We start from the raw sequence: 42,352 nt of genomic DNA, 5'->3' as shown, positions 1-42,352 counted from the left end.
AGGCGGGGGCCGGGCGGGACGGCGAGGGGGCCCGGGCGGACGCCGGGGCGGGTGGCGCCGGGAGCGGGGCGGGGCAGGGGGAGACCGCTGGGGAGCCGGCGCGGGCCACGGACCCGGCCGAGGCCGAGGGCACAGCCGAGGCCCCGGGCGAGGGGCGGGGCGAGGAACGGGGAGGGGAGGAGGGACAGAGCCGCGAACAGGCCGCGAAAGGCCGGGGCCAGGACGCGGCCCGGTCCGGGGAGCCGGGTACGGGCAGGATCCTTGCGCGGCCGGAGAACGTGCCCCATGCGACCGGTGCCGCAGAGGAGGACCCGTACGAGATCCTCCCGGCCGAGGACCCGTTCGGCCCCGGCTGGCACGACGACCTCACGCGCGCCTCACACCGGATGGCCCCGCGGGAGCCCGCCGGCCCGCGCGACGTCTCGGACGTCCCCGGGCCACGGCCCGGTTCCGCTCCGGTCCCGCCGGCCTGGCCGCTTTCCCCGGAACCCAGGACGGACGTGCCCGCAGACCAGCCGGAGCCCTGCCCGGACCCCGACCCGGACGGCACGGAACCGCCGCCGGAGGCCCGCTGACCCCACGGCCCCCGGGCCTCAGCCGTTACCGGTCCCCAGGACCCCGCGCAGCTCCTGCGGCAGCAGCTTGTCGCAGGACTGCTTGGCCTCGTGGGTGAGGGCGTCGCTGACGCAGGTGTAGTAGTCGCGGTAGACCAGCTGGACCGTGAACGTCGAGGCGACCAGGACCAGGGCCAGGGACGCCGTGACCAGGCCGCCGATGGCCGCCGTCGTCGGGGTGCGGCCGGTGCCGGGCGGCGGCGCCGGGGTGTCCGGGGCCGGCCGGTGCGGCGTGCCGCGCAGCGCGCTGACGCCCCAGTACAGCGCCAGGACACCCAGCAGCAGGGCCACGTACGGCCAGCTGAACAGGGCGAAGAAGACGGCCCACATGCCGGACAGGAGGGCGTAGCGGGCGCGGCGCTGGACGGGGTCGGTCGGGTCCCAGCGCATGCCGCCGGCCGGTCCGCCGCCGGGGCCCTGGGGGCCGCCGCCGGGCCGCTCGCCGAAGCCGCCGGGGGAGCGGCCGGGCTGACGGTCGCTCCACTGGCTGCCCCAGGGAGAGTCGCCGTGGGGACCGGAGCCCTCGGGGTGGCGGGGCTGCCAGGGCCGGTCCGGGGTGCCCTCGGGCGGTGGCGCGAACGGGTTGTCGTCCTGCTGCCCGTCGCCGTCGCCCCGGGCGCCCTGACCGTCCTGCGGAGCCTCGGGGGGCGAGGCCGGCCGCTCCCGGAGCAGCACGGTGCGACGCTCGCCTCCCGGAGCCGGGCGCGAAGGGAACGTGAGGAGTCGCGGGCTGCGATCGGGCATCAAAAGAGCGTCTTCCCCTGGGTGCATACGGCTGTCCGACATGAGCTTCCACCCCGACAACGCACCGCACGACGACCGCGTTCCCGAGGCTGCCCCTTCGTGATTCCCTGCGAACGCTACCTTCCGGCCACTCCCCCGTCCCGTGGGGGCCTTCCCGACTGCCGGTATCGTTGCTGACGGTCGGCCGCTTCGTAGACTTCCCCGTATCACGGGGTGCGAAGCATTCGTACGAACGTACAACCACCGTCCGGACTCATCGCCACCCCGAGAAAGGGCCCCATCGTGGCCGCCACCCCCGCTGGCCCCGCGGTCAAGCGCCTCGTCGTGCTGGTCTCCGGATCCGGCACCAACCTGCAGGCGCTCCTGGACGAGATCGAGCGCACCGGAGCCGAGCGGTACGGCGCCCGGATCGTCGCCGTAGGGGCCGACCGCACCGGCATCGAGGGGCTCGCCCGCGCCGAGCGGGCCGGGCTGCCGACCTTCGTGTGCAAGGTCAAGGACCACGCGGGCCGCGAGGAGTGGGACGCCGCCCTCGCCGAGGCGGTGGCCGCCTACGAGCCCGACCTCGTGATCTCGGCCGGGTTCATGAAGATCGTGGGCAAGGAGTTCCTCGCGCGCTTCGGCGGCAGGTTCGTCAACACCCACCCGGCCCTGCTGCCCAGTTTTCCCGGAGCCCACGGCGTCCGCGACGCGCTCGCGTACGGCGCCAAGGTCACCGGCTGCACCGTCCACTTCGTCGACGACGGAGTCGACACCGGCCCGATCATCACCCAGGGCGTGGTCGAGGTCCGGGACGAGGACGACGAGAGCGCGCTGCACGAGCGCATCAAGGAAGTCGAGCGAAGGCTGCTCGTCGAGGTCGTGGGGCGGCTCGCCCGCAACGGCTATCGCATTGAGGGACGAAAGGTAGTTATCCAGTGACCGCCACCGCCGAGAGCACCAAGCGGCCCATTCGCCGGGCGCTCGTCAGCGTCTACGACAAGACCGGGCTGGAAGACCTCGCGCGCGGGCTGCACGAGGCCGGTGTGGAGCTGGTCTCCACCGGGTCCACGGCAGGCCGCATCGCCGCCGCCGGTGTCCCCGTCACCAAGGTCGAGGAGCTGACCGGCTTCCCCGAGTGCCTGGACGGCCGGGTCAAGACCCTGCACCCCAAGGTGCACGCGGGCATCCTCGCCGACCTGCGGCTGGACAGCCACCGCGAGCAGCTCGCCCAGCTGGGCGTGGAGCCGTTCGACCTGGTCGTCGTGAACCTCTACCCGTTCCGCGAGACCGTCGCCTCCGGCGCCTCGGACGACGAGTGCGTGGAGCAGATCGACATCGGCGGGCCGTCCATGGTGCGCGCCGCCGCCAAGAACCACCCGTCGGTCGCCGTGGTCACCAGCCCCGGGCGGTACGCCGACGTCCTCGCGGCCGCGCAGGACGGCGGCTTCGACCTCGCCGCCCGCAGGCGGCTGGCCGCCGAGGCCTTCCAGCACACCGCCGCCTACGACGTGGCCGTCGCCTCCTGGTTCGCCTCCTCCTACGCCCCCGTGGACGAGTCGGGCTTCGCGGACTTCCTCGGCGCCACCTACGAGCGCAAGAACACCCTGCGCTACGGCGAGAACCCGCACCAGGACGCCGCCCTCTACGTCGACGGCACGGGCGGCCTCGCCGAGGCCGAGCAGCTGCACGGCAAGGAGATGTCGTACAACAACTACACGGACACGGACGCCGCGCGCCGTGCCGCGTACGACCACGACGAGCCCTGCGTCGCGATCATCAAGCACGCCAACCCCTGCGGCATCGCGGTCGGTTCGGACGTCGCCGAGGCGCACCGCAAGGCGCACGCCTGCGACCCGGTCTCCGCGTACGGCGGCGTGATCGCCGTCAACCGGCCGGTCAGCAAGGAGATGGCCGAGCAGGTCGCGGAGATCTTCACCGAAGTCATCGTCGCCCCGGACTACGAGGAGGGGGCCCTGGAGGCCCTCACCAAGAAGAAGAACATCCGTGTGCTGAAGGCGCCGGGCGCGCCCTGCAACCGGGTCGAGGCCAAGCAGATCGACGGCGGTGTCCTGCTCCAGGTCACCGACCGGCTCCAGGCCGACGGCGACGACCCCGCGAGCTGGACGCTGGCCAGTGGCGAGGCGCTCTCCCCCGAGGAGCTCGGCGAGCTCGCCTTCGCCTGGAAGGCCTGCCGTGCCGTGAAGTCCAACGCGATCCTGCTCGCCAAGGACGGCGCCTCCGTCGGCGTCGGCATGGGCCAGGTCAACCGCGTCGACTCCTGCAAGCTGGCCGTCGAGCGGGCCGGTGAGGAGCGCGCGCGTGGCTCCTTCGCCGCCTCCGACGCCTTCTTCCCCTTCCCCGACGGTCCCGGGATCCTGATCGACGCGGGTGTGCGGGCGATCGTCCAGCCGGGCGGCTCGATCCGTGACGAGCTGGTCGTCGAGGCCGCGAAGAAGGCGGGCGTGACCATGTACTTCACGGGCACGCGCCACTTCTTCCACTGAGCACCGCCGCACGCCGCCGACGGCTTCCGGCTCTCCCCCGAGGGAGCCGGAAGCCGTCGGCGCTGTCAGGTCAGCAGGGGCGCAGGGACCAGATCGGGTCCCAGGTGGCGGTGCCGGCCTGGTACGCCGTCGAGGTCCAGCGGACGCTGCCGTCCTGGTTGTAGAACCGGGCGACCGTGCCGGGCGTCTGGTTGTTGGTGAACGGGCCGTCTCCGGTCCAGTTGTGGACGGCCCAGGTCTGGCACTTGTAGAAGTCGAACCTGGTGCCCTTGACGATCATGCACAGGTGGCCGTAGGCGCAGTCCAGGTCCTTGGCGGCGGCCTTCCCCCGCGGGGCCTCGGTCAGGGTCAGGCCGTTGTACCGGATCTCGTCGGCGGTGACCTTCAGGGGCTTCGGGTGCCCCGCGAGCACCTGGTCGGCCGTGGCCTGGACGCCGGTGACCCGGGTTCCGTCCGGGGCCGCGGCGGTGGCCGCCCCCGTGGAGCCGGCGAGCAGGGCGGTGGCCGCGAGGAGCAGTGCGGCGGGCTTGGCGATGTTCACGTGTTCCCCCATGTGAACGAAACGGTCGGTCGCTCCGCCGTGACGCCGTGACGCCGTGCGGAGTGGTTCCACCGTGCCCGCGGCGCCCGTCCGCCGGTACCTCGGAAGTCTCAGGGTCACTTCTTTCCCGTGGGCGTGTACTCCTTGAGGTAGTGGGCGACACGGGCGCAGTAGTCGCGGTACTGCGGGGGAACTCCGCCCGTGTCGTTCACCTTCTTGTACGACGTCCGGTAGCCGGCGGCGGTGAGCACCCGCTTGTCGCCGGGCAGGCCGTCCTTCAGGTGGGAGTCGATGAAGCACAGGTAGCGGCCCATGGCCGGAATGGACACGGAGGGGGACAGCGGCGGGGTGGGCGTCGCGGACGCGGGGACGCCGTCGTCGCGCATCCACCAGCGCAGGACGGCCGGGGTCCAGCGGGCGATGCCGTACTCCTGCCTGCCGGGGTCGAAGAGGTCCGGGTCGAAGTCGCTCTCGGACTTCAGCATCGCCGCGATGAGCGCGGGCGTGACGTCGGACCGGGCGCAGGCGTGGGCGGAGTCCACGATGAGCCGGCGGTAGGCGACCGGCACGCCCTGGTCGGTGCGCAGTTCCGAGGCGCCGTAGCGCGCGGAGGCGGTGGCGCGGGCGTCGTCGTTGCGGTCCGTGGCCCAGGTGCTGATGCCGTAACCGAGGGCCGCCACGGCGACGGTGGCCGCCGCTGTCGAGGCGATCACCGTCCGCCGGCGTCCGCGGCGCGGGAACAGCCGGAGCGGGCGCGGCGCGCGGCCCGTGCCGGCGGCGGCCTCGACGCGGCGCAGCAGCGCCCCGGTGGTGATGCGCGCCGGGTGGGTACGCGCCAGGCAGTCACGGATGATGTCCCGCCACGCCTGCGCCAGTTCGGGTGACAGACGCAGTTCGTCGGTGCCGCGGGCGTAGGCGGCGGCCGCGTCCCGGCGGGCCGTGGGGGTGGCGCCGGACAGCGGGAAGGAGTCGGTGAGGACGAGGTGGGCGAGGACACCGAAGGCCCAGACGTCGGCGGACGGCCGGATGCGCCGGCCGCGTTCGCCGATCTCCGCCCACAGCAGCTCGGGCGGGGTGTAGTCAGGGGTGGAGAAGGCCGGGGTGTAGGCGTGGGTGCCCTCCAGTTCCGCGGCCATGTTGAAGTCGGCGAGCCGCGCCGAACCGTCCGCCATCAGCAGCACATTGGCCGGTTTCAGATCACCGTGCACCCAGCCCGCACGGTGCAGCTGCGCCAGGCCCTCGCAGATCTGGGCGAGCAGGGCGGGCCCGGCGTCCGGACGGGGCGAGGCGGCGAGCAGGGCGGACAGGGAGCCCTCGGCGCGCTCCAGCACGAGGACGGTGGCGCCGTCGAGAGCGGGACGGGCCGGGTCGTCCACGACGAGACTCTCGTACATCCGGATCAGCCGGGGCCGTGTCAGCCGGCGGTACAGGTCGACCTCGCGCTCGATGAGTTCACGCAGGTGCGTCAGCTGGCGGGGGGTACCCGTGCCGGTGGGCAGGAACTTCAGGGCGGCCGTGCGCGGGAGTTCACGGGCCGCGGAGCTCCTCGCCTCCGCAGCGCCGGAGTCGGAGCCGGAGCCGGAGTCGGAGCCGGAGCCGGGGGCGCCGTCGCCGACCCGCCGCCCCGTGTACACGCTGCCGAAGGCACCCGTCGCGATCGGCTCGCGCACCTCCCAGACGCCGACCCGGTACCCCCGGGGCACCGGCACGGCGTACGGCTCGGTCACCGGGCCGCCCGGCTCACGGACCCGGAACCGGACAGGACGACCAGGTCGTCCTCCCGTACCAGGTCGAAGCGGAGCGCCAGGGAGACCAGGGACTCCTTCTTGCCGTTGAGGCGGGGGCCGGTGTCCGCGGTCTCCGGGCCGGGCTTGAGCCGCAGCTTCACCGCGAGGTAGTCGATGTTCCACTGCACTGAGGTGCGCGAGGCGGCCGGCCAGGCGGGGCGCAGCCGGTCGACGACCTGGTCGACGGTGGGCAGCGGGGCGTGCGGGTCGTCGCGCAGCCGCGGCTCGCACAGGGCGGCCAGGACGGCGAAGTAGCGCTTGGTGCGGTCGACGGAGAAGGCCGGGGCGGTGGTGTCGCCGTCCGGACCGGCGCCGTCGCGCAGATAGTCGTGGCGCGGCGCCCACACCTCGATCATCAGCAGGTCCCCGGCGGCGGGCAGCACGATCCGCGAGAACTCGAACGGGACGGGTGCGCCGAGCCGGCCCGGCCCGACCTTGATGTGCTCCCCGGCCCCCTCCGGGTTCTCCACCACGTACGTGTGCCGTCCGGACAGGTTGCTCAGTATCCAGAACGCGCCCTGGGCGCACAGCTCGCCGGCCCGGCGCGAGACCCCGTCGTGCGGGATCCTCAGATCGTTGCCCGGCGCCCGCCCGAAACTCAGGCGTTCACCGGGGGCGAGCCGGATCTGGGTGCGGTCCTGCCGGCCCTCCGGGGTCGGCGGAGGTACGACGATGATGCTGTACAAGGTGCGGCTCCCCGTGCCTTGCGGCCACCCCGGGCCGGGTACGGCTACCCGAGTCAGACTAGGGGGAGACACCAGAGCCGTGCCTCCCCCTGGACGGGTGAGACACGGCCCTCGGCGTTGAATTGGCGCGAACTGTTCCGTCGCGCGGGCGGGTTCAGTAGCGCGCGCGGTTGAACCACGCCTTGCCGTTGGAGCCACCCACGAAGCAGGCGATCAGGATGGCGAGCACCAGGTGGATGATGCCCAGGATCGTGAACGGGTACAGGGCGAGCACCGCGGTGATGATGCCGAAGACCAGCGTCGTGACGCGCAGGCCGTTGCCGCCGCTGGTGAACTTCGAGGCCAGCACGGCCGCCCACACCAGCCAGGCCAGCGCGAGCACCGCGAAGGCCCACAGCACGCCCACCGGGTAGTTGGACAGCGCCGGGATGGAGTTGTCCTTCTTGACCTTGTCGATGGCCACGGCTGCGAAAGCGAAGATCGCCACGCCGAGGACCTGCAGGCCGACGATCACCCAGAGCATCACCCGGGCCGCGCTGACGTTGCCCGGCATGGCGGTCATCGGGACGCCGGCGCCGTACTGCTGCTGGACGGGCGGCGCCTGCGGGTAGCCGTAGCCGGGCTGCTGGCCCTGCGGGGCGCCGTAGGGGTTGTTCGGGTCGCCGAAGCTCATGGCGGTGTTTCCTCCGTTGATCGAGTGCTGGGGACGAGGCGCGGCACTGCACGGAGGAGAGTTTCTACAGATGCGGTCCGTCCCCCCGTTGAGCTGCCCGCTGCACTGTGCTGCTCATCGTTCTTGACCGGATAGTGGCTTGTCCAGCCGGATGCCCCAGGTGTTGTGCAAGTGCAACATCGTCGATCATCTGCCGACAAGTCTGCCGAAGGGGCGGCACGGCGCCGGGACACCCGGATTGGAACCGGGGCCGGGTCATCCGCGAGGATGGGTGCATGACCGCCCAGATTCTCGATGGCAAGGCCACCGCAGCCGCGATCAAGTCCGATCTGACCGCCCGCGTGGCGGCGCTGAGGGAGCGGGGCGTCACGCCCGGCCTCGGCACGATCCTCGTCGGGGACGACCCCGGCAGCCAGAAGTACGTCGCCGGCAAGCACCGCGACTGCGCGCAGGTCGGCATCGCCTCCATCCAGCGCGAGTTGCCGGCGACAGCGACCCAGGAGGAGATCGAGGCGGTCGTACGCGAGCTGAACGAGGACCCGGCCTGCACCGGCTACATCGTCCAGCTGCCGCTGCCCAAGGGCATCGACGAGAACCGCATCCTGGAGCTGATGGATCCGGCCAAGGACGCCGACGGGCTGCACCCGATGAACCTCGGCCGGCTGGTGCTGAACGAGCCCGCGCCGCTGCCCTGCACCCCCAACGGCATCCTCTCCCTGCTGCGGGCCCACGGCGTGGAGATCAAGGGCGCCGAGGTCGTGGTCGTCGGCCGCGGTGTCACCATCGGCCGGCCGATGCCGCTGCTGCTCACCCGGCGCAGCGAGAACGCCACCGTGACCCAGTGCCACACCGGCACCCGCGATCTGTCCGCCCACCTGAAGCGGGCCGACATCGTCATCGCCGCCGCCGGCTCCCCGCACCTGATCCGCGCCGAGGACGTCAAGCCGGGCGCCGCCGTGCTGGACGTCGGTGTCTCCCGCAACGCCGAGGGCAAGATCCTCGGCGATGTGCACCCCGACGTCGTCGAGGTGGCCGGCTGGATCTCCCCGAACCCCGGCGGCGTGGGCCCGATGACCCGGGCGCAGCTGCTGGTCAACGTGGTCGAGGCGGCGGAGCGCAGTGCCGGCTGAGCAGGCGCACGGCGGTGAGCCGACCGTGCGCGACGCGATCAGCGCCCCGGATGCGCAGGGGCGGCCGCGGCGCGTCACGCGTCGCTTCCCGCGGATCACGAGGGACACCGCGCGGCCCGAGGGCGGCGGCCGGGCGCGGCCCGGCGGCGCCCCGGCCCCGGCGCGGCAGTGGCCCATGCTCGTCGTGCTCGGCGCGGTCGCGCTCGGCCTGCTGCTGACCGCGCTGGACGTGTTCCGCTTCGGCACCCTGCTGATCGGTGCCGCCCTGCTGGCCGGCGCGGTCATGCGCTGGATATTGCCCAGCGTCGGCATGCTCGCCGTACGCTCCCGCTTCACGGACATCGCCACCTACGGCGTGCTGGGTCTCGTGATCGCCCTGCTGGCGATGATGGCTCAGCCCGCCCCGTGGCTACAGATCCCGTTCCTGAAGGACACCCTGCACTTCACCCTCAACCAGTAGGCCCCGGGCACCCCGGGACGGCGGCTCGTCCCCTCCCCCGAGGAGGGACGAGCCGCCGCTGCCGTCCAGCCTTCCGTCCATGAACCGCCTGTTCAACGCCTGTCCATGCGCTGTGGCACGGAAGTGACCGTTCCGCTACGGTGTCCGCGCGCGCCGCCCCATATGGTGTTCCCGTGTCGATGTGTTGACAGTTCGGGATACGTTACGAAGACCCCGTGGCGCTGGGCGCATGACCGCGGCCGCACATGCTCCCGTGCGCCCCCACTCCGGGAACTGGGATCCTTAGGCAGCGCATCCCTGTGGGTAGCCAGCACGGGTACCGGAACGCGGGACGGGCCGGGGGGCCGGGCGCCGGGAACAAGAGCACCGAACCGGGGGGAAGAGGGGGGAAGAGATGCCTCGCTGGAAAGACCTGCCCGAGGAACTGGACCCGCAGATCAAGGAGTTCACCAGCCAGGTACGACGGCTCGTGGACCGTAGCGGCCTGAGCGTCGCGGCGCTCGCCGACCGCACCGGGTACAGCAAGACGTCCTGGGAGCGTTACCTGGGCGGCCGGCTGCTCGCGCCCAAGGGCGCGGTCGTCGCGCTCGCCGAGGTCACCGGCACCAATCCGGTGCACCTGACCACGATGTGGGAGCTGGCCGAACGCGCCTGGAGCCGGGCGGAGATGCGGCACGACCGCACCATGGAGGCGATCCGCATCTCCCAGGCGCGCGCCGCGCTCGGTGACTTCGGGGCGGCGGAGGCGACCGGGGGTCCCTCCGGCCGTAAGGGCGACCGCGCGCGTCCGGCCATGGGCATCGCCGGCCCGGCCGGCGTCTCCCCGACGATCCCCCCGCAGCCGACGGCCCCCGACGCCGACGCCCGCGAGGGCACGGGGCGCGGTCCGGTCGACGGGGACGGCGGGGGGCGCGGTCCGGCCGACCGGGACGGCAGGGGGCATGGGCCGGTCGATCGAGAGGGTGTGGGGCGCGGTCCGGTCGATGGGGACGGTGCGGGGCGTGGCCCGGTCGATCGGGACGCTTCGGCCGCCGGCGCCGGCGCCGGCGCCGACGTCCAGGACGGGACGGGACGCGGTACGGCCGACCGGGACGGGACCGGGCGTGCCGGGACCTCCGGTGGCAACTCCTGGAACCTCGCCGGGTACCAGGGGCCGTCCCGGGCGAGCGCCCGCCCCGGCGGTGGGGCCGGTGCGGGGGACGGTGCGGGGGCCGGTGCGGCTGACGCGAACGGTTCCCGGCCCGCCGCCCCGCCCGGCGGCACCGGCTGGACCCGGAACACGCCGAACCCGTACGACGAGCTGCATCCGCAGCCGCCGGCTCCACGGCCGGGCGGCGGCGCCCCTGCCCCGGGGAGCGCCGGGCGGCAGCGGGTGATCATGTTCGTCGCCGGGCTCGTCGGTGTGCTCGTCGTCATCGGCGCCGTCTACTTCTTCACCGAGCGCGGGGCGAAGCACGAGACCGCCGCCAAGCGGCCGTCCCCGAGCGCCACCCCGCACGTGAGCCCGCCACCCGGGGTCAAGTGCGCCGGCTCCGCCTGCGACGGCAAGGACGCCGAGGCCATGGGGTGCAGCGGCGACCTGGTCACCACCGCGCGGACCGTCACCATCGGCACCACCACCCTGGAGGTCCGTTACAGCAAGGCCTGCGGCACCGCGTGGGGCCGGATCACCGGCGCCGCCCAGGGCGACAGGGTCCAGATCACCGCGGGCAAGGTCCGGCAGACCGGCGAGACCACCACCGTCGGCGACACCATCGCCTACACCCCGATGGTCGCCGTGAACAACGCGGCAGCGGCCAAGGCGTGCGCGAGCCTCGCCTCCGGACGGACGGGCTGCACGAAGTAGGCGGGGGCGAGGAAAGAGGGAGGGTGAAATTCCGGGTGCGGGCGCATGGCGGGGCCGATCCTGGGCACGCGAGGAGTACCCCCCACGGGAGTCCGGCGAATCGGTACCCCCGCCTGGCGGCCGCCGCGTCCTCTCCCCCTCTCCCGGACGCGGCGGCCGCCATCGTGTTCGAGGTGTCCGACTTGTGGGCTGAGCCACATGGCCCGGGACATCTCGCATGCCGGATGCGCGATAGCCTGACCGCTGGATCGATCTCTTGATACCAAGAGATCGATCATCCGCCCGGGGCAGGGACGCCCCACCGCCAGCTGTCATACGGAGAACGCCATGACCCGCACTCCCGTGAACGTCACCGTCACCGGCGCGGCCGGCCAGATCGGTTACGCCCTGCTCTTCCGCATCGCCTCCGGCCAGCTGCTCGGCGCGGACGTGCCGGTCAAGCTGCGCCTCCTGGAGATCACCCCGGCGCTGAAGGCCGCCGAGGGCACGGCCATGGAGCTGGACGACTGCGCCTTCCCGCTGCTGCAGGGCATCGACATCTCCGACGACCCGAACGTCGCCTTCGACGGCGCCAACGTAGCCCTGCTGGTGGGCGCCCGCCCGCGGACCAAGGGCATGGAGCGCGGCGACCTCCTCTCGGCCAACGGCGGCATCTTCAAGCCGCAGGGCAAGGCCATCAACGACCACGCCGCGGACGACATCAAGGTGCTCGTCGTCGGCAACCCGGCCAACACCAACGCCCTCATCGCCCAGGCCGCCGCGCCGGACGTCCCGGCCGAGCGCTTCACCGCGATGACCCGTCTGGACCACAACCGCGCGCTGACCCAGCTCGCGAAGAAGACGGGCACCACGGTCGCCGACATCAAGCGCCTGACCATCTGGGGCAACCACTCCGCCACCCAGTACCCCGACATCTTCCACGCCACGGTCGCCGGCAAGAACGCCGCCGAGACCGTGAACGACGAGAAGTGGCTGGCCGAGGACTTCATCCCGACCGTCGCCAAGCGCGGTGCCGCGATCATCGAGGCCCGCGGTGCCTCGTCGGCCGCCTCCGCCGCCAACGCCGCGATCGACCACGTCCACACCTGGGTCAACGGCACCGCCGAGGGCGACTGGACCTCCATGGGTATCCCGTCGGACGGCTCCTACGGCGTTCCGGAGGGCCTGATCTCCTCCTTCCCGGTCACCGCCAAGGACGGCAAGTACGAGATCGTCCAGGGCCTGGACATCAACGAGTTCTCCCGCGCCCGCATCGACGCCTCCGTCAAGGAGCTCGAGGAGGAGCGCGAGGCGGTTCGCTCGCTCGGCCTCATCTAGTACAAACCTGCGTGGGCCCCGCTTCCGTTTCTCTCGGAGCGGGGCCCACGGGCGTTTACGGCTGCCCGCCCCAGGGCTGGGAGGCCGCCGCCGGGTGCGGGTCCGTCTGGGTCGCTCGCGCGGTTCCCCGCACCCCTTCAGGGCGCCTTCCGTACCCGGCGATCACCACTGCCGTCGCCACCAGCACCACCACTCCCACCGTGCGCAGGGCCGGGCCCATGCCGTGGAGCAGGTCGCTGTGGGCGGACAGGACGGTGCCGGTGACGGCCACGCCCAGGGCGGCACCGGTCTCCCGGGCCGTCGTACCGAGACCCGAGCCGAGGCCCGCCTGATGGGCCGGGAGCGAGGTGACCACGCCGAGGGTCAGGGCCGGCATGGACAGTCCGGCGCCGGCCGAGATGAGCAGCAGCCAGGAGACGAACAGCGCGTAGGGGGTGCCCGCGTCCGCCGTCGACGCGCCGAGCAGGCCGAGGCCGATCAGGGCGAGACCGGAGCCGATGACCGCGCGGGGATGGTCGGCCCAGCGGGTGGCCAGTTTCTGCGCGAGGGCCATCCCGACCGCCAGCGGCATGATCGCGACGCCGGTGAGGGCGGCGCCGAAGCCCTTCACGTCCTGCAGGTACTGCGAGTTGACGAAGAAGAGCGAGAACAGGCCGAAGAAGCCGGTGGCCGTGCCCAGCGAGGCCGCCCGCAGGCGCGCGGAGGCGAAGACACGAGGGTCGAACAGCGGCGCGGACGCGCGCAGGCCGTGCCCGGTGAAGGCGGCGATCAGCAGCGCGCCGGCCGTGAAGGCGCCGAGGATGCGGGCGGAGGTCCAGCCGTAGGCCGGGCCCTCGATGATGCCGAACAGGACCGCGACCAGGCCGGCGGTGAGCAGCAGGGTGCCGAGCGGGTCGGGGCTGCTGCGGGTGGAGCGTTCGGTGCGCGGGACGGTGACCGCGGCGGCCACGGCGAGGACGGCCGCGAGCGGGACCATGACCGCGAACAGCGCCCGCCAGCTGAGGAACTGGCCGGCCAGCCCGCCCCCCAGGTTGCCCGCCGCGCCGCCCAGTCCGAGCGACAGCGTCCAGGCACCCATCGAGCGGGCCCGGTGCTCGGGCGCGGACAGCCGCATCAGGATCGACAGGGTGGCCGGGGTGATCAGCGCGGCCCCGGCCCCGGACAGGCCCCGGCCGGCTATCAGGGCGGCCGGTGCGGAGGCGAGCGCGCTGGTGGCGGCGCCCGCCGCGAACAGGGCGAGCCCGGTGAGCAGGGCACCCTTGCGGCCGTAGCGGTCACCGAGCGCGCCGGCCGGGATGAGCAGGCCCGCGAAGACGATGACGTAGGCGTCGACCGTCCACAGGACCTCGGTGTGGGAGGGGTGCAGGGAGGAGGAACTCAGCTGCGGGATGAGGAGGTTGATGGCGGCGACCATGCTCTGGGCGACCAGGACGCAGGCGCACAGGGCGAGCAGGGTGGGGCGTTTCAGGGCGTGCGGGGGCACGGCTCCTCCCGGGAGCTAGGCGGTGGACGGCGGCTGCGCTCCCACCCGGGGCGTCCGGCACGGGTGTGTGTCGGACGCGGGCGCGGGCGGTGCGCGGATGCGCGGATGCGCGGCGGCATCCGCGGTGCGCTCTGACGTGCTCTCACCGTAGGCTCAGCGGTGACCTGCTTTCCAGTGCAACCTTTGCAAGGAATACCTGCACATGACGCAATCCACCGGGCTGGACCTGAATCTGCTGGTCGCGCTGGACGTGCTGCTGGAGGAGCAGAGCGTGCAGGGCGCCGCGCACCGGCTGCATCTGTCGGAGCCCGCCATGAGCCGCACGCTCGGCCGGATCCGCAAGGCGCTCGGCGATCCCATCCTGGTGCGCGCCGGACGCCAGATGGTGCCCACCCCGCACGCGCTGGCCGTACGGGCCGAGGTGGGCGCGGTGGTGGAGCGGGCCCGGGCCCTGTTCGCGCCGGGCCGGGACGCCGATCTGCGCACGGTGCGGCGCACGTTCACGATCCTCGCCCACGACTCGATGGCCGCCACCCACGGCGCCGCCCTCTTCGCCCGCGCCGCTCGCGAGGCCCCCGGCATCCGCCTGCGCTTTCTGTCCGAGAGCCACGTGGACGCGCCGTTCCTGCGCCAGGGCACCGCCGACCTGGAGGTCGGGGTGATCGACGCGACGGCCCCCGAGGTGCATGTGGAGACGGTGTACGAGGAGCGCATGCTGGGCGTCGTACGGGCCGGGCACCCCCTGCTCGGCGGGGAGCTGACGCCCGAGCGGTTCGCCGGGGAGGCCGGACATCTGATCGTCTCCCGGCGCGGCAAGCAGCACGGACCGATCGACGAGGCGCTGGCCGAGCTGGGCCTGAAGCGCCAGGTGGTGGGCAGCGTCGGCACCTACCCCGCCTCGCTCTTCGTGGTGCGCGAGACCGATCTGATCGGTCTGATCAGCCACTGGGGGCGCCCGCTGGCCGCCATCCTCGGCCTGGTCACCTTCGAGATCCCGCTGCCGCTCCCGGCGGTCGCCGTCGGTTTCGCCTGGCACCCCCGCCATGACGCCGACCCCGCGCACGCCTGGCTGCGCGACTGCGTCCGGGAGTTGATCGTCCGGTCCTCCGGCGCCGGCTAGCCCGTCACCGGGACAGCCGCATCGCGACCCGCACTACTATGTCCGATTTGCTTGCTTTCCTCCTGCTGTTTTCGTGACGCCGCGCACTTTCGGCCGTGAATCACGCATGCCCTCCACCGGGTCGGGGCAGGCGGTGCCGGTCCCCGAGGGTGGCACGTGTGTGACACAGGGGCACGGATCAGGAACGGAAGGCAATACCGATCATGGCGGACAGAACGGAACGACAGGTCCAGGCGACCATCCACGCGGGAGGCGAGTGGCTGGCAGCGATCTCCGGCGCGACCCGCGAGATCCTCGACCCGGCGGACGCCCGGCCGTTCGCCGTGGTCGCCGAGGGCGACGAGAAGGATGCCGAGCGTGCGGTGGCCGCCGCGCGGCAGGCCTTCGACCATGGCCCCTGGCCCGGCACGCCGGTCGCCGAGCGCGCCGCGCTGCTGCGCCGCGTCGCCGACCTCCTCGTGCGCGACCGCGAGGAGCTGGGCCTGCTGGAGAGCCGGGACGCGGGCAAGACCGTCGAGGAGGGCCGTGTCGACATCGACTGTGTCGCCGACGCCTTCCGCTACTTCGCCGACCTGGTCGCCGCCGAGGCCCCGGGCCGGGTGGTCGACGCCGGCTCGCCCGACATCCACAGCGTCGTCGTCCACGAGCCGGTCGGCGTCTGTGCGCTGATCACCCCCTGGAACTACCCCCTTCTCCAGGCCAGCTGGAAGATCGCCCCGGCGCTCGCCGCCGGCAACACCTTCGTGATCAAGCCCAGCGAGATCACCCCGATGACCACCATCGCGCTGATCGACCTGCTGGCCGAGGCCGGGCTGCCCGCCGGAGTCGCCAACATCGTCACCGGCCCCGGCCACACCGTCGGCGCCCGGTTCGCCGAGCACCCCGACGTCGACCTGGTCTCCTTCACCGGCGGCCTGGTCAGCGGCACCAAGGTGGCCCAGGCCGCCGCACCGACCGTGAAGAAGGTCGCCCTCGAACTCGGCGGCAAGAACCCCAACGTGGTCTTCGCCGATGCCTGCGCCACCGAGGAGGGCTTCGACACCGCCGTCGACCAGGCCCTCAACGCCGCCTTCATCCACAGCGGCCAGGTCTGCTCGGCCGGCTCCCGGCTCATCATCGAGGAGTCCGTGCGGGAACGCTTCGTCACGGAACTCGCCCGCCGGGCACGGAAGATCCGGCTCGGGCGCGGCACGGCGGACGGCGTCGAGTGCGGCCCGCTCGTCTCCGAGCAGCAGCGCGCCAAGATCGAGGCGCACATCGCCACCGCGCTCGACGAGGGCGCCGTACTGCGCTGCGGCGGCAAGCGGCCCGAGCCGTCACCGGATCGCCCCGAGACCGGCTACTTCTACGAGCCGACCGTCCTCGACGCCTGCCACCGCGAGATGACCGTCGTACGCGAGGAGGTGTTCGGCCCGGTCCTCACCGTCGAGACCTTCCGCACGGAGGAGGAGGCGGTGCTCCTCGCCAACGACACCGAGTACGGCCTCGCCGGTGCCGTGTGGACCACCGACCCCGGCAGGGCCCGCCGCGTCGCCGGCCGGCTGCGCCACGGCACGGTCTGGATCAACGACTTCCACCCCTACCTGCCGCAGGCGGAGTGGGGCGGCTTCGGCAAGAGCGGCACCGGCCGCGAGCTGGGACCCGCGGGGCTCGCCGAGTACCGCGAGACCAAGCACGTCTACCAGAACCTCGCGCCCAAACCGGTGCGCTGGTTCGCCGGCTGAGCACCTCCCGCGCCGGCGTCAGGACCGCCTCTGTCCCACGCCGTGGTCTTCCCGCGCCGTGGTTTCGACACCCTGGAGTAGTACCCCCATGTCCCACACCCCCCACACCTACGACTACGTCGTCATCGGCGGCGGCACAGCGGGCTCCGTCATCGCCTCCCGCCTCACCGAGAACCCGGACGTCACCGTCGCCGTGATCGAGGGCGGCCCCAGCGACGTCGGCCGCGACGACGTCCTCACCCTGCGCCGCTGGATGGGCCTGCTCGGCGGCGAACTCGACTACGACTACCCCACGGTGGAGCAGCCGCGCGGCAACTCCCACATCCGGCACAGCCGCGCCCGTGTCCTCGGCGGCTGCTCCTCCCACAACACCCTCATCTCCTTCAAGCCGCTGCCCTCCGACTGGGACGAGTGGGAGGAGGCCGGCGCCAAGGGCTGGGGCGCCGTCCCCATGGAGGCCTACTTCGCCCGCCTCAAGAACAACATCGTCTCCGTCGACGAGAAGGACCGGAACGCCATCGCCCGCGACTTCGTCGACGCCGCCCAGTCGGCGCTCGGGGTACCCCGCGTCGAGGGCTTCAACCGCAAGCCGTTCACCGAGGGCGTCGGCTTCTTCGACCTGGCCTACCACCCCGAGGACAACAAGCGGTCCTCGGCGTCGGTGGCGTACCTGCACCCCGTGATGGACGAGCGGCCCAACCTGACCATCCTGCTGGAGACCTGGGCGTACCGGCTGGAGCTGAACGGCACCCGCGCCGAGGGCGTCCACGTGCGCACCAAGGACGGCGAGGAGCTCCTGATCCGCGCCCGGGGCGAGGTCGTGCTGTGCGCGGGCGCCGTCGACACCCCGCGCCTGCTGATGCACTCGGGCATCGGACCGCGCGAGGACCTCCAGGCCCTCGGCATCCCCGTCGTGCACGACCTGCCGGGCGTCGGCGAGAACCTGCTGGACCACCCCGAGTCGGTCATCGTCTGGGAGACCCACGGCCCGATCCCGGAGAACTCCGCGATGGACTCCGACGCGGGCCTGTTCGTGCGCCGCGACCCGCAGAACCCGGGCCCGGACCTGATGTTCCACTTCTACCAGATCCCGTTCACGGACAACCCCGAGCGCCTGGGCTACGAGCGGCCGGAGTTCGGGGTGTCGATGACCCCGAACATCCCCAAGCCGAAGAGCCGCGGCCGGCTGTACCTGACCAGCGCCGACCCGTCCGTGAAGCCCGCCCTGGACTTCAGGTACTTCACCGACGAGGACGACTACGACGGCCAGACCCTCGTCGACGGCATCCGCATCGCCCGTGAGATAGCGAAGGCGGAGCCGCTCGCGGGCTGGCTCAAGCGCGAGGTCTGCCCCGGCCCCGAGGTCCTCGGCGACGCCGAGCTGAGCGAGTACGCCCGCAAGGTCGCACACACCGTCTACCACCCGGCCGGCACCTGCAGGATGGGCGCCGCCGACGACGAACTGGCCGTCGTGGACCCGGAGCTGAGGATCCGCGGTCTGGAGGGCATCCGCATCGCCGATGCCTCGGTGTTCCCCACGATGCCCGCCGTGAACCCGATGATCGGGGTGCTCATGGTCGGGGAGAAGGCCGTCGATCTGATCGGAGGTGACGCCTGATGGCGCTCACGGTTCCCACACGCAAGCCGCCCACCACGACCGAGCCCGTCTTCTCGGTGTCCGGCCTGTGGAAGGTGTTCGGCCCCAAGCCGGAGCGGATTCCCGCCGACCCGGAGCTCAGCACGCTGGACCCGGCCGACCTGCGCGACCGCACGGGGTGTACGGCGGCCGTCCGGGACGTCTCCTTCGACGTCCGCAAGGGTGAGGTCTTCGTGGTCATGGGCCTGTCGGGCTCCGGCAAGTCCACGCTGGTCCGCTGCCTCACCCGCCTCATCGAACCGACCGCCGGCACCATAGCCATCGACGGCGAGGACGTCCGCGCCATGGACAAGGGCCGCCTGCGCGAACTGCGCCGCCACCGGGCCGCCATGGTCTTCCAGCACTTCGGCCTGCTCCCGCACCGCACCGTCCTCGACAACGTGGCCTACGGCCTGGAGATCCAGGGCGTCGGCAGGTCCGAACGGCGCGAGCGAGCCGCCGAGGTCGTCGCCAAGGTCGGCCTCGAAGGCATGGAACAGCGCCGCCCCGGCCAGCTGTCGGGCGGCCAGCGGCAGCGCGTGGGACTGGCCCGTGCGCTGGCCGTGGACCCCGAAGTGCTGCTGTTCGACGAGCCGTTCAGCGCCCTCGACCCGCTCATCCGGCGCGACATGCAGGACGAGGTGGTCCGCCTGCACCGCGAGGAGGGCCGCACGATGGTCTTCATCACCCACGACCTCACCGAGGCCCTGAAGCTCGGCGACCGCATCGCGCTGATGCGCGACGGCCGCGTGGTCCAGCTCGGCACCCCCGAGGAGATCGTCGGGTCCCCGGCCGACGACTACGTCCGCGAGTTCGTCCGGGACGTGCCGCGCGAGCAGGTGATGACCTGCCGCACGGCCATGCGCCCCGCCGCCGCGGACGACAGGGCGAACGGACCGGCGGTCAGCCCGCAGGCCACGGTCGCCGAGGCCATCGAGGCGGTGGCACGCGCGGGCGCGCCGGCCCGGGTGATGGACGAGGGCAGGTGCCTGGGCGTCGTGGACCACGAACAGCTGCTGGACGTGGTGGCCGGCGTCACCACCCTCGCACCCGCCGCCGCGGACGCCGACGACGCCCCCGAAGCGGCACCCGGCGAGCGCCGGCAGGCGGACCCGCCCGCCCCGCGCACCAGCCAGGAGGACGCCGGCACCAGCCCGGAGGACGCTGCCCCCATCACCCCGGAGGCCGTCTGATGGCAACGCTCAGTCTCCCGACCTCCAGTACCGGCGAACCCCGCATGCTGAAGAGCCGGGCCGCGGGCAAACTCCTCCTGCTCGCGCTCTTCGCCGCGGTCCTGGCCCCCTGGGCCGCCACCCACTGGCCCGGCGCCGCCTGGCCCCACGCGCTGACCGTCAGCCTCGACAAACCCCTCGCCACGGCCAGCAACTGGGTCATCGACAACCGGGACAGCCACCCCCTGTTCCTGTACTTCTTCGGCTACGTCAGCAACGCGGTCGTCCTCTCCGTACGAGCCGTCTACGTCGCCCTGCTCGCCGCCGGCTGGACCGGCGTCACCGTCCTCGGCGCCCTGGTCGCCTGGCGCGTGGCCGGCGTCCGCCTGGCCGCCGGCACGGCGATCGCCTTCCTGGCCTGCGGAGCACTGGGCATGTGGGTCCCGACCATGCAGACCCTCGCGCTCATGGTCGTGGCGGTCCTCGCCTCGGCGATCGTCGGCGCGGTCCTCGGCCTCGCCGCCGGCCTCTCCGACCGGCTCGACCGCGCCCTGCGCCCGGTCCTGGACACCATGCAGGTGCTCCCGGCCTTCGCCTACCTCCTCCCCGTCGTCCTGGTCTTCGGCATCGGCGTCCCCGCGGCCGTACTCGCCACCGTCGTGTACGCCGCCCCGCCGATGGCCCGCCTCACCGCGCTCGGTCTGCGCGGCGCCGACCCCGAAGTCCTGGAGGCCGTGGAGTCGCTCGGCGCGACCCGCCGCCAGCGGCTGCTGACCGCCCGGATCCCGCTGGCCCGGGGAGAGCTCCTCCTCGGCCTCAACCAGACGATCATGATGGCGCTGTCCATGGCCGTCATCGCCGCGGTCATCGGGGCCGGCGGCCTCGGCGACCGCGTCTACCAGGCGCTCGCCTCGGTCGACGTGGGCCAGGCCCTCGCCGCCGGCATCCCGATCGTGCTGCTGGCGATCGTGCTGGACCGGGTGACCGCGGCCGCCGGAGCCGGCACCGGGGACACCCGCAACCGCGCCATCGGCTGGCCCTACGCCCTCGCCGTCACCGTGGCCGTCGCCCTGGCCGCCCGGCTCCTCGGCCGACTCGACTGGCCCACCGGCTGGACCCTGGACATCGCCGAACCGGTCAACCACGCCGTCGACTGGATGACCAACCACCTCTACTCCGGCGTCCCCGTCATCGGCGGCACGGCCGACTGGGCGGGCCACTTCACCACCTGGATCCTGGACCCCGTCCGCGGCGGCCTGCAGTGGCTGCCCTGGTGGTCGGTGCTGCTGATCGTCGCCGCCCTGGCCTGGTCGATCGGCACCTGGCGCACCGCCCTGACCGCCGTACTCGCCATGGCCGCGATCGGGGTGCTCGGGGTGTGGGGGCCGGCCCTCGACACGCTCTCCCAGGTGCTGGCCGCGGTCGGCGTCACGCTGGTCCTCGGGTTCGCGACCGGTATCGCCGCCGCCCGCAGCGAACGCGTCGAACGCGCCCTGCGCCCGGTCCTGGACGTGTTCCAGACCATGCCGCAGTTCGTGTACCTGATCCCGGTCGTCGCCCTGTTCGGCGTCGGCCGCGCCCCCGCCGTCGCCGCGGCCGTCGTCTACGCCCTCCCGGCCGTCGTCCGGATCACCGCGCAGGGCCTGCGCCAGGTCGACCCGGCCGCGCTGGAGTCGGCGCGCTCGCTCGGCGCGACCGGCCGTCAGCAGCTGTGGCAGATCCAGCTCCCGCTCGCCAGGCGCTCGTTGCTGCTCGCCGTCAACCAGGGCGTGGTCCTGGTGCTCGCCGTCGTCATCATCGGCGGCCTGGTCGGCGGCGGCGCGCTCGGCTACAACGTCGCCTTCGGCCTCGCCCAGGGCGACCTGGCGACCGGTCTGGTGGCCGGTGCCGCGATCGTCTGCCTCGGCCTGATGCTGGACCGGGTGACCCAGCCGACGCAGCGACGCACGAGGAAGGGAGCCTGACATGCGACGTCGTACGACTGTCCTGACCGCGACCGCAGTGGCGGGCTCGCTGGCGCTGCTCACCGGCTGCGGCGCCGCCGACATGACCAAGCAGGCCTCGCCCTTCGCGAACGCGGGGGGCACGAAGTCCGTGACCCTGTCCGTGCAGTCCTGGGTGGGCGCCCAGTCCAACGTGGCCGTCGCCCGGTACCTGCTGGAACACAAGCTCGGGTACCGCGTGGACACCGTCCAGGTCGACGAGGTGCCCGCCTGGGACGCGCTCAGCCAGGGCCGGGTGGACGCCATCATGGAGGACTGGGGCCACCCGGACCAGGAGAAGCGGTACGTCGAGGACAAGAAGACCATCGCCCACGGCGGCGACCTCGGCGTGACCGGTCACATCGGCTGGTTCGTGCCGACGTACCTCGCCAAGCAGCACCCGGACATCACGAACTGGAAGAACCTCAACAAGTACGCCTCCCTGTTCCGCACCGCGGAGAGCGGCGGCAAGGGCCAGCTGATGGACGGCTCCCCGTCGTACGTCACCAACGACAAGGCCCTGGTGAACAACCTGAAGCTGGACTACCAGGTGGTCTTCGCCGGTTCCGAGGCGGCGCAGATCACCCAGATGAAACAGTTCGCCAAGGAGAAGAAGCCCTTCCTGACCTACTGGTACGCGCCTCAGTGGCTGTTCAAGAAGGTCCCGCTGACCGAGGTGAAGCTGCCGCCGTACAAGGACGGCTGCGACGCGGACCCGGCGAAGATCACCTGCGCCTATCCGCACACCCCGCTGCAGAAGTACCTCAACGCGGACTTCGCCAGGTCGGGCGGCAAGGCGGCGGCCTTCCTGAAGAAGTTCCGGTGGACGACCGAGGACCAGGACGAGGTGTCCCTGATGATCGCCGACCAGAAGCTGTCGCCCGAGGACGCGGCGAAGAAGTGGGTCGACAGCCACCCCTCCGTGTGGAAGCGGTGGCTGTCCTGAACCGCCTTATCGCAGGAGACCGTCGGCGATCTCGCGCAGCGCGGCCGTCGCCTTCCTGTGCAGTCCCGACGCGAACGTGATGCGAGTGGCCCCGAGTGCGCCGAGTTCGGCGGGCGAGGGGCCCTCGCCGTCCAGGCGGGCGTTGATGTTGACCGGGCCCTGGATCCCGGCCCGCAGCAGCGGCAGCACGTCCGCCGGGGCGAGGATCGGGTAGACGCAGTCCGCGCCCGCCGCCACGTACAACGCGGCCCGCTCCATGGCCCGTTCGGGATCCTTGTCGCCGTGCACGAAGGTGTCGATGCGGGCGTTGACGAACAGCGCGTCCGCGGCGGCCGTGCGCACCTCGGCGAGGAACTCGGCCTGCTCGCGCGGGTCCTTGAGGACACCCCCGTCGGAGTCCTCAAGGTTGCACCCGACGGCACCCGCCTCCAGCAGCCGCTCCACCAGCTCCTTCGGCGCGAGCCCGTAGCCGCCCTCGACGTCCGCCGAGACCGGCACGTCCACCGCCCGCGTGATCCGGGCGACCGCGGTGAACATCTCGTCGGCCGGGGTCGACCCGTCCGCGTATCCGAGCGAGGCCGCCACCCCGGCGCTCGGCGTGGCCAGCGCCGGGAACCCCGCCTCCGCGAAGACGCGCGCACTCGCCGCGTCCCAGGGCCCGGGCAGGACCAGCGGATCGCCCTGTGCGCGCCGCAGATGCAGCGAACGGAAGATGTCTGCCTTGCTCATGAACCGGTGCCCTCCAGGCTCGCTCACGGCTGGTGACCCCCCGGAGGGACACGACGGCTGACCATGATCCGGTTCCAGCCGTTGATGGCGGTGATCAGGCCGATGAGATGGGCGAGTTCGGACTCGTCGAAGACCTTGGCGGCGCTCTCGTACACCTCGTCCGGCACGAAGCCCTCGGTCAGCACGGTGACCGCCTCGGTCAGCGCCAGCGCGGCCCGCTCCCGTTCGCTGTAGAGGTCCTCGGTCTCCTCCCAGGCGTTGAGGAGCTGGACGCGGTCCTCCGACTCCCCGTTGTTCCGGGCCGCCTTCAGGTGCATGTCGAGACAGAAGGCGCAGTGGTTGAGCTGCGAGGCGCGGATCATGACCAGCTCGGCGAGGACCGGATCGCCGAGTCCCCGCTTGGCGGCCGCGCTGAGCGCGGACATCGCCTGGCCGACCTCCCGGTCCAGCAGCTGCGTACGGCTCACGTGTGCTGCCCCGGCCGGTAGTGCCCCGGGGTCATCCGGGTGGTCACGCCGAACCGGTTCCAGGCGTTGATCACCGTGATCGCGGCGATCAGCTGGGCCAGCTCGGCCTCCTCGAACCGCTTGGCGGCCCTCTCGTACACCTCGTCCGGCACGAAGCCGTCCGTCAGGACCGTGATCGCCTCGGTGAGCTCGATCGCCGCCAGCTCCTTCTCCGTGTAGAAGTGCCGCGACTCCTCCCACGCGCTGAGCTGCACGATCCGCTCCACGCTCTCACCGGCCGCGAGCGCGTCCTTGGTGTGCATGTCGAGGCAGAAGGCGCAGTGGTTGAGCTGCGAGGCACGGATCTTCACCAGCTCGTACAGCGTAGGGTCCAGGCCCTGCCTGGCGGCGGTGTCCAGGCGGATCATGGCCTTGTAGACCTCGGGGGCGTGCTTGGCCCAGGCCAGCCGGGGGGCCTGCTCGCCGGCGTACTCGACGTTTTCCTGTGTGCTGCTCATGCTTCGACCCTAGGAGTGAGGCAGCCCAGGAGTATGGTCCATTTCCATGGTGGAATCCTGGGCCACTCTGGGCGTCGACCTGCACCTCGAACCGACCGGCGCGGGCGGCCTGCGCCGGGGGCTGACCGACGCCCTGCGGGACGCCGTCCGCAGCGGGCGCCTCGCCGCCGGCACCCGCCTGCCCTCCTCCCGGTCCCTCGCCGCCGACCTCGGCATCGCCCGCAACACCGTCGCCGAGGCCTACGCCGACCTCGTGGCGGAGGGCTGGCTGACCGCCCGGCAGGGCTCCGGCACCCGGGTGGCGGAGCTGGCGGCCACCTCGCCCCCGGGCAGGAACGCGGGGCCGCGGCACCGGGAACCCGCCCGTCCGGAGTACAGCCTCCTCCCCGGCGCCCCCGACCTCGCCGCCTTCCCGCGCGCCGAGTGGCTCAAGGCCGCCCGCCGCGCCCTCACCACCGCCCCCTACCAGGCCCTCGGCTACGGCGACCCGCGCGGCCTGCGCGAACTGCGCACCGCCCTGGCCGGGTACCTCGCGCGCGTGCGTGGTGTCCGCACCGACCCGGAGAGCGTGCTGATCACCTCCGGCTTCGCGCACGCCCTGCGCATCGCCGGGACGGTCCTCGCGGCCCGCGGGGTGCGCACGGTGGCGGTCGAGTCGTACGGCCTCGACGCCTACCGGGGCCTGCTGCAGCGGTCCGGCCACGTCACCCCCGCCCTCCCGTACGACGAACTCGGCACCGACACCCGGGCGTCGGGCGACGCCGGTGCGGTGCTGCTGACACCGGCCCACCAGTTCCCCATGGGCACGCCCCTGCACCCCGACCGGCGGGCCGCCGTCGTGGACTGGGCGCGGCGCACCGGCGGGCTGGTCCTGGAGGACGACTACGACGGCGAGTTCCGCTACGACCGCCAGCCCGTCGGCGCCCTCCAGGGCCTCGACCCCGACCGTGTGGTCTACTTCGGCACCGCCAGCAAGTCCCTGGCCCCCGGGCTGCGGCTGGGCTGGATGGTGCTGCCCCCGGCCGTGGCGGAGGAGGCGGCCTCGGCCAAGGGCGGCACCGACACCGTCGGGGTGCTCGAACAGCTCACCCTCGCCGAGTTCATCACCTCCGGCGCGTACGACCGTCACGTCCGCTCCTCCCGGCTGCGCTACCGGCGCCGCCGCGACGCCCTCGCCACGTCCGTGACCGCCCGCGCGCCCGAGGTGGCGGTCACCGGGATCGCCGCCGGTCTGCACGCGGTGCTGCGCCTGCCGGCGGGCATGGAACAGTCGGTGGTCCAGGCCGCGGCCTGGCAGGGCCTGGCCCTGCACGGCCTGTCCCTCCACCGCCACCCGCAGGCCGTCGCCGAGCCGTTGGACGCCTTGGTCGTGGGGTACGCGACCCCTCCGGACAGCGCGTGGGCGGGAGCCCTGGACGCGTTGTGCCGGGTGCTGCCGTAGGCGGGAGCGACACCGCTGGGACACGCGGTCCCGCTCACCCCGCATCCGGCGGGCCCCCGGCGGACGCCGAGGGCACCTCAGCGAGGTGGCGGCGGAACCCGACCCCAGGAAGCGGCTCCCTCTGCTCTTCGTCGAAGCCATCAGGTCGGCCACGGCCGACCCGCTCGAGGCCGCGCTGCTCGCCACCGCGACCCACCCCCAGGTGGCGGCGGCCCTGCGCCGGGTGACGGAGCGCAGGGTGGCGTACATCGCCCAGCTCTTCGCCGACCTCGGCTTCCCCGAACCGGAGGCCCGCCGCCGCGGGCTGCTCGCGTACACCGTCTATCTGGGCCACGCCCAACTCGGCCACGCCGCGCCCTCGGTGCTGCCCCCGGAGGAGAGCGGGGAGTTCAGCGCGTATCTCAGCGAGGCACTCGACGTGTTGATGACGCGCCACGCGAGCACCACGGGCACGGCACCTCTCGACGACCACAGGGCATCAGAAACTCCCTGAGCCCTTCAGGTGGCCGGCTCCTCCACCGGCGCCTCCCCGAACCGCGCCAGCGCCAGCGCCCCCGCCACGGCCACCAGGAACCCCAGGACCGCCAGCCAAGCCAGCCCCTCCCGCGTGCGATCCCCCAGCCACACCACGCCCACCGCCGCCGGGCCGATCGTCTCGCCGATCACCAGGCCGGCCGTGGCCGTGGTCACCGATCCGCGTTGCAGGGCGGAGGTCAGCAGCACGAACGCGGCTCCTCCGCCGATCACCAGCGCGTAGGCCGCCGGGTTGGTGAGCAGGTCGGCCGGCGCCAGGCTGTCGATCAGCCGGACCGACACCTCCACCACCCCGAACCCGAACCCGGCCCCGAGTCCCAGCATCAGGGCCCGGCTCGCCCCCGACAGCCGCCCGCCCACGAGGGAGAGCAGGAGCATTCCGACCGCCACGGCCAGCATGACGTACCGCAACGTGTCCGAGCCGCCCTTCCCGCCCTCCGGCCCGGACGCCAGCCCCAGCATCGCGAGCCCGGCGCACACCACGGCCACCGCCGTCCACTCCGTGCCGCTCAGCCGCACCCGCAGCAGGCGTGCCGCCACGACCGCCGTCACCGCCAGGCTCGACGCCAGGGCCGCGCCGACCGCATAGATCGGCAGGGACCGCAGCGCGGCGATCTGGAACAGGAAGCCGAGTCCGTCCAGCGCCAGTCCGGCGAGGTACCGCCACTGCCGCAGCGCCCGCAGGAGCAGTGCCGCCTCGCCGCCCCCGCCCGTACCGGCCTCTCGCGCGGCCACCGCCTGCAACACCGTCGCGGTACCGAAGCAGACCGCCGCGCCAAGGGCGCACACCATTCCAAAGAGCACGAAGTGACTCTAGGCGAGCGGCAGAGCCCCAGGCCGCCTGTACGGCCGGTCTCACCGATCTCTAGGCTGGCCGGCAGCCCGACGAAACACGACGCCGGTACACGACGCCGGACAGCACGACGCACAGGGGGAGACGCGCAACCATGGCCACCGCACAGCCCACGGCACCCAGGCGGTTCCGCTCCGGCACGGTCGTCCTCGGCGGCATGGGCCTGCTGGCCGCCGCCCTCACCGCCTGCTCGTCCGCCCCGGACAAGCGCTGCGTGGACCGCGACAGCTACACCCTCGCCAAGGGCTACAAGGTCGTCTCCGACAAGAACTGCACGACCACGTCCCGCAAGACCCCGGTGAACGGCGGCTGGTACTACGGCGGCAAGAAGAAGGGCTCCTGGGTGAGCGGCGGCTCCTTCACCAAGCCCCACAAGAGCTCGGGCGGCTCCTCCGGCGGCCACGGAGTCCACCGCGGCGGCTTCGGCGGCGGTCACGGCAGCTCCGGCGGCTGACCGGAAGACGCCCCATGGAACGCCGCACCACCACCCCGCGCCCAGGCTGGCAGCAGACCGTCGAGGCACAGGGCCTCGTCTACCCCCTCACCCGCCACCCGGACGGCTCGCTGCGTCCCTACTGGGACGAGAGCGCCTACTACGTCTTCACCCTGGACGAGGTCGAGGCGCTGGAGGAGACCGTCGGGGAACTGCACCGCATGTGCCTCGCGGCGGCCGAGCACATCGTCGCCGAGGACCGCCTCGCCGACCTCGGCATCACCGACCCGCGCCTCGCCGCCGCGGTCACCGACGCCTGGCGCCGCCGCGCCGAACTTCCCTCCGTCTACGGCCGGTTCGACCTGCGCTACGACGGCACCGGCCCGGCCAAGCTCCTGGAGTACAACGCCGACACCCCGACCTCGCTGGTGGAGGCCGCCTCCCCCCAGTGGTTCTGGATGGAGGACCGTTTCCCCGGCGCCGACCAGTGGAACTCCCTGCACGAGCGCCTCGTCGAGGCATGGCGGACCCAGGCCGCGCTGCTCCCGCCCGGCAGCCCCCTGCACTTCGCGCACTCCTCGGCCGACGAGCTCGGCGAGGACCTGATGACGGTCGCCTATCTCAAGGAGACCGCCGAACAGGCCGGCCTCGACACCGACTGGCTGGCCATGGAGGAGATCGGCTGGGACACCCTCTCCGGCCGCTTCGTCGACAACCGGCTCCGGTTCATCCGCAGCATCTTCAAGCTCTACCCCTGGGAATGGCTCACCACCGACGCCTTCGCCGGGCACGTCCTGGACACCCTCGACAACGGCGGCGGCACCGGCAGCACCCTGTGGATCGAACCCGCCTGGAAGATGCTGCTCAGCAACAAGGCGCTGCTGGCAGTCCTGTGGGAGCTCTACCCCGGCCACCCCCACCTCCTGCCCGCCTACCTCGACGGCCCCCGCGAGCTCGCCTCCGCATCCGGCTACGTCGCCAAGCCCCTGCTCGGCCGCGAGGGCGAGGGCGTCACCCTGCACCAGCCGGGCGCCCCGGCCGCGGTCCGCGACGAGCCCTGCTGCTACCAGCAGCTCGCCCCGCTCCCCGCCTTCGACGGCAACCACGTCGTCCTCGGCGCCTGGGTCGTCCAGGACGAGCCGGCCGGTCTCGGCATCCGCGAGTCCTCCGGCCTGATCACCGACGAGTACGCCCGCTTCCTGCCCCATGTGATCCTCTAGACCACCCTTCTGAGCCCGTGGACCACCCTTCTCAGCGGGCAGACCACCTTTGTCAGCCGGTCAGCACCGCACGCAGCTGCTCCAGCCCCCAGTCCAGGTCCTCCTCGCCGATCACCAGCGGCGGAGCGATCCGTACCGTGTGGCCGTGGGTGTCCTTCACCAGCACCCCGCGGTCCACCAGCCGCTCCGACACCTGCCGGCCGGTACCGACCCCCGGCGCGAGGTCCACGCCCGCCCACAGCCCGCGCCCGCGTACCGCCGTCACCGTGCCCGTGGCCGGCAGCGCCGCGAGCGCCCGGTGCATCCGCTCGCCCAGCAGGGCCGCCCGCGCCTGGAACTCGCCCGTCCGCAGCATCGCGATCACCTCCAGCGCCACCGCACAGGCCAGCGGGTTCCCGCCGAACGTCGACCCGTGCTCGCCCGGCCGGAAGACCCCGAGCACCTCCGCGCTCGACACCACCGCCGACACCGGCACGATCCCGCCGCCCAGGGCCTTGCCCAGTACGTACATGTCCGGCACCACCCCCTCGTGCTCACACGCGAAGGTCCGCCCGGTCCGGCCCAGCCCCGACTGGATCTCGTCGGCGACGAAGAGCACGTTCCGCTCCCGGGTCAGCTCCCGCACGGCCGGGAGGTAGCCCGCCGGGGGCACGATCACCCCGTTCTCGCCCTGGATCGGCTCCAGCAGCACGGCGACGGTGTTCTCCGTCAGCGCCTCCCGCATCGCCGTCAGATCGCCGTACGGCACGATCTGGAACCCCGGCGTGTACGGCCCGAAGTCGGCCCGGGCCTCCGGGTCGGTCGAGAAGCTGATGACCGTCGTGGTCCGCCCGTGGAAGTTGCCGCCCGCGACCACGATCTTCGCCATCTCCGCGGGCACCCCCTTCACCCGGTACCCCCACTTGCGGGCCGTCTTCACCGCGCTCTCCACCGCCTCCACGCCGGTGTTCATCGGCAGCACCATCTCCATCCCGCACAGCTCGGCCAGCTCCCGGCAGAACGCCGCGAACCGGTCGTGCAGAAAGGCGCGGGACGTCAGGGTCACCCGGTCCAGCTGGGCCTTCGCCGCCTCGATCAGCCGCTGGTTGCGGTGGCCGAAGTTGAGCGCCGAGTAGCCGGCCAGGAGGTCCAGATAGCGCCGCCCCTCCACATCCGTCATCCAGGCGCCGTCCGCGGAGGCGACGACCACGGGCAGCGGGTGGTAGGTGTGCGCGCTGTGCGCGTCGGCGGCGGCGATGAGTGTCTCCGTAGTGGTCACGGGATCTCCAGACGGTGCCGGGTGCTGAGGGTGCCCCCTTTCCTATCGTCGCTCGCATGGTGGACGCGGGATCTCTGCTCTTCGGCGTGCCCGGTAGGCTGATCAGCGGGCCGTGACTGGCGCGCTGGGATGGGACGGACCATCGGGGAGCGGCCCGAGCGGAAAAGAGTGCCGTGCGCCTGGGCCGAACGTGAACGCTGTTACGCACGCCGTCCGGAGGTCCTCATGCCAGAGCAGCAGCCCCTCTCCACCGAGTCCACGGCCTTCCGCGCCGCCCTCGACGTCATCCGTGCCGTCGAGCCGCGTGTCGCCGACGCCATCGGCCAGGAGGTCGCCGACCAGCGCGAGATGCTCAAGCTGATCGCCTCCGAGAACTACGCCTCCCCGGCCACCCTGCTGGCGATGGGCAACTGGTTCAGCGACAAGTACGCCGAGGGCACCATCGGCCGCCGCTTCTACGCCGGCTGCCGCAACGTCGACACCGTGGAGGCGCTGGCCGCCGAGCACGCCCGCGAGCTCTTCGGCGCCCGCCACGCCTATGTCCAGCCGCACTCCGGCATCGACGCCAACCTCGTCGCCTTCTGGGCCGTCCTGGCCGACCGGGTCGAGGTCCCCTTCCTGGAGAAGACCGGCGCCCGCCAGGTCAACGACCTGACCGAGGCCGACTGGGCCGAACTGCGCCAGGCCTTCGGCAACCAGCGCATGCTCGGCATGTCCCTGGACGCCGGCGGTCACCTCACCCACGGCTTCCGCCCGAACATCTCCGGCAAGATGTTCGACCAGCGCTCCTACGGCACCGACCCGGCCACCGGCCTCATCGACTACGAGGCCCTGCGCGCCCAGGCCCGCGAGTTCAAGCCGCTGATCATCGTCGCCGGCTACTCGGCCTACCCCCGTCTGGTGAACTTCCGCATCATGCGGGAGATCGCCGACGAGGTCGGGGCGACCCTGATGGTCGACATGGCCCACTTCGCGGGCCTCGTCGCCGGCAAGGTCCTCACCGGCGACTTCGACCCGGTCCCGCACGCCCAGATCGTCACCACCACCACCCACAAGTCGCTGCGCGGCCCGCGCGGCGGCATGGTCCTGTGCGACGACGCCCTCAAGGACCAGGTCGACCGCGGCTGCCCGATGGTCCTCGGCGGCCCGCTGCCGCATGTCATGGCCGCCAAGGCCGTGGCCCTCGCCGAGGCGCGGCAGCCCGCCTTCCAGGACTACGCCCAGCGCATCGTGGACAACTCCCGCGCCCTGGCCGAGGGCCTGATGCGGCGCGGCGCCACCCTGGTGACCGGCGGCACGGACAACCACCTCAACCTGATCGACGTCGCCACCTCCTACGGGCTCACCGGCCGCCAGGCGGAGGCCGCCCTGCTGGACTCCGGCATCGTCACCAACCGCAACGCCATCCCGGCCGACCCGAACGGCGCCTGGTACACCTCCGGCATCCGCGTCGGCACCCCCGCCCTGACCACGCGTGGCCTGGGCACGGCCGAGATGGACGAGGTGGCGGGCCTGATCGACCGCGTCCTGACCACCACCGAGCCGGGCACGACGAAGTCCGGCGCGCCGAGCAAGGCCGCCCACGTCCTGGACGAGAAGGTGTCGACGGAGATCGCCCAGCGGGCCACCGACCTGGTGGCGGGCTTCCCGCTCTACCCGCAGGTCGACCTGGGCTGAAGCACCCGGCAGGGGCGTGGGGAACTGCGCGACGGGCCCACCATGGTCCGCGGTTCCCCACGCACCGAACCCACCCGTCACTCTGCGACAATGAGGGGTATGGCTTCAGACCGACCCCGCGTGCTCTCCGGTATCCAGCCCACCGCCGGCTCGTTCCACCTCGGCAACTACCTCGGTGCCGTCCGCCAGTGGGTGGCCCTGCAGGAGTCCCACGACGCGTTCTACATGGTCGTCGACCTGCACGCGATCACGGTCCCGCAGGACCCGAAGGAGCTGCGCGCCAACACCCGGCTCGCCGCGGCCCAGCTGCTGGCCGCCGGTCTGGACCCGGACCGCTGCACGCTCTTCGTCCAGAGCCACGTCCCCGAGCACGCCCAGCTCGCCTGGATCATGAACTGCCTCACCGGCTTCGGCGAGGCGAGCCGCATGACCCAGTTCAAGGACAAGTCCGCCAAGCAGGGCGCCGACCGCGCCTCCGTCGGCCTGTTCACGTACCCGGTCCTGCAGGTCGCCGACATCCTGCTGTACCAGGCGAACGAGGTGCCGGTCGGCGAGGACCAGCGCCAGCACATCGAGCTGACCCGCGACCTGGCCGAGCGCTTCAACGGCCGCTTCGGCGAGACCTTCGTGATCCCGTCGCCGTACATCCTGAAGGAGACGGCGAAGATCTACGACCTCCAGGACCCGGCGATCAAGATGAGCAAGTCGGCGTCCACGCCGAAGGGCCTGGTCAACCTGCTCGACGAGCCGAAGACCACGGCCAAGAAGGTCAAGAGCGCCGTCACCGACACCGACACCGTGATCCGCTACGACGTGGAGAACAAGCCGGGCGTCAGCAACCTGCTCACCATCTACTCGACGCTCACCGGCAGGTCGGTCGCCGAGCTGGAGCGGGACTACGAGGGCAAGATGTACGGCGCCCTGAAGACCGACCTCGCCGAGATCATGGTCGAGTTCGTGACGCCGTTCCGCGAGCGCACCCAGCAGTACCTGGACGACTCCGAGACGCTCGACTCGGTCCTGGCCAAGGGTGCGGAGAAGGCGCGCGCGGTCGCCGCGGAGACGCTCGCGCAGGCCTACGACCGGGTGGGTTTCCTGCCGGCGAAGCACTGACGAGCGCCGGGCGTATCCAGGCGTACGACCGCACACGCGTCCGGCCGGACAGAGCGCTGCACATCACTTCCACTGCGCCTGCCCCGAGGACAGTCATGGCCGTACAGTCGATAGCCGACGGGTGAGAAGAAACCGACGGCTGAGCAGAAAACAGACACGGGAACACGGGCACGACGACAGGAGACGACGTGGGGACCGTAACGATCGGCGTGTCGATCGCGGTCCCGGAGCCCTACGGCAGCCTGCTCCAGGAGCGGCGCGCGGGCTTCGGCGACGCCGCGGCTCACGGCATCCCCACACACGTCACGCTGTTGCCGCCGACGGAGATCGACGAGGCCGAGCTGCCGGCCGTCGAGGCGTACCTCGGCGAGGTCGCCGCGGTGGGCCGGCCGTTCCCGATGCGGCTGTCCGGCACCGGCACGTTCCGTCCGCTGTCCCCGGTGGTCTACGTCCGTGTGGTGCAGGGCGCCGAGAGCTGCACCTGGCTGCAGCAGCGGGTGCGGGACGCGTCCGGGCCGGTGGCGCGGGAGCTGCAGTTCCCGTACCACCCGCACGTCACCGTCGCGCACGGCATCGAAGAGGCGGCGATGGACCGCGCGTTCGAGGAGCTGGCGGGCTTCGACGCGCAGTGGCCGTGCACGGGTTTCGCCCTGTACGAGCAGGGGGCCGACGGGGTGTGGCGCAAGCTGCGGGAGTACGCGTTCGGCGGGGCCGTGGTGCCGCCGCAGGCCGGCGCGCTGCGCGGGCTGGGCCGAAGCAGCGCGGTGTCGTAGCACCGGGATCCTCACAGCGGCAGCTGTCGGAACAGCGCCCTGGGCATGTGCCGCAGCGCCGACATCACCAGCCGCAGCGCTCCCGGCACCCACACCACCTCCGAACGGCGGCGCAGGCCCAGTTCGATGGCCGTCGCGACCGCCTCCGGAGTCGTCGTGAAAGGCCCCTCCCCGCGGACGTACCCCGGCCGCACGACCATGACGCGCGCCCCCGTGCCGTGCAGGGCGTCGCCGAGGCCCTGGGCGAAGGCGTCGAGCCCGGCCTTGCTGGAGCCGTAGATGAAGTCGGCGCGGCGGGCCCGCTCGCCGGCGACCGAGGAGAGGACCACCAGGCAGCCGTGGCCCTGGGTCTGCAGCGCCCGGGCGGCCACCAGGCCGGCGGAGACGGCTCCGGTGTAGTTGGTCTGGGCGACCTGCACGGCGCGTACCGGATCGCGTTCGTCGTGGGCCTGGTCGCCGGGGAGGCCGAAGGCGAGCAGCACCAGGTCGATGTCGCCCTCGGCGAACACCTTGCCGAGGACGGTCTCGTGGGACTCGGTGTCGAGTGCGTCGAAGGCGACGGTGCGCACGTCCGCGCCGAGCGTGCGCAGATCCTCGGCGGCCTGTTCCAGGGCGGGGGAGGGGCGGCCCGCGAGCCACACCGTGCGGGTGCGGCGGGCGATCAGGCGGCGGGCGGTGGCCAGCGCGATGCCGGACGTGCCGCCGAGGACGAGCAGGGACCGGGGGAGACCGAAGGCGTCCTTCACAGCAGCTCCTGGAGATCTGGGGCGGGGGCCGGAGGCCGAGCCGGCGGGCGAGGTCGGAGACGAACACCCCGAGCGGGTCCAGCCGGCTGCGCAGCGCGCGGATGTCGGTGACCGTATCGCCCCGGTATGGGTAGTTAGTTACGGAACATTCGCCCGCTCCGCACAATGGGGCATTAGTGGGATGTCATACGAGCGTGCCGGCAGGGGCAGGGACGGATCATGGACTGGCTGAAGAGACTCCCCGGCATCGGGCCGGTCGTCACGCGCCTGATGACCACGCACGCGTGGCGCTGCTACGAACGGCTGGACCGGGTGAAGTGGACGCGGCTGGCCGCCGCCATGACGTTCGTCAGCTTCGTGGCACTGTTCCCGCTGCTGACCCTGGCCGCCGCGGTCAGCGCCGCCACGCTCAGCGAGGACCGGCAGAGGACGGTCCAGACCAAGATCGCCGACCAGTTCCCCGGCGTCGTCTCCGACCAGCTGGACCTCAGCTCGCTGGTCCGGAACGCCGGCACCGTCGGGGTCATCGCGGGTGCGGTGCTGCTGTTCATCGGCATCGGCTGGGTGGGGCAGGTGCGGGACTGCCTGCGCGCGGTCTGGGAGTTGCCCGACCAGCAGCAGAACCCGCTGGTGGTCAAGGCCAAGGACGCCGGCATCCTGCTCGGCCTGGGCGGGGCCCTGCTGGGCACGCTCGCCGCGTCCACCCTCGCGTCGGCCGCCGTCGGCCTGGTCTCGCGCCATCTCGGCCTGGCCGAGCACGGCTGGGGCAGTGCGCTGCTGCGGGTCGCCGCGTTCGCAGTCGCCGTGCTCGGCGACTTCCTGGTCCTGCTCTACGTCCTGACCCTGCTGCCCGGGGTCGAACCGCCGCGCCGCCGCCTGCTGGTGGCGGCGCTGCTCGGCGCGGTCGGCTTCGAACTGCTCAAGCTGCTGCTGAGCGGCTACATCCAGGGAGTGGCCGCGAAGAGCATGTACGGCGCGTTCGGCGTCCCCGTGGCGCTGCTGCTGTGGATCAACTTCACGTCGAAACTCGTCCTGTTCTGCGCCTCCTGGACGGCGACACAGGGCAAGGAGGCGGCGGTCGTCGAGGTCACGGGCGCGACCGGCGGCGCATCAGGTCCGGCAGCGGCCACCGGCGGTTGATCAGGAACGCCCCGCCCGCGAGCAGTACCAGCACCCCGCCCGCGATGGCCGCGGCGGTGCCGACGCCGCCGGATCCGGCGGTGGCACCGGCCACCGGCCTGGATCCGGAGCCGCCGGCCGTTGCGGAGCGTTGGGCGGAGGCACTGGGCGCGGCGCTCGGCGCGGCGTTCCTCGGCGGCACCAGCTCGCCCACCGGGGTGACCTTGCCGGCCGCCTGGAAGCCCCAGTCCAGGAGCTTCGCGCTCTCCTTGTAGACCTCGTTGTGCTCGTGCTTCTGCGGGTTCATCACCGTGACCAGCAACACCTTGCCGTTGCGCTCGGCGACGCCGGTGAACGTGGCACCCGCGTTGGTGGTGTTGCCGTTCTTCACCCCGGCGATGCCCTGGTAGACCGGCACGTCGGTGTCGCCGCTCAGCAGCCGGTTGGTGTTGCGGATCTCCCCGGACTCGAACCTGGCGCTCACGGTCGAGCAGTAGTCACGGAAGTCCTTCTTCTGCAGCCCGGACCGGGCGAACAGCGTCAGGTCGTACGCCGAGGACACCTGTCCCGGCTCGTCGTAGCCGTCGGGGGAGATCACGTGGGTGTCCAGGGCCTGGAGTTCGCCGGCGTGGTCCTGCATGTCCCTGACGGTCTGCGCGACCCCGTCGTTCATCGCGGACAGCACGTGCACGGCGTCGTTGCCCGAGCGCAGGAAGACGCCGAGCCACAGGTCGCGGACGGTGTAGGAACGGCCCTCCTTTATCCCGACCACGCTGGAGCCGACGCCCACACCCGCGAGGTCGGCCGGTGCCACCTTGTGCTCCATGGTCTTGGGGAACCGGGGCAGCAGGGTGTCCGCGAACAGCATCTTCAGGGTGCTGGCCGGGGGCAGCCGCCAGTGCGCGTTGTGCGCGGCGAGCACCTCGCCCGACTCCGCGTCGGAGACGATCCAGGAGCGTGCGGTGAGGTCCTTGGGCAGCACGGGGACACCAGGGGCGAGGTTCACCTGCGTACCGGGCTGCCCGAGCCGCTTCCCACCCACGGTGGACATGCGGGCCGGGGGCGTCGCCGCCGGACTCGTCGACGGGCCGGGGGCGGCGAGGGCGGCGGGCGCGGTGACGGACAGGGACAGCAGGGCGGCGGTGGCGGCCAGCAGGAATCGCCGGCCGGTCTTCTTCGGAGCGGACACGGTCGAGAACGTACCTTTTGTCGGCCCTGGAGTCCCATGACGCAGCTCACCCCCGGCACGGAACCGGACGGCCGGCGGTGATACTGGTGCCATGAAGCTCAGCCGCCCGGTCTCCTGGTTCCTGCTCGTTTTCGGGGTGTGGTCCTGGGTCATCTGGGTCACTTTCGTCAAGAACTTGATCAAGGACGCCAGCGGTCTCGCCTTCGATCACGGCCACCCGACCGCGTACTTCTGGGTGCATCTGCTGCTGGCGGTCGTCTCCTTCGTATGGGGGACGGTCATCGGCGTCATCGGGTTGCGCGGACTGCGAGCGCTGCGCCGCACGTCATAGCCGACCTCCCCGGCACCCCCGCGGAACCGCTCCCACGCCTGTGAAGGCGCTGTGAAACCAGGCGGAAACAACGCCTCGGTAAGTTCTTGCACATCTGGTCAGAAAGCCCTTCCCCCCGCTGAAACAGGTGTGATTAGGTGAGCCGCGCCACTAGGGGGTGGCGAAACAGTGCTGGCCAGGGGTAGGGCCTTTGGAGGCCTGGGGAGGGCACCACCATGCGATCTGTTCGCATGCGCGTTCTCATGACAGTGCTCGTGCTCGCGGTCGTGGGAATCGGCGGCTGGCAGCTGCTGCCGTCGCAGGGGAACAAGAACAGGACCATCACGGTCGGTACGACGGACGCCGTCACGGACCTCGACCCGGCCGGTGCCTACGACGCCGGTTCCTGGGCGCTGTTCAGCAACGTCTTCCAGTCGCTGCTGACGTTCGAGCCGGGCGGTGTCGAGCCGGTCCCGGACGCGGCGCAGAGCTGCGCCTTCCAGGGCGGCGGCCTGCGCACGTACCGGTGCACGCTGCGCTCCGGCATCACCTTCCCGAGCGGGCGCGCGATGACGGCCGAGGACGTGAAGTACTCCTTCGACCGCGTCAAGAAGATCAACTCCGAGGTCGGCCCGGCGTCGCTGTTCTCCACGCTCGGCTCGGTGACCGCCGACAGCGCGACGACCGTCACCTTCCATCTGTCGTCCCCGGACGCCACCTTCCCGCTGAAGGTCGCCACGGGCGCCGGCTCGATCGTGGACAAGGACAGCTACCCGGCAGGCTCCCTGCGCACCGGTACCGCGGTCGACGGCACGGGCCCGTACACGCTGGCGTCGTACACCAAGGGCGAGCAGGCCGAACTGCGGCCCAACGGGCGCTACAAGGGCGACCTCGGCGGCACCGGCCGCCCCGTCGAGCTGCGCTACTACGCCGACTCGGCGAAACTCGACAGCGCCTGGAAGGCGGGCCGCGTCGACGTCGCCACCCGTGACCTGCCGCCGCATGTGCTCTCCCAGCTGAACCCGAGCGATCCCGGCCGGCGCGTCACCGAGTCCGACAGCGCCGAGACCCGCAACCTGTACCTCAACACCCGTCCGGCCTCCCCGCTGCGCGATGTGCGGGTGCGGCGCGCGATGGCCTGGCTGGTCGACCGCGAGCAGCTGGCCGCGACGGTCTACGAGGGCACGGTCGACCCGCTGTACTCGCTGATCCCGACCGGCATCACCGGCCACACCACCTCCTTCTTCGACGACTACCCGAAGCAGAGCGTGCAGCAGGCGCGAGAGCTGCTCACCCAGGCAGGGGTGAGCCTGCCGGTGCGCTTCACCCTCGGCTACGGCAGGAACCGGGGCGCCGGTGAGCAGGAGGCCGCGGCGCTGAAGAAGCAGCTGGAGGCGGGCGGCCTGTTCAAGGTGGACGTCAGGGGATACGAGTGGACCGACTTCCAGAAGCGCTGGGCGGCCGGGAAGATGGACGCGTGGGCGGTCGGCTGGGTGCCCGACTATCCCGACCCCGACACCTTCGGCGGCCCGCTCGTCGGCACCGGGTCCACGATGGCCACCGGGTACAGCAACAAGGTGGTCGACCATCTCGTGCTGGACAGCCAGCAGTTCGCCGACCGCAGCCGGGCCGCCGGCGACTTCAAGGCCATCCAGCAGGACATCGCCCGTGACGTCCCGCTGATCCCGCTGTGGCAGCGCAAGTCGTACGTGGTGAGCACCGAGGACGTGGGCGGCGGCCAGTACCTGGACGACGGCACGGGCGTGTTCCGCCTGTGGCGCCTGCAGTGGATCTGACCGGGATCACTCCTCCTGCTTCCGCCCCTTGGTCCGCGGGTCCGGCAGTGCCCTCGTCATGCCGGGCAGGAAGTCCGTGAACAGCTCATGGACCTCCAGGACCAGGGGGCGCAGCACGCGGAAGCGGGCGAGCGCCACTCCGCGGGCGGTCAGCCGGGCGCCGCGGCGGGCCAGCCGGTAGCTGCGCTCGCGGTCCTCGGTGCGGTCGAAGATCCAGTACAGGACCAGGCCCATCTGGGAGAGCCACATCAACTCCGGGAGGATGTCCCGCAGTTCGGGGGCGACCTTGGACTTCGAGCCCGCCAGCACCTCCCGGTGCACCCCGATGGCCTCCTCCCGGGCGTGCTCGCTCTCCGGCGAGAAGGGGCTGAGCGGGCTGTCGGGGTCGGCGGCGTTCTTGAAGAACTGCACGGCGAACTCGTGGTACGGCCGGGCGATGTCGAGCCACACGGTCAGTACGCCCGCGAGCCGCGCCTCCAGGTCGGTCTCCCGGTCCAGGACCTCGCGGACCGCCGCCCGGTGCTCGGCGGCGAGCCGGTCGTAGAAGCCCTGGATCAGGTGTTCCTTGCCCGCGAAGTAGTAGTAGGCGTTGCCGACGGAGACCCCGGCCTCCTGGGCGATGGCCCGCATGGTGGTCTTGTCGTACCCGCGCTCCTGGAACAACCGCATGGCGGTCTCCAGGATCAGCGCGCGGGTCTGCTCGGACTTGCTGCTGGGGGAGCCGGCCGTCTCGGGGCCGTCGTTCTTCGCGGACACGGTAGAAGAGCCTAACGAGTGCGGTGGCGGAGCTAACCGGTGGCGCAGGACCCGTCCGAGCAGGGCGGCGGGCTGTAGCTCCAGCCCGTGCGGGGGTGGTACGTCCACCCGTCCGACCGGCGGTAGGTCTGGTGCCCGCCCCACTGCGACCCGCGCCACTTCGCCGCCGCGAGCACCGCGCCACGGGCGAGCCGGGCGCCGGCCGGGGTGCTCAGCCGGTGGGCGAGGGGGCGGTGCTCGCGCAGGGCCCACAGGACGACGATCCAGGCGCGGGCGCCCCGGTAGACCTGACCCAGGTCGCCGACGACGGTGACCTCGTCGAGGGTGGCGCGGTGGTCGAGCCCGGGGAAGCGGGCGCGGGCCCGGTCCGAGCCCGCCGGCAGCAGCTCCAGTGGCACCAGCTGCGGCTGCCGTACGAGCCAGTCCCGCAGGTGCGTGCACAGGCCGCACTCGGCGTCGTACAGGACGGTCAGCCCGCGGACCGGGGCGCGCGCGGCGCCCCGGTCCCGCGGAGTGGTCACGGCGGTCACGGTGGTCACGCCCCGGCCGCCGGGGCGACCCACTCCTGCGGGTTGACCGGCGGCAGCTGTTCGCGCTCCATGATCCCGCGCCGGCGGATCCGGTTGAGCACGTACACGTTGCCCAGGTGCATCCCGCCGAGCACCAGCAGGACCACGCCCAGCTTGGTCGACAGGGCCTCGAAGATCCCGCGGGTGTCCTCGATCGTCTCGTCCCCGCTCAGGTACAGCGCCACGAAGCCGAGGTTGACCAGGTAGAAGCCGACGACCAGGAGGTGGTTGACGGCGTCCGCGAGCTTTTCGTCGCGCAGTACGTCGGCGAGGAAGACCCGGCCGTTACGGCTGAGCGTGCGGGCCACCCAGATGGTCAGCCCGATGCTGACGACCAGGTAGATGACGTAGGCGATGACGGTGCGGTCCATGCCCCACCCCTTCTTGAACGCGTTCAAAACGCTGACAGGGATGACTGTAGACCTGTTTTTGAACGTGTTCAACCCGGCCGGGAGGGGGGACGGGGGATCAGTGACGGCGGCCCAGCTCCGGGCGCTTGGTGTAGTCCGTGAACCCGAGGACGTTGCCCCACGGATCGGCGAACTCCACCGTCCAGCCGGTGGCCACGCGGAACACCTCGTCCAGCGGCGCGATGCCGGCCGCGGCCAGCTCCCGCGCCGCCGCCCGCGCGTCCGGCACCTCCAGCCAGACGCGCGGCGAGGGCCACGGCGGCGTCCGGCGCCCCAGTGCCTCCTCGGCGCGCAACAGGATCCCGGGCATCTCCCCGCCGACCCTCAGCTGTGCGATCCCGGCCTCGTCGAACCGGAACCCCACGGTGAACCCGGCCCGCTGGTAGAAGTCGAGGGCCTCGCCGAGAGTGCCGACGGGGAGCAGCACGTTGTCGAAACCGAGCAGTTCGTACGACTCTTCGTCTGACATGTCGTCACATTAGAACCGCGAGTCGGTGAAACCCGACAAAAACGCCCGAGGGCCCTGCTTCCGGAGGATCGGAAGCAGGGCCCTCGGGCCGGCTGCGGATGACCGGGAAGATCAGTAGCGGCGCGTGATGAGCGCGCGCTTCACTTCCTGGATCGCCTTGGTGACCTCGATGCCACGCGGGCAGGCGTCCGTGCAGTTGAAGGTCGTACGGCAACGCCACACGCCGTCACGGTCGTTGAGGATCTCCAGGCGCTGCTCGCCCGCCTCGTCACGGCTGTCGAAGATGAAGCGGTGGGCGTTCACGATCGCGGCCGGACCGAAGTACTGGCCGTCGTTCCAGAACACCGGGCAGGAGGAGGTGCAGGCGGCGCAGAGGATGCACTTCGTCGTGTCGTCGAAGCGCTCGCGGTCCTCGGCGGACTGCAGACGCTCGCGCGTCGGCTCGTTCGTCTCCTTGGTGACCAGGAACGGCATGACGTCCCGGTACGCCTGGAAGAACGGCTCCATGTCCACGACCAGGTCCTTCAGGACCGTCAGGCCCTTGATGGGCTCGACCGTGATCGGCTTCTCGGGGTTGATGTCCTTGATCAACGTCTTGCAGGCAAGACGGTTCTTGCCGTTGATCCGCATCGCGTCCGAGCCGCAGATGCCGTGCGCGCACGAGCGGCGGAAGGTGAGGGTGCCGTCGACGTCCCACTTGATCTTGTGGAGGCCGTCGAGGACACGCTCCTTCGGGTCGATCTCCAGCTGGAAGTCTTCCCAGACCGCCTCCGCCGAGACCTCCGGGTTGAACCGGCGGATCCGGAAGGTGACCGTGATGTAGGGGGAGTCGGCGAAGCCCGGCTCGGGCCGGCCGGCCGCCTCATCCTTGTCCAGAACGGGGGTTGCCATCAGTACTTACGCTCCATCGGCTGGTAGCGGGTCTGGACGACCGGCTTGTAGTCGAGACGGACGGTTTCCGAGCCGTCGGCGCCGACCTCGCGGTACGCCATGGTGTGGCGCATGAAGTTGACGTCGTCGCGGTTCGGGTAGTCCTCGCGGTAGTGACCGCCGCGGGACTCCTTGCGGGCCAGCGCGGACACCGCCATGACCTCGGCCAGGTCGAGCAGGTTGCCCAGCTCGATCGCCTCCAGGAGGTCCGTGTTGAACCGCTTGCCCTTGTCCTGGATCGACACGTTCTTGTAGCGCTCGCGCAGCTCGGCGATCTTCTCGACGGCCGTCTTGATCGTCTGCTCGGTGCGGAACACCATGACGTTGGCGTCCATGGTCTCCTGCAGCTCGCGGCGGAGCGTGGCCACGCGCTCGTTGCCGGTGGAGTTGCGCAGCTGCTCGATCTGCTCGACGACGAGGGTCTCCGGGTTCTCCGGCAGCTCCACGAAGTCGGCCTTCGCCGAGTACTCGGCGGCGGCGATGCCCGCGCGGCGGCCGAAGACGTTGATGTCCAGCAGCGAGTTGGTGCCGAGGCGGTTGGCGCCGTGCACGGAGACACAGGCGACCTCGCCGGCCGCGTACAGGCCCGGGACGACCGTGGTGTTGTCCGCCAGGACCTCACCCTCGACGTTCGTCGGGATGCCGCCCATCGCGTAGTGCGCGGTCGGCTGGATCGGGATCGGGTCCGTGTACGGCTCGATGCCGAGGTACGTACG

At 72.0% G+C, this 42,352-nt stretch carries 41 protein-coding genes, 1 pseudogene and 1 riboswitch (1 of these 43 only partly in view); of the genes and pseudogenes, 23 read left to right on the top strand and 19 right to left on the bottom strand.

The genetic code is table 11. The features are described 5' to 3' along the window. A pseudogene (locus tag IO33_RS51690) lies at positions 1 to 575 on the top strand (hypothetical protein); the annotation flags it as partial. 18 nt (positions 576 to 593) lie between these two features. Here the strand turns inward: IO33_RS51690 and IO33_RS0113545 are convergent. Further along, entirely contained in the window at positions 594 to 1,358 is a 765-nt protein-coding gene (locus IO33_RS0113545) for a hypothetical protein (protein ID WP_031164202.1), read from the bottom strand. Positions 1,359 to 1,640: 282 nt separating this feature from the next. Between IO33_RS0113545 and purN the strand changes: the two genes are divergently transcribed. Continuing rightward, the gene (gene purN / locus IO33_RS0113540; RefSeq protein ID WP_031164200.1) at positions 1,641 to 2,279 is read left to right on the top strand and encodes a phosphoribosylglycinamide formyltransferase; all 639 of its coding nucleotides are present in this window, start codon (positions 1,641 to 1,643) and stop codon (positions 2,277 to 2,279) included. Continuing rightward, positions 2,276 to 3,844, top strand: coding sequence for a bifunctional phosphoribosylaminoimidazolecarboxamide formyltransferase/IMP cyclohydrolase (purH, locus tag IO33_RS0113535; RefSeq protein ID WP_031164198.1), 1,569 nt, complete (start codon positions 2,276 to 2,278; stop codon positions 3,842 to 3,844). The genes purN and purH overlap by 4 nt, the downstream gene beginning before the upstream one ends. 70 nt (positions 3,845 to 3,914) lie before the next feature. Here the strand turns inward: purH and IO33_RS0113530 are convergent, their stop codons facing one another. The 4 genes from IO33_RS0113530 to IO33_RS0113515 all read right to left on the bottom strand — a co-directional run bounded on the left by IO33_RS0113530 (position 3,915) and on the right by IO33_RS0113515 (position 7,531). After that, positions 3,915 to 4,385 carry a hypothetical protein gene (locus IO33_RS0113530; RefSeq protein WP_031164195.1) on the bottom strand — a complete coding sequence of 157 codons (471 nt, stop codon included), beginning with the start codon at positions 4,383 to 4,385 and terminating at the stop codon, positions 3,915 to 3,917. 116 nt (positions 4,386 to 4,501) lie between these two features. After that, positions 4,502 to 6,112 carry a protein kinase domain-containing protein gene (locus IO33_RS0113525; RefSeq protein ID WP_031164192.1) on the bottom strand — a complete coding sequence of 537 codons (1,611 nt, stop codon included), beginning with the start codon at positions 6,110 to 6,112 and terminating at the stop codon, positions 4,502 to 4,504. Further along, on the bottom strand, positions 6,109 to 6,858 hold the full coding sequence (locus IO33_RS0113520) for an FHA domain-containing protein (RefSeq protein WP_031164190.1): 750 nt from the start codon (positions 6,856 to 6,858) through the stop codon (positions 6,109 to 6,111). Before IO33_RS0113520 ends, IO33_RS0113525 begins: the two co-directional genes overlap by 4 nt. A 154-nt stretch (positions 6,859 to 7,012) precedes the next feature. After that, positions 7,013 to 7,531: a hypothetical protein gene (locus IO33_RS0113515; protein WP_031164188.1), complete on the bottom strand. Its 519-nt coding sequence runs from the start codon at positions 7,529 to 7,531 to the stop codon at positions 7,013 to 7,015. 275 nt (positions 7,532 to 7,806) lie between these two features. On the opposite strand from IO33_RS0113515, the gene IO33_RS0113510 reads away from it, so the two are divergent. The 4 genes from IO33_RS0113510 to IO33_RS0113495 all read left to right on the top strand — a co-directional run bounded on the left by IO33_RS0113510 (position 7,807) and on the right by IO33_RS0113495 (position 12,284). Next, positions 7,807 to 8,661 carry a bifunctional methylenetetrahydrofolate dehydrogenase/methenyltetrahydrofolate cyclohydrolase gene (locus IO33_RS0113510; RefSeq protein ID WP_031164186.1) on the top strand — a complete coding sequence of 285 codons (855 nt, stop codon included), beginning with the start codon at positions 7,807 to 7,809 and terminating at the stop codon, positions 8,659 to 8,661. Next, positions 8,651 to 9,121: a DUF3017 domain-containing protein gene (locus IO33_RS0113505; protein WP_031164184.1), complete on the top strand. Its 471-nt coding sequence runs from the start codon at positions 8,651 to 8,653 to the stop codon at positions 9,119 to 9,121. The genes IO33_RS0113510 and IO33_RS0113505 overlap by 11 nt, the downstream gene beginning before the upstream one ends. A 394-nt stretch (positions 9,122 to 9,515) precedes the next feature. Further along, on the top strand, positions 9,516 to 10,967 hold the full coding sequence (locus IO33_RS0113500) for an XRE family transcriptional regulator (protein ID WP_031164182.1): 1,452 nt from the start codon (positions 9,516 to 9,518) through the stop codon (positions 10,965 to 10,967). A gap of 327 nt (positions 10,968 to 11,294) precedes the next feature. Further along, a complete protein-coding gene (locus IO33_RS0113495; RefSeq protein WP_031164180.1) occupies positions 11,295 to 12,284 on the top strand; it encodes a malate dehydrogenase in 990 nt (329 codons plus the stop codon). 55 nt (positions 12,285 to 12,339) lie between these two features. Here IO33_RS0113495 and IO33_RS0113490 read toward each other — a convergent pair whose 3' ends face one another. Further along, positions 12,340 to 13,767: an MFS transporter gene (locus IO33_RS0113490; protein WP_078963569.1), complete on the bottom strand. Its 1,428-nt coding sequence runs from the start codon at positions 13,765 to 13,767 to the stop codon at positions 12,340 to 12,342. 202 nt (positions 13,768 to 13,969) lie between these two features. Here IO33_RS0113490 and IO33_RS0113485 point away from each other — a divergent pair, with 202 nt between their 5' ends. The 6 genes from IO33_RS0113485 (at position 13,970) to IO33_RS0113460 (ending at position 22,347) form a co-directional block, all read left to right on the top strand. Beyond that, a complete protein-coding gene (locus IO33_RS0113485; protein ID WP_031164174.1) occupies positions 13,970 to 14,887 on the top strand; it encodes a LysR family transcriptional regulator in 918 nt (305 codons plus the stop codon). Between the two features lie 203 nt (positions 14,888 to 15,090). Continuing rightward, on the top strand, positions 15,091 to 16,611 hold the full coding sequence (locus IO33_RS0113480; RefSeq protein WP_031164172.1) for an aldehyde dehydrogenase family protein: 1,521 nt from the start codon (positions 15,091 to 15,093) through the stop codon (positions 16,609 to 16,611). Positions 16,612 to 16,699: 88 nt separating this feature from the next. Further along, the gene (locus IO33_RS0113475) at positions 16,700 to 18,229 is read left to right on the top strand and encodes a GMC family oxidoreductase (RefSeq protein ID WP_031164170.1); all 1,530 of its coding nucleotides are present in this window, start codon (positions 16,700 to 16,702) and stop codon (positions 18,227 to 18,229) included. Continuing rightward, the gene (locus IO33_RS0113470) at positions 18,229 to 19,440 is read left to right on the top strand and encodes a quaternary amine ABC transporter ATP-binding protein (protein ID WP_051926652.1); all 1,212 of its coding nucleotides are present in this window, start codon (positions 18,229 to 18,231) and stop codon (positions 19,438 to 19,440) included. Before IO33_RS0113475 ends, IO33_RS0113470 begins: the two co-directional genes overlap by 1 nt. Further along, entirely contained in the window at positions 19,440 to 21,383 is a 1,944-nt protein-coding gene (locus IO33_RS0113465; protein WP_031164165.1) for an ABC transporter permease, read from the top strand. Before IO33_RS0113470 ends, IO33_RS0113465 begins: the two co-directional genes overlap by 1 nt. 1 nt (position 21,384) lies before the next feature. Continuing rightward, positions 21,385 to 22,347 (top strand): ABC transporter substrate-binding protein, encoded by a 963-nt coding sequence (locus tag IO33_RS0113460; RefSeq protein WP_031164162.1) that lies wholly within the window; start codon positions 21,385 to 21,387, stop codon positions 22,345 to 22,347. A gap of 6 nt (positions 22,348 to 22,353) precedes the next feature. Here the strand turns inward: IO33_RS0113460 and IO33_RS0113455 are convergent, their stop codons facing one another. From IO33_RS0113455 to IO33_RS0113445, 3 genes are read right to left on the bottom strand one after another with little or no spacing between them, the layout of a single operon-like run. Further along, positions 22,354 to 23,076 carry an isocitrate lyase/PEP mutase family protein gene (locus IO33_RS0113455; RefSeq protein ID WP_031164161.1) on the bottom strand — a complete coding sequence of 241 codons (723 nt, stop codon included), beginning with the start codon at positions 23,074 to 23,076 and terminating at the stop codon, positions 22,354 to 22,356. 23 nt (positions 23,077 to 23,099) lie between these two features. Next, entirely contained in the window at positions 23,100 to 23,543 is a 444-nt protein-coding gene (locus IO33_RS0113450; protein WP_031164159.1) for a carboxymuconolactone decarboxylase family protein, read from the bottom strand. Next, positions 23,540 to 24,040, bottom strand: coding sequence for a carboxymuconolactone decarboxylase family protein (locus IO33_RS0113445; protein ID WP_031164156.1), 501 nt, complete (start codon positions 24,038 to 24,040; stop codon positions 23,540 to 23,542). Before IO33_RS0113445 ends, IO33_RS0113450 begins: the two co-directional genes overlap by 4 nt. A gap of 46 nt (positions 24,041 to 24,086) precedes the next feature. Between IO33_RS0113445 and pdxR the strand changes: the two genes are divergently transcribed. Continuing rightward, positions 24,087 to 25,481 carry a MocR-like pyridoxine biosynthesis transcription factor PdxR gene (gene pdxR / locus IO33_RS0113440; protein ID WP_031164154.1) on the top strand — a complete coding sequence of 465 codons (1,395 nt, stop codon included), beginning with the start codon at positions 24,087 to 24,089 and terminating at the stop codon, positions 25,479 to 25,481. Positions 25,482 to 25,566: 85 nt separating this feature from the next. After that, positions 25,567 to 25,974 (top strand): hypothetical protein, encoded by a 408-nt coding sequence (locus IO33_RS0113435; RefSeq protein WP_209438849.1) that lies wholly within the window; start codon positions 25,567 to 25,569, stop codon positions 25,972 to 25,974. A gap of 5 nt (positions 25,975 to 25,979) precedes the next feature. On the opposite strand, the gene IO33_RS0113430 is transcribed toward IO33_RS0113435, so the two are convergent. Further along, positions 25,980 to 26,807, bottom strand: coding sequence for a DMT family transporter (locus tag IO33_RS0113430; protein ID WP_031164150.1), 828 nt, complete (start codon positions 26,805 to 26,807; stop codon positions 25,980 to 25,982). Between the two features lie 155 nt (positions 26,808 to 26,962). Between IO33_RS0113430 and IO33_RS52375 the strand changes: the two genes are divergently transcribed. Together IO33_RS52375 and IO33_RS0113420 are read left to right on the top strand one after the other, a co-directional pair. Further along, a complete protein-coding gene (locus IO33_RS52375; RefSeq protein WP_031164147.1) occupies positions 26,963 to 27,322 on the top strand; it encodes a hypothetical protein in 360 nt (119 codons plus the stop codon). 14 nt (positions 27,323 to 27,336) lie between these two features. Next, positions 27,337 to 28,521, top strand: a complete 1,185-nt coding sequence (locus IO33_RS0113420; RefSeq protein WP_031164145.1) for a glutathionylspermidine synthase family protein — start codon at positions 27,337 to 27,339, stop codon at positions 28,519 to 28,521. A 52-nt stretch (positions 28,522 to 28,573) separates the two neighbouring features. On the opposite strand, the gene rocD is transcribed toward IO33_RS0113420, so the two are convergent. Further along, positions 28,574 to 29,779, bottom strand: coding sequence for an ornithine--oxo-acid transaminase (gene rocD / locus IO33_RS0113415; RefSeq protein WP_031164142.1), 1,206 nt, complete (start codon positions 29,777 to 29,779; stop codon positions 28,574 to 28,576). Positions 29,780 to 29,881: 102 nt separating this feature from the next. Then, positions 29,882 to 29,971: riboswitch (ZMP/ZTP riboswitch) on the top strand. A gap of 33 nt (positions 29,972 to 30,004) precedes the next feature. On the opposite strand from rocD, the gene IO33_RS0113410 reads away from it, so the two are divergent. The 3 genes from IO33_RS0113410 (at position 30,005) to IO33_RS0113400 (ending at position 33,342) form a co-directional block, all read left to right on the top strand. Then, the gene (locus IO33_RS0113410) at positions 30,005 to 31,456 is read left to right on the top strand and encodes a glycine hydroxymethyltransferase (protein ID WP_031164140.1); all 1,452 of its coding nucleotides are present in this window, start codon (positions 30,005 to 30,007) and stop codon (positions 31,454 to 31,456) included. A 99-nt stretch (positions 31,457 to 31,555) separates the two neighbouring features. Then, positions 31,556 to 32,569 (top strand): tryptophan--tRNA ligase, encoded by a 1,014-nt coding sequence (gene trpS / locus IO33_RS0113405; RefSeq protein WP_031164138.1) that lies wholly within the window; start codon positions 31,556 to 31,558, stop codon positions 32,567 to 32,569. A gap of 188 nt (positions 32,570 to 32,757) precedes the next feature. Further along, positions 32,758 to 33,342 (top strand): 2'-5' RNA ligase family protein, encoded by a 585-nt coding sequence (locus IO33_RS0113400; RefSeq protein ID WP_031164136.1) that lies wholly within the window; start codon positions 32,758 to 32,760, stop codon positions 33,340 to 33,342. Positions 33,343 to 33,353: 11 nt separating this feature from the next. Here IO33_RS0113400 and dprE2 read toward each other — a convergent pair whose 3' ends face one another. After that, on the bottom strand, positions 33,354 to 34,088 hold the full coding sequence (dprE2, locus tag IO33_RS0113395) for a decaprenylphospho-beta-D-erythro-pentofuranosid-2-ulose 2-reductase (protein WP_031164134.1): 735 nt from the start codon (positions 34,086 to 34,088) through the stop codon (positions 33,354 to 33,356). 219 nt (positions 34,089 to 34,307) lie between these two features. Here dprE2 and IO33_RS0113390 point away from each other — a divergent pair, with 219 nt between their 5' ends. Then, positions 34,308 to 35,228 carry a YihY/virulence factor BrkB family protein gene (locus IO33_RS0113390; protein ID WP_031164132.1) on the top strand — a complete coding sequence of 307 codons (921 nt, stop codon included), beginning with the start codon at positions 34,308 to 34,310 and terminating at the stop codon, positions 35,226 to 35,228. Here IO33_RS0113390 and IO33_RS0113385 read toward each other — a convergent pair. Next, on the bottom strand, positions 35,176 to 36,396 hold the full coding sequence (locus IO33_RS0113385) for a D-alanyl-D-alanine carboxypeptidase family protein (RefSeq protein WP_031164131.1): 1,221 nt from the start codon (positions 36,394 to 36,396) through the stop codon (positions 35,176 to 35,178). The two genes, IO33_RS0113390 and IO33_RS0113385, sit on opposite strands and share 53 nt — an antisense overlap. Positions 36,397 to 36,487: 91 nt before the next feature. On the opposite strand from IO33_RS0113385, the gene IO33_RS0113380 reads away from it, so the two are divergent. After that, positions 36,488 to 36,727: an SCO4848 family membrane protein gene (locus IO33_RS0113380; RefSeq protein WP_031164129.1), complete on the top strand. Its 240-nt coding sequence runs from the start codon at positions 36,488 to 36,490 to the stop codon at positions 36,725 to 36,727. Positions 36,728 to 36,942: 215 nt separating this feature from the next. Then, the gene (locus IO33_RS0113375) at positions 36,943 to 38,502 is read left to right on the top strand and encodes an ABC transporter substrate-binding protein (RefSeq protein ID WP_031164127.1); all 1,560 of its coding nucleotides are present in this window, start codon (positions 36,943 to 36,945) and stop codon (positions 38,500 to 38,502) included. 6 nt (positions 38,503 to 38,508) lie between these two features. On the opposite strand, the gene IO33_RS0113370 is transcribed toward IO33_RS0113375, so the two are convergent. The 6 genes from IO33_RS0113370 to sdhA form a co-directional block, all read right to left on the bottom strand. Next, on the bottom strand, positions 38,509 to 39,258 hold the full coding sequence (locus tag IO33_RS0113370; protein ID WP_031164125.1) for a TetR/AcrR family transcriptional regulator: 750 nt from the start codon (positions 39,256 to 39,258) through the stop codon (positions 38,509 to 38,511). 32 nt (positions 39,259 to 39,290) lie between these two features. After that, the gene (locus tag IO33_RS0113365; protein ID WP_107069308.1) at positions 39,291 to 39,779 is read right to left on the bottom strand and encodes a thiol-disulfide oxidoreductase DCC family protein; all 489 of its coding nucleotides are present in this window, start codon (positions 39,777 to 39,779) and stop codon (positions 39,291 to 39,293) included. Between the two features lie 14 nt (positions 39,780 to 39,793). Continuing rightward, on the bottom strand, positions 39,794 to 40,198 hold the full coding sequence (locus IO33_RS0113360; RefSeq protein ID WP_031164120.1) for a hypothetical protein: 405 nt from the start codon (positions 40,196 to 40,198) through the stop codon (positions 39,794 to 39,796). Positions 40,199 to 40,295: 97 nt separating this feature from the next. Next, entirely contained in the window at positions 40,296 to 40,706 is a 411-nt protein-coding gene (locus IO33_RS0113355) for a VOC family protein (protein WP_031164118.1), read from the bottom strand. A gap of 111 nt (positions 40,707 to 40,817) precedes the next feature. Then, positions 40,818 to 41,597: a succinate dehydrogenase iron-sulfur subunit gene (locus IO33_RS0113350; RefSeq protein ID WP_031164117.1), complete on the bottom strand. Its 780-nt coding sequence runs from the start codon at positions 41,595 to 41,597 to the stop codon at positions 40,818 to 40,820. Next, positions 41,597 to 42,352, bottom strand: partial view of a succinate dehydrogenase flavoprotein subunit gene (gene sdhA, locus IO33_RS0113345; protein ID WP_031164115.1) — the 3' portion only. It continues 999 nt past the right edge of the window; the window shows 756 of its 1,755 coding nt (coding positions 1,000-1,755); its start codon lies off the right edge, out of view — the gene reads right to left on this strand; it ends in the stop codon at positions 41,597 to 41,599. Before sdhA ends, IO33_RS0113350 begins: the two co-directional genes overlap by 1 nt.

Origin of the sequence: Streptomyces durhamensis (assembly GCF_000725475.1) — a bacterium.
Taxonomy (GTDB): domain Bacteria; phylum Actinomycetota; class Actinomycetes; order Streptomycetales; family Streptomycetaceae; genus Streptomyces; species Streptomyces filipinensis.
Note: the sequence above shows the minus strand (reverse complement) of the source record. Positions and strands in the feature narration are given on the sequence as shown.

Coding starts and splice junctions, on each gene's coding strand:
- IO33_RS0113445 (WP_031164156.1), bottom strand. CDS start 24,040: ATGAGCAGCACACAGGAAAACGTCGAGTACGCCGGCGAGCAGGCCCCC.
- IO33_RS0113390 (WP_031164132.1), top strand. CDS start 34,308: ATGGACTGGCTGAAGAGACTCCCCGGCATCGGGCCGGTCGTCACGCGC.
- IO33_RS0113430 (WP_031164150.1), bottom strand. CDS start 26,807: ATGGTGTGCGCCCTTGGCGCGGCGGTCTGCTTCGGTACCGCGACGGTG.
- IO33_RS0113470 (WP_051926652.1), top strand. CDS start 18,229: ATGGCGCTCACGGTTCCCACACGCAAGCCGCCCACCACGACCGAGCCC.
- IO33_RS0113380 (WP_031164129.1), top strand. CDS start 36,488: ATGAAGCTCAGCCGCCCGGTCTCCTGGTTCCTGCTCGTTTTCGGGGTG.
- IO33_RS0113475 (WP_031164170.1), top strand. CDS start 16,700: ATGTCCCACACCCCCCACACCTACGACTACGTCGTCATCGGCGGCGGC.
- IO33_RS0113420 (WP_031164145.1), top strand. CDS start 27,337: ATGGAACGCCGCACCACCACCCCGCGCCCAGGCTGGCAGCAGACCGTC.
- IO33_RS0113510 (WP_031164186.1), top strand. CDS start 7,807: ATGACCGCCCAGATTCTCGATGGCAAGGCCACCGCAGCCGCGATCAAG.
- IO33_RS0113495 (WP_031164180.1), top strand. CDS start 11,295: ATGACCCGCACTCCCGTGAACGTCACCGTCACCGGCGCGGCCGGCCAG.
- pdxR (WP_031164154.1), top strand. CDS start 24,087: ATGGTGGAATCCTGGGCCACTCTGGGCGTCGACCTGCACCTCGAACCG.
- IO33_RS0113360 (WP_031164120.1), bottom strand. CDS start 40,198: ATGGACCGCACCGTCATCGCCTACGTCATCTACCTGGTCGTCAGCATC.
- IO33_RS0113545 (WP_031164202.1), bottom strand. CDS start 1,358: ATGCCCGATCGCAGCCCGCGACTCCTCACGTTCCCTTCGCGCCCGGCT.
- IO33_RS0113350 (WP_031164117.1), bottom strand. CDS start 41,597: ATGGCAACCCCCGTTCTGGACAAGGATGAGGCGGCCGGCCGGCCCGAG.
- IO33_RS0113455 (WP_031164161.1), bottom strand. CDS start 23,076: ATGAGCAAGGCAGACATCTTCCGTTCGCTGCATCTGCGGCGCGCACAG.
- IO33_RS0113465 (WP_031164165.1), top strand. CDS start 19,440: ATGGCAACGCTCAGTCTCCCGACCTCCAGTACCGGCGAACCCCGCATG.
- trpS (WP_031164138.1), top strand. CDS start 31,556: ATGGCTTCAGACCGACCCCGCGTGCTCTCCGGTATCCAGCCCACCGCC.
- IO33_RS0113460 (WP_031164162.1), top strand. CDS start 21,385: ATGCGACGTCGTACGACTGTCCTGACCGCGACCGCAGTGGCGGGCTCG.
- IO33_RS0113355 (WP_031164118.1), bottom strand. CDS start 40,706: ATGTCAGACGAAGAGTCGTACGAACTGCTCGGTTTCGACAACGTGCTG.
- IO33_RS0113375 (WP_031164127.1), top strand. CDS start 36,943: ATGCGATCTGTTCGCATGCGCGTTCTCATGACAGTGCTCGTGCTCGCG.
- IO33_RS0113515 (WP_031164188.1), bottom strand. CDS start 7,531: ATGAGCTTCGGCGACCCGAACAACCCCTACGGCGCCCCGCAGGGCCAG.
- IO33_RS0113480 (WP_031164172.1), top strand. CDS start 15,091: ATGGCGGACAGAACGGAACGACAGGTCCAGGCGACCATCCACGCGGGA.
- IO33_RS0113485 (WP_031164174.1), top strand. CDS start 13,970: ATGACGCAATCCACCGGGCTGGACCTGAATCTGCTGGTCGCGCTGGAC.
- IO33_RS0113500 (WP_031164182.1), top strand. CDS start 9,516: ATGCCTCGCTGGAAAGACCTGCCCGAGGAACTGGACCCGCAGATCAAG.
- IO33_RS0113410 (WP_031164140.1), top strand. CDS start 30,005: ATGCCAGAGCAGCAGCCCCTCTCCACCGAGTCCACGGCCTTCCGCGCC.
- IO33_RS52375 (WP_031164147.1), top strand. CDS start 26,963: ATGGCCACCGCACAGCCCACGGCACCCAGGCGGTTCCGCTCCGGCACG.